General features: G+C 68.3%; 40 protein-coding genes, 1 tRNA gene and 2 pseudogenes (1 of these 43 running past the window's edge). 28 read left to right on the forward strand and 15 right to left on the reverse strand.

Annotated features, from left to right (window positions below; genetic code table 11):
• The 4 genes in view from glp to ASF27_RS05550 are tightly spaced (at most 2 nt apart) and all read right to left on the reverse strand, a layout consistent with a single transcriptional unit that may run on beyond the window.
• Nucleotides 1-1,018, reverse strand: partial view of a gephyrin-like molybdotransferase Glp gene (glp, locus tag ASF27_RS05535; RefSeq protein ID WP_056358386.1) — the 5' portion only. Its footprint begins 236 nt before the window's first position; only the first 1,018 of its 1,254 coding nucleotides appear in the window; the start codon lies at nt 1,016-1,018; the stop codon falls past the left edge of the window.
• A complete protein-coding gene (mobB, locus tag ASF27_RS05540) occupies nt 1,006-1,560 on the reverse strand; it encodes a molybdopterin-guanine dinucleotide biosynthesis protein B (RefSeq protein WP_056358389.1) in 555 nt (184 codons plus the stop codon). The genes glp and mobB overlap by 13 nt, the downstream gene beginning before the upstream one ends.
• Complete coding sequence (locus tag ASF27_RS05545) at nt 1,557-3,527, reverse strand: molybdopterin biosynthesis protein (protein WP_056358393.1); 1,971 nt, start codon at nt 3,525-3,527, stop codon at nt 1,557-1,559. The genes mobB and ASF27_RS05545 overlap by 4 nt, the downstream gene beginning before the upstream one ends.
• 2 nt (nt 3,528-3,529) lie before the next feature.
• Nucleotides 3,530-4,621, reverse strand: a complete 1,092-nt coding sequence (locus tag ASF27_RS05550) for a molybdopterin-binding protein (protein ID WP_244480933.1) — start codon at nt 4,619-4,621, stop codon at nt 3,530-3,532.
• Nucleotides 4,622-4,858: 237 nt separating this feature from the next.
• Here ASF27_RS05550 and ASF27_RS05555 point away from each other — a divergent pair, with 237 nt between their 5' ends.
• Complete coding sequence (locus tag ASF27_RS05555; RefSeq protein WP_056358455.1) at nt 4,859-6,136, forward strand: c-type cytochrome; 1,278 nt, start codon at nt 4,859-4,861, stop codon at nt 6,134-6,136.
• A 10-nt stretch (nt 6,137-6,146) separates the two neighbouring features.
• Here ASF27_RS05555 and ASF27_RS05560 read toward each other — a convergent pair whose 3' ends face one another.
• Complete coding sequence (locus ASF27_RS05560) at nt 6,147-6,635, reverse strand: GNAT family N-acetyltransferase (RefSeq protein ID WP_082478838.1); 489 nt, start codon at nt 6,633-6,635, stop codon at nt 6,147-6,149.
• A 9-nt stretch (nt 6,636-6,644) separates the two neighbouring features.
• On the reverse strand, nt 6,645-8,636 hold the full coding sequence (locus ASF27_RS05565; RefSeq protein ID WP_056358461.1) for a 4Fe-4S dicluster domain-containing protein: 1,992 nt from the start codon (nt 8,634-8,636) through the stop codon (nt 6,645-6,647).
• A 214-nt stretch (nt 8,637-8,850) separates the two neighbouring features.
• Here ASF27_RS05565 and ASF27_RS05570 point away from each other — a divergent pair, with 214 nt between their 5' ends.
• From ASF27_RS05570 to ASF27_RS05625, 12 genes are all read left to right on the forward strand, one after another.
• Nucleotides 8,851-9,600 carry a biotin/lipoate--protein ligase family protein gene (locus ASF27_RS05570; protein ID WP_056267439.1) on the forward strand — a complete coding sequence of 250 codons (750 nt, stop codon included), beginning with the start codon at nt 8,851-8,853 and terminating at the stop codon, nt 9,598-9,600.
• Nucleotides 9,597-10,160, forward strand: coding sequence for a DUF6505 family protein (locus tag ASF27_RS05575; RefSeq protein ID WP_056358396.1), 564 nt, complete (start codon nt 9,597-9,599; stop codon nt 10,158-10,160). The genes ASF27_RS05570 and ASF27_RS05575 overlap by 4 nt, the downstream gene beginning before the upstream one ends.
• A 34-nt stretch (nt 10,161-10,194) precedes the next feature.
• Nucleotides 10,195-11,205: a DUF6352 family protein gene (locus tag ASF27_RS05580; protein ID WP_056267433.1), complete on the forward strand. Its 1,011-nt coding sequence runs from the start codon at nt 10,195-10,197 to the stop codon at nt 11,203-11,205.
• A gap of 11 nt (nt 11,206-11,216) precedes the next feature.
• A complete protein-coding gene (locus tag ASF27_RS05585) occupies nt 11,217-11,750 on the forward strand; it encodes a DUF3305 domain-containing protein (RefSeq protein WP_056167181.1) in 534 nt (177 codons plus the stop codon).
• Nucleotides 11,747-12,421, forward strand: coding sequence for a DUF3306 domain-containing protein (locus tag ASF27_RS05590; RefSeq protein ID WP_056267430.1), 675 nt, complete (start codon nt 11,747-11,749; stop codon nt 12,419-12,421). The genes ASF27_RS05585 and ASF27_RS05590 overlap by 4 nt, the downstream gene beginning before the upstream one ends.
• A gap of 256 nt (nt 12,422-12,677) precedes the next feature.
• The gene (locus ASF27_RS05595; protein WP_056358464.1) at nt 12,678-13,262 is read left to right on the forward strand and encodes a molecular chaperone TorD family protein; all 585 of its coding nucleotides are present in this window, start codon (nt 12,678-12,680) and stop codon (nt 13,260-13,262) included.
• 68 nt (nt 13,263-13,330) lie between these two features.
• A complete protein-coding gene (locus ASF27_RS05600) occupies nt 13,331-13,585 on the forward strand; it encodes a formate dehydrogenase (RefSeq protein ID WP_056167341.1) in 255 nt (84 codons plus the stop codon).
• A 7-nt stretch (nt 13,586-13,592) separates the two neighbouring features.
• A complete protein-coding gene (locus ASF27_RS05605) occupies nt 13,593-16,535 on the forward strand; it encodes a formate dehydrogenase subunit alpha (protein WP_056167189.1) in 2,943 nt (980 codons plus the stop codon).
• Between the two features lie 16 nt (nt 16,536-16,551).
• A complete protein-coding gene (fdh3B, locus tag ASF27_RS05610; RefSeq protein ID WP_056167191.1) occupies nt 16,552-17,148 on the forward strand; it encodes a formate dehydrogenase FDH3 subunit beta in 597 nt (198 codons plus the stop codon).
• A gap of 64 nt (nt 17,149-17,212) precedes the next feature.
• Nucleotides 17,213-18,253 (forward strand): formate dehydrogenase subunit gamma, encoded by a 1,041-nt coding sequence (locus tag ASF27_RS05615; protein WP_056167194.1) that lies wholly within the window; start codon nt 17,213-17,215, stop codon nt 18,251-18,253.
• Between the two features lie 22 nt (nt 18,254-18,275).
• Entirely contained in the window at nt 18,276-18,515 is a 240-nt protein-coding gene (locus ASF27_RS05620) for a hypothetical protein (protein WP_056167198.1), read from the forward strand.
• Between the two features lie 77 nt (nt 18,516-18,592).
• Nucleotides 18,593-19,144: a hypothetical protein gene (locus ASF27_RS05625; RefSeq protein WP_056167200.1), complete on the forward strand. Its 552-nt coding sequence runs from the start codon at nt 18,593-18,595 to the stop codon at nt 19,142-19,144.
• 21 nt (nt 19,145-19,165) lie between these two features.
• Here ASF27_RS05625 and ASF27_RS05630 read toward each other — a convergent pair whose 3' ends face one another.
• From ASF27_RS05630 to ASF27_RS05645, 4 genes are all read right to left on the reverse strand, one after another.
• A complete protein-coding gene (locus tag ASF27_RS05630; RefSeq protein WP_056358399.1) occupies nt 19,166-19,657 on the reverse strand; it encodes a DUF2721 domain-containing protein in 492 nt (163 codons plus the stop codon).
• A gap of 16 nt (nt 19,658-19,673) precedes the next feature.
• Nucleotides 19,674-20,864: a Na+/H+ antiporter NhaA gene (nhaA, locus tag ASF27_RS05635; RefSeq protein WP_056358402.1), complete on the reverse strand. Its 1,191-nt coding sequence runs from the start codon at nt 20,862-20,864 to the stop codon at nt 19,674-19,676.
• Between the two features lie 293 nt (nt 20,865-21,157).
• On the reverse strand, nt 21,158-21,889 hold the full coding sequence (locus tag ASF27_RS05640) for an anti-sigma factor (RefSeq protein ID WP_056358405.1): 732 nt from the start codon (nt 21,887-21,889) through the stop codon (nt 21,158-21,160).
• Nucleotides 21,886-22,437, reverse strand: a complete 552-nt coding sequence (locus ASF27_RS05645; RefSeq protein WP_056267413.1) for a sigma-70 family RNA polymerase sigma factor — start codon at nt 22,435-22,437, stop codon at nt 21,886-21,888. Before ASF27_RS05645 ends, ASF27_RS05640 begins: the two co-directional genes overlap by 4 nt.
• Before the next feature lie 232 nt (nt 22,438-22,669).
• Here ASF27_RS05645 and ASF27_RS05650 point away from each other — a divergent pair, with 232 nt between their 5' ends.
• Nucleotides 22,670-23,248 (forward strand): fasciclin domain-containing protein, encoded by a 579-nt coding sequence (locus tag ASF27_RS05650; RefSeq protein ID WP_056167212.1) that lies wholly within the window; start codon nt 22,670-22,672, stop codon nt 23,246-23,248.
• A 366-nt stretch (nt 23,249-23,614) separates the two neighbouring features.
• Here ASF27_RS05650 and ASF27_RS05655 read toward each other — a convergent pair whose 3' ends face one another.
• Nucleotides 23,615-24,721 carry an HD domain-containing phosphohydrolase gene (locus ASF27_RS05655; protein ID WP_056358407.1) on the reverse strand — a complete coding sequence of 369 codons (1,107 nt, stop codon included), beginning with the start codon at nt 24,719-24,721 and terminating at the stop codon, nt 23,615-23,617.
• 461 nt (nt 24,722-25,182) lie between these two features.
• Here ASF27_RS05655 and ASF27_RS05660 point away from each other — a divergent pair, with 461 nt between their 5' ends.
• The 5 genes from ASF27_RS05660 (at nt 25,183) to ASF27_RS05685 (ending at nt 31,274) form a co-directional block, all read left to right on the forward strand.
• Complete coding sequence (locus ASF27_RS05660; RefSeq protein WP_156467456.1) at nt 25,183-26,502, forward strand: PLP-dependent transferase; 1,320 nt, start codon at nt 25,183-25,185, stop codon at nt 26,500-26,502.
• 3 nt (nt 26,503-26,505) lie between these two features.
• Nucleotides 26,506-27,516: a 2-oxoglutarate and iron-dependent oxygenase domain-containing protein gene (locus tag ASF27_RS05665; protein ID WP_056167219.1), complete on the forward strand. Its 1,011-nt coding sequence runs from the start codon at nt 26,506-26,508 to the stop codon at nt 27,514-27,516.
• 248 nt (nt 27,517-27,764) lie between these two features.
• A complete protein-coding gene (locus ASF27_RS05675) occupies nt 27,765-28,742 on the forward strand; it encodes an aliphatic sulfonate ABC transporter substrate-binding protein (protein ID WP_056358415.1) in 978 nt (325 codons plus the stop codon).
• Between the two features lie 2 nt (nt 28,743-28,744).
• Complete coding sequence (locus ASF27_RS05680) at nt 28,745-29,803, forward strand: LLM class flavin-dependent oxidoreductase (RefSeq protein ID WP_056267404.1); 1,059 nt, start codon at nt 28,745-28,747, stop codon at nt 29,801-29,803.
• Nucleotides 29,804-30,056: 253 nt separating this feature from the next.
• Nucleotides 30,057-31,274: a monooxygenase gene (locus tag ASF27_RS05685; RefSeq protein WP_056358417.1), complete on the forward strand. Its 1,218-nt coding sequence runs from the start codon at nt 30,057-30,059 to the stop codon at nt 31,272-31,274.
• A gap of 77 nt (nt 31,275-31,351) precedes the next feature.
• Here the strand turns inward: ASF27_RS05685 and ASF27_RS05690 are convergent.
• Nucleotides 31,352-31,428: transfer RNA gene (locus ASF27_RS05690), tRNA-Arg, on the reverse strand.
• 230 nt (nt 31,429-31,658) lie between these two features.
• Between ASF27_RS05690 and ASF27_RS05695 the strand changes: the two genes are divergently transcribed.
• The gene (locus ASF27_RS05695; RefSeq protein ID WP_156467457.1) at nt 31,659-33,362 is read left to right on the forward strand and encodes an integrase family protein; all 1,704 of its coding nucleotides are present in this window, start codon (nt 31,659-31,661) and stop codon (nt 33,360-33,362) included.
• 265 nt (nt 33,363-33,627) lie between these two features.
• The gene (locus ASF27_RS22095; protein ID WP_156467458.1) at nt 33,628-34,479 is read left to right on the forward strand and encodes a hypothetical protein; all 852 of its coding nucleotides are present in this window, start codon (nt 33,628-33,630) and stop codon (nt 34,477-34,479) included.
• Nucleotides 34,480-34,717: 238 nt separating this feature from the next.
• On the opposite strand, the pseudogene ASF27_RS23010 reads toward ASF27_RS22095, so the two are convergent.
• Nucleotides 34,718-34,979, reverse strand: a pseudogene (locus ASF27_RS23010) (IS5/IS1182 family transposase); the annotation flags it as partial.
• Between the two features lie 113 nt (nt 34,980-35,092).
• Here ASF27_RS23010 and ASF27_RS22100 point away from each other — a divergent pair.
• The 5 genes from ASF27_RS22100 (at nt 35,093) to ASF27_RS05720 (ending at nt 42,817) form a co-directional block, all read left to right on the forward strand.
• Nucleotides 35,093-35,896: a hypothetical protein gene (locus ASF27_RS22100; RefSeq protein WP_156467459.1), complete on the forward strand. Its 804-nt coding sequence runs from the start codon at nt 35,093-35,095 to the stop codon at nt 35,894-35,896.
• A gap of 403 nt (nt 35,897-36,299) precedes the next feature.
• Nucleotides 36,300-37,142, forward strand: a complete 843-nt coding sequence (locus tag ASF27_RS05705) for a metallophosphoesterase (protein ID WP_082478839.1) — start codon at nt 36,300-36,302, stop codon at nt 37,140-37,142.
• A 56-nt stretch (nt 37,143-37,198) separates the two neighbouring features.
• On the forward strand, nt 37,199-37,486 hold the full coding sequence (locus ASF27_RS05710) for a hypothetical protein (RefSeq protein ID WP_156467460.1): 288 nt from the start codon (nt 37,199-37,201) through the stop codon (nt 37,484-37,486).
• A 386-nt stretch (nt 37,487-37,872) separates the two neighbouring features.
• The gene (locus ASF27_RS05715) at nt 37,873-39,855 is read left to right on the forward strand and encodes an AAA family ATPase (protein ID WP_056358426.1); all 1,983 of its coding nucleotides are present in this window, start codon (nt 37,873-37,875) and stop codon (nt 39,853-39,855) included.
• An 865-nt stretch (nt 39,856-40,720) separates the two neighbouring features.
• Complete coding sequence (locus ASF27_RS05720; protein ID WP_156467461.1) at nt 40,721-42,817, forward strand: recombinase family protein; 2,097 nt, start codon at nt 40,721-40,723, stop codon at nt 42,815-42,817.
• Here ASF27_RS05720 and ASF27_RS05725 read toward each other — a convergent pair.
• A complete protein-coding gene (locus ASF27_RS05725; RefSeq protein ID WP_056358431.1) occupies nt 42,805-43,344 on the reverse strand; it encodes a hypothetical protein in 540 nt (179 codons plus the stop codon). The two genes, ASF27_RS05720 and ASF27_RS05725, sit on opposite strands and share 13 nt — an antisense overlap.
• A 177-nt stretch (nt 43,345-43,521) precedes the next feature.
• Here ASF27_RS05725 and ASF27_RS05730 point away from each other — a divergent pair, with 177 nt between their 5' ends.
• Nucleotides 43,522-44,097 (forward strand): hypothetical protein, encoded by a 576-nt coding sequence (locus ASF27_RS05730; RefSeq protein ID WP_056358434.1) that lies wholly within the window; start codon nt 43,522-43,524, stop codon nt 44,095-44,097.
• Nucleotides 44,098-44,270: 173 nt separating this feature from the next.
• Here ASF27_RS05730 and ASF27_RS05735 read toward each other — a convergent pair whose 3' ends face one another.
• Complete coding sequence (locus ASF27_RS05735; RefSeq protein WP_056358437.1) at nt 44,271-44,474, reverse strand: hypothetical protein; 204 nt, start codon at nt 44,472-44,474, stop codon at nt 44,271-44,273.
• Between the two features lie 550 nt (nt 44,475-45,024).
• Here ASF27_RS05735 and ASF27_RS05740 point away from each other — a divergent pair.
• A pseudogene (locus tag ASF27_RS05740) lies at nt 45,025-45,361 on the forward strand (transposase); the annotation flags it as partial.

Raw genomic sequence — 45,361 nt, forward strand, 5'->3', positions numbered from 1 at the left:
GCGGAACCGGGGGTACGACACTCGCCCCACCGAGGCGCGCGAGCAGGGGACGCACCACGAACAGCAGCGTCACGTAGACCGCGACGGGGTTGCCCGGCAGGCCGACGAAGGGCGTGCCGTCGACGAGACCCATGGCCACGGGGCGGCCGGGCTTGATGGCGAGCCGCCAGAACAGGAGCTGGCCCACCGCCTCCACGGCGGTCCGGACATGGTCCTCCTCCCCCGTCGAGACCCCGCCCGAGGTGAGGATGAGATCGTGGTCGCGGGCGGCGTCCGCGAGACGCCTCGCCAGGGGCTCGGGCGCATCGCGCAGGATGCCGAGATCGTCCACCCTGGCGCCGAGGCGCCCGAGGAGGGCCGCCAGCATCACCCGGTTGGAATCGTGGATGGCACCGAGCCCGAGGGGCGTGCCCGGCTCGGCGAGCTCGTCGCCCGTCGAGAACAGGGCGACCCGCAGACGCGTGCGGACGGGCAGGCGCGCATGGCCGGTGGCGGCGGCGAGGGCCAGGTCCTGCGGCACGAGCCGTCGCCCCGCCGCGATGATCCGCTCGCCCCGCGCGACATCCTCGCCGGCGGCGCGCGCGTTGGCGCCGGGCTTCAACCCTTGCGGCAACAGGACGGCGTCGCCCTCGCGGCGCACGTCCTCCTGCATGAACACCGTGTCGGCGCCGGGCGGCAGGGCGGCACCCGTGAAGATGCGGACGGCGCCACCGGATGCCGCGAGGGCATCCGGCGCGGCGCCGGCGGGGAGCCGACCCAGGACGGGGAGCCGGGTTTCCCCGTTCCCATCCAAGTCGGCATGGCGCACGGCGTAACCGTCGACGGCGGAATTCGCGAAGGGCGGCACGTCGTGACCGGCCACCACATCCTCGGCCGCCACGCGCCCGTCGGCGTCGACCAGGGACACCCATTCGGTGCCGGCGAGGACGGGCAGGCGCGCCGCGATGAGGCTCGCCGCGTCCTCGATCCGCATCAGCGCCCCGCCGAAGGCGAAGCAATCGTCGCTCAGCTGCGCCATGCGTCCTCCGGGAGCTCGAGGCGATCGAGGGTCGCTTCCAAGAATTCGGCCCGGGCGAGGACGAGATCGGCGATGCCGGCGATATCGTCGAGATCGACCACCGGAACGCCCGCCTCCGGGAAATCGGTGTCGCTCGCGACCCCGACGATACGCGGATCGCCGGGATGGAGCGGTGGCCGGCCGTTGGCCGCGCGGTGGACTTCGAGCTTGGCGTGCGCCGCGCGCTTGAACCCCTCGACGAGGGCAAGGTCGCACGACGAGAGTTTGCGCAGAAGATCGGCGAGCGTCGCCTCCGGGCCGTCCGCGACTTCGTGGATCTGGACCCAGCGCCGGGCGGACGAGACGATGACCTCGCCGGCGCCCGCCTCCCGGTGGCGGTGGGAATCCTTACCCGGCCGGTCGACGTCGAAGTCGTGATGGGCGTGCTTGAGGGTCGCCACCCGTAGCCCGCGTCCCACGAGGGCGGGGATCAGCCGCGTCAGCAGGGTGGTCTTGCCCGCCCCGCTCCAGCCTGCGAGGCCGATGATCCGGGGGGCGGTCATGGGGTGTCTCCGACGCGAAAACCGAGATCGTGCAGCGCCGCGCGGGTCCGATCGTCCGCGAGCACGTCGAGGAACGCCGCCAGGGCCGGCGTGTCGCGCCTGTCCGCCGCGTAGGCGAAATCGTAGCGCTCCTCCGTGAGCGGTAGGAAGCCGAGGCCGTAGGCGCGGGCCACGGTGGAAATGGCGACGCCCCAATCGGCACGCCCCTGCGCCACGGCCGCCGCCACGGCGTTGTGCGAGCGCGGCTGGTTCCAGAACCCGGCGGGCCGGGCGCCCTTCAGGAGATCGTCGACGAGGGCGCGGGTGCCCGAGCCGACGTTGCGGTTGACCATCACGGCGTCGGGCGAGGCGAGGGCGGCGGTGACGGCGGTCTCGGCCGCCCTCGCCTCGAACAGCGGATCGCCGCGCCGGAACACCACGCCCTGGAGCCGCCCCCAACCGGGCGCGAGGCGGAAGCCTTCGGCGAGGAAGGGACCGTTGTAGAGCCCGGTCTCGGGGTCGAGGAGGTGCAGGGCGGCGAGATCGCATTCGCCGCGCTGGAGGGCGGCGAGGCCCCCGGCGGAGCCGACCCAGAGGGTGCGGGCGCGAAGACCCCGCTCGGCCAGCAGGCCGATCACCCGGTCGAGCCCGACGCAATGGCTGCCGATCAGGGTGAGGTCGGGCGGGCGCACCCCCGCCCCGAGGCGGGTGACGGACACGGTCTCGCCAACCTCGACGCCCGAGCGGGCGGCCGGAACGGAGAAGAAGCCGTCGGCCTGCGAGAACGCCGTGACGGAGCCCGATCCCTTCGAGACCGGCAGGGCGACGAGCCCCTCGGGCGTCTCGGCCAGCGACGCCATCACGAACTCGGTCCGCCCGAGTTCGGAGGCCACGCGCTGGGGCAGCACGGCCGCGACGGCCTCGTCCTCGCGCGGAGGCAGCCCCGCCATGGCGCGGATGAGCGGCACGACGAAATCGTGGAACGTGAACATCGCGGAGGTCGGAAAACCCGGCAGCACGACGACGGGCTTGCCCTCCGCCACGGCGAGGCAGAGCGGCTTGCCGGGCTTGAGGGCGACGCCGTGAACGAGGATGCCGGGGCTCCCGAGATCCCGCAGGATACGATGCGAGACGTCGCCAGCGCCCTTCGAGGTGCCCCCCGAGAGCACGACGATGTCGTTCTCGGCGAGGGCCGCCTGCAGGGCCTCGCGAAGGGCTGCCGCATCGTCGCGAACGATGCCGAGGGACACGGCCTCGCCGCCGTTCTCGATGACGGACGCGGCGACGATCGGCCCGTTGGAATCGTAGATCGCCCCCGGGGGAAGGGGCAGTCCGGCCGCCCTGAGTTCATCGCCGGTGGACAGCACCGCGACCCTGGGCCGGCGCACCACGGGAATGCGGGCGAGGCCGCAGGCGGCCAGCATGCCGATCTCGCGGGCGGTGATGCGCAGGCCCCGGCGCAGGACCGTCTCGCCGGCGGCCATGTCACCCCCGGCGTAGCCGATGAACTGGCCCGGCCGCGCCGCCTGAACGAGGTCGATGGCCAGCACCGCGTCGAGGAACTCGGTCTGCTCGACCATCACCACCGCGTCGGCGCCGCGCGGGATGACGCCGCCGGTGGCGATGGGGGTGGCGCTGCCCTCGGCCACGGCGAGGCTCGGCGCGACACCGCAGGCCAGGATCTCACGGTTGAGGACGAGGCGCCGGGGGCTCGCCGCACCGGCGCCCTGGGTGTCCGTGGCCCGCACGGCGAAGCCATCCACCAGGGCCCGGTCGAAGGGCGGCACGTCGATGGGGGAGGCGACATCCGTGGCGAGCACACGGCCGAGGGCCTCGGCCAACGGGACGTCCTCGGGCGGCAGGACCCGATGGGGAACCGCCGCCCGAAAGCGCGTCGCGGCCTCCTCCCGGCTGACGACGGACAGGAACTGCTCCTGCCGGGCGGCGGCGGCCAGGCGTTCGCGAAACGGGATCTCGTACTCCGGCATCGTCACAGGGTCAGGACCTCGACCGTCGTGCCCTCCGGATAGCCTTCCAGTTCCGGCGGCACCAGGATCGCTCCGTTGGCCTCGGCGAGGCGCGACAGGACGAGGTCGGCCCCGCCGAGCGGCTCGACGACGCCGGCGTGGCGGCGCACGAACACCACGTCGCTCACCCCGATGGTGGCGCTGACCTTGCGCGTCAGGATTCCGCTCACGGGCTCTGGCCCATCGCCACCCGACAGGGCGGCGAGGAGTGGACGCCCGAGGGCGAGGTACACGGAGAGCGCGGCTTCCGGGCGGCCCGGGAGCAGCAGGACGGAACGGCCGTCGGCGCGCCCGATGGCGGCGGTCTCGCCCGACCGGATCGCGATGCCGTGAGCCAGGACCTCGCCGGCCAGCGCCAGGGCGGCGACGCTGTGGTCCGTCCGCCCCGGACCGGTTCCGCCGAGGACCAGAACGGCGTCAACCGCAGCCGCACGGATCGCCGACGCGATCGCCGCGGGATCATCCGGTACGGTGACGGGCGTACCGGGATCGCCGCCATCGGCCGCAATCAGGGCCGCCAGGGTTTCGGCCAAGGGCGCCGAACCACCGGTGGCGACGAGGGCGACGCGCGGGCTGCGCACCGGGACTTGAGCGAGGCCCGCCGCGGCCAAGGCGAGAAGGTGCAGCGGTCCGACACGCGTACCGGCGGCGAGAACGCGCGTACCGGCCGCGAGATCCTCGCCCGGCCGGCGGACTCCGTCGCCGGCGGGGGCATCCGCGACGAACGTCCGGCCCTCCAGAGCCTCGGGCGGCAGCACGGTATCGGCGCAGTCGGGGAGAATCTCACCGGCCTCGACCCAGACCGGCGGCGCACTCGGGAGAATCGGTGCGTATGCCGAGGCCCCGGTGACGCCTTCGGCCTCCACCGCCCAGCCGTCACGCAGGGCCGTCGGCCGTTCGGGCGAGTTTCGGTTCGCGACCACGTCGTGGGCCGCCGCGAAACCCAAGGTCAAGGTCGCCGGAAGCACCCGCTCCGCGACGGGAACCACGCCCGAGACGAGGCGTGCCACCGCGTCGGCCAGCGGCATCAGGGCCGCCGAGGCGTGCCGCGTCACGCCGTTTCCACGAGGACGCGCAGTCGGCAAATCCCAGCTTCCATCCACGCAGGGCCATCCATACGACTCCGCATGCGGCATCGGCCTGCGTTGATCAAGCGTGTGCGGTGCAGGTCTGCGCGGCACAGGGCCCCAGGGTGCGTCCGGGGACAGGGCCGTCGCGCCTCGGCTATGGTCCGGCCGAACCGGCGGGGAGCCGGCCCGTTGGAACCGAGAGCCATGCGGCCCCTGCGCGTCATGCGATCCGTCCTTGGAATGTTCGGCCTGTTGGCCGTGTCGCTGGCGACTCTTCCGGCCCTGGCGCAGATGCGCGGCCATGGTGGTCCGGTGCGGGCGCTGGCGGTGGTCCCGGGTGGAGACATCGCGATTTCGGGCGGTTTCGACCAGGCGGTGATCGTGTGGGGAATCGCGACCGGCACCGCGCTGAGTGTCCTGCGCTTCCACGAAGGGGCGGTGAACGCGGTCGCAACCCTACCGGACGGCGGCTTCGCCACGGCCTCGGAGGACGGCCGCATCGCCCTGTGGCGCATTGGGCGGTCGGAGCCCGAGCGCGTCCTCTCCGAGCACACCGGACCGGTGGCCGGGCTGGCGGTATCGCCGGACGGGCTCCAGATCGCCTCCGCGTCCTGGGACGGGACGGCGCGGGTCCGACCCCTGGCCGGCGGCCCCGGGCGGGTGCTCGAAGGGCACACGGGCCCCATCAACGCCGTCGCCTTTCTGTCCGACGGACGGATCGCCACCGCCGGCTACGATGCCACCTTGCGGATCTGGCCGAGTGCGGACGGGCCGCCGCGCGTCACCCCCCTTCCGACGCCCCTGAACGCCCTCGCGGTGACCCGTGACGGCGAAATCGCCGTGGCGGGCGGGGATGCCATCGTGCGCTTGCTGCGCCCCGACGGCGGTGAGCGGGCGGCCGTCGATGTCGGACCGAACCCGGTGATAGCCCTGGCTTTCTCGCCGGACGAGACCCGCTTGGCCGCAGCCACGGCGGGCGGCACCGTCGCTCTCATCGATCGCGCCAGCGGCCGCATCCTGCGCCGCCTCGTCGGGCCGGGCCTGCCGGTGTGGTCCGTGGCGTGGCGGGGCGACGAACTCGTCACGGGCGGCAGCGACCGGCTGGTCCGACGCTGGAACGCCACCACGGGCGAGCCCATCGGCGCCCTGAGTTTGCCGCGCCCGGCCGACACCCTGGCGGCTTTTCACGGCGATCGCGGCGCAGAAGTCTTCCGCGCCTGCATCGCCTGCCACGCCCTGACGCCGGAGGCCGGCCCGCGGGCCGGCCCGAATCTCGCCGGCATCATCGGTCGCCGCATCGCGAGCGAGCCCGGGTATCGCTATTCCGATGCCCTGAAATCCATGGACCTCGTCTGGGACACCACCACCATCGCCCGCCTGTTCGAGGTCGGCCCGGCCCGCTACACGCCGGGCACCCGCATGCCCGAGCAGACCATCACCGACGCGGACGACCGCGCGGCCCTGGTGCGGTTCCTCGAAAAGGCGACCGCCCTGCCGTGACACGGGCCGGTCAGGGCCGCCGGACCATGTAGCGGGCGTCGGCCCCGTAGCTCGCGAGCTTCTCCGCCGAAGGGGGGCAGGGCGCCTCACGGAACCCATGAGCCCGCCAGAAGGGGACGGACCTGTTCACCGCCACCAGGGCGATGGCCGCACCGTCGGAGCGCGCCACGAGATCGGCCACGGCCGCGCGGGCATGGCCCTGGCCCGCCGCCCGCGGGTGCAGCCCAAGATCATGAACGTGGATCGCATCGTGGCCCGCGATGCTTTCCAAGGCTTGATTCAGGGGCGGGATGCGGCCAAGCGGCCAGGGATAGGCGATGAGATAGCCGCGGATCGCACCGGCCTCCGGCGCCAGCACCCGGCAAAAGGTCGGGCTTGCCCGGAGGCGCTCCGCGAAGCGCTCGGGTGCCTCGTAATGGTCCGGAAACAGGGCCTCAGCGAGGGCGACGACCGCGCCGAGATCGTGCGGCATCATGGGCCGCCAGGACAAGCCGTCCATCGGACCCGCTCAAACGGCCTCGCCCCGCTCCGTCCGCTCACGGAAGTAATCCTCGGTCGTACGGGTGCGCGTCCGCTCCGGCCCGGCATGGGGATCGAAGCCCTGGTTGAGGGCCGCTTCGACGCGGCAATCCTCGCACATCATCAGGGCATTGATCCGCTCTGCGCCGCCGGAGCCCGAGAACATCCAGTGACGCTCGCGCAGCTTCTCGACGACCCGCTCGATGGTGCTGCGGGTGCCGAACGGCTTGGCGCAACTGATGCAGCAGAACGGCTCCTCTTCCTTCACCACGCGGCGCGGCGCGGTCCAGGCCTCGAAGTCGAGGCCGGGCCGGAGATCGATCACCGATTCCGGGCAGGTCGCCGCGCACAGGCCGCACTGGACGCACAGGCTCTCCTCGAAGGCCAGCAACGGCCGTTCGGCGCTGTCCGAAAGGGCATGCGTCGGGCAGGCGCCGACACAGGCGAGGCAGAGGGTGCAATCTTCCGTGCGGAAGTCGAGTCCGCCGAAGGGGGCACTGGCCGCCAGGGGCACATAGGCCGTCGGGCGAGGCGCCGCCTCGTACATCTCGCGGAAGGCGAAGCGCAGCACCTCGCGCTTGCCGCCGACGGGCATGAACCGGCTCGGACGGGACGACGCGGCGCCGATGCGGGCTTCCGACAGAGCCGCCCCGAGGGCGTCCGGATCGTCGGTCTCGATCACCGAGATGGCCGGTCCCGCCCCGCCATATCCGAGGGCCTGCGCCAGGGTGTCGGCGAGCGCCACCGTGCGGTGGAGGCTGTCGAGGTCGTGGTGGGGCCGGGCACGGGCGAGGACATGCACGCCCGTGGCCCCATAGGCGAACAGCGCCGCCATCGCCTCGGGGCCGAGTTGGGTGATTTCATTGAGGCGCACGGGCAGGACGCGGGCGGGCAGGCCGTCACCGTGGCTGGCCAGGGCATCGATGAGCGGCTCGCCGTGATCGCCGTCGTGGAACAGGATCGTCGCGTCCTGGCCGCCGGCCTCGGAGTAGGCAAGCATCAGGCCGCGCAGGCGTCGCATCAGGGCATCCGCGGGCGGCACGGCGTAGGCGGCCGCCCCCGTCGGGCAGACGGCCGCGCAGTTGCCGCAGCCGGCGCAGACGGCGGGATCGATGGCCACGGTGTCGCCCGCCGACGCGATGGCGCCCGTGGGGCAGACTTCGAGGCAGCGGGTGCAGCCGGTGATGCGCGAGCGCGAATGCGCGCAGAGATCGGCCCGGAAATCCACGAACCGGGTCTTGTCGAAGGTGCCGACGAGATCGGCCGCCGCCGTGATGGCGCGTTCCACCGCCGCCGGGTCGCGCGGGTCGGCGCGCATATACCCGATGCGGAGGTCGTGAGCCGGAAACAGCGGCGTGCCGCCGCTCAAGTCGAGGACCACGTCGCAGGTCGAGGTGGCACCGTTGCGCGGCAGGCCGAAGACGAGGTGCGTCCGCGAGGACGGGGCGGGGAGGGCGTAATCGTCGATCCGGAGTTCGAAGGCCCCGAGGCGGCCGGTGGCGCCCGCGATGGTGCCCTGGAGAACCGGGAAGTCGTTGCGCTGCGGCGGCTCGACGGCGTCCGGCCGGGTCAGCAGGACGGTGACGTCGAGATCCCCTGCAAGCCGCCGTCCCGCCTCGATGGCGACGGCGTCGCGGCCGTAGATGAGCGCCACGCCCTGGCTCTCGATGGAGACGGTGCTGGCGTCGGGGACGGGCTCGGCCGCGGCGGCCAGAAGAGCCGCCATCTTGGGACCGGCCCGACCGGCCTCGGTGGACCAGCCGGCGGTCTCGCGGATCTTGGCGTAGGTGACGCGGTCCTCGGCACCCAGTTCCTCGGCGACCTCGTCGAACAGGGGCGACTGAAGGGTGCAGGACACGGTGACGGGGACGCCCGTGCCGAGGGTTTCGCGGAAGCGGTCGAGTTCCCGGCCACAGAGCTGGTCGGCGGTCTTCAGCGTCCCGCCGCAGCCGCGCGCGATGGCGGTAGCGTCGAGGGGCATGGTGCCCTCGCAGGAACAGGCGAACACGAGACGATCGGACACGGGGCAACCTGAGGCGTTGGGGACCGGCGCGGCCCCTTCGCGGGGCCTCGCGCATCCGTTATATAATCGAACGGTTCGAAACTACGAACGCACCAATTGATCGCACCGGGCGCGGCCCCCGTCCGGCCCGCGAAGTCCCACCCGCGAAAGTACCCGGATTGAACGCGCGCCCATGACAGTCCCGTCCGCGACCGATCCGGCGCGCCTCGTGCTGCCGCCGGCCTTCACCGGCCTGCGCGCACCGGCGACGGATGACGCCTTCGCGCGCGCCTGTGCGCTCGCCGCGGACGAAGGCGGCGATGCGGCCGGTACCCTGGTTCTGGTCGAGCGGGAGGATGTCCTCGATCTCGCGGTCGTCCTCGCCCCCGGGGAGCCGCTCGCGTCGGCCCGCCGTGCCCTCCTTCTCGGCATGGTGGCTCTCGTCGATGCCGTGGGGACTCACGGGCCGCCGGAGATGCCCATCACCCTGCTCTGGCCGGACGAACTGAGGTTCGACGGGGCGCGTCTCGGCGGCGGACGCCTCGGCTGGCCACGGGACTGCGCCGAGGATGCGGTTCCGGACTGGCTGGTCTTTTCCGCCATGCTGCTCGTCTCGAAGCCTCACGGCGACGATCCTGGTCTGACTCCGGACTCCACGGCTCTGGACGAGGAAGGCTTCGGGCCCGGCATCCGCCTCGCCCTGGTGGAGAGTTTCGCGCGAAACCTCATGAAGGCGTTCGCCACCTGGGCGGAAGACGGGTTCGACGGCATCGCGGCGCGCTACCTCGCCCATATGCCGGCGGCCGTCGGGGCGCGGGCGGAAATCGACCGCAACGGCGATGCCGTCCTCGAGCATGACGGCGCGGTCGAGCGCCTGCCGCTCGCCCCCTGCCTGACGACGCCGGTCTGGCGCGATCCCGCCACCCGGGCGGTACGGCTGTGAGCCCCCTCAAGCTGCCCCGAACCCTGCGTCTCGACCCGTCCGACAGCTTCGTGTTCGCGGACGCCGCCGAGCCCGGCGAATGGGCCGTGACCGGCTCGTTCCTGTTCTGGGACCGGGATCTGTCGAACCTGACGGGCAAGGACCGGGTCGCCTTTCGCTCGGGGTTCCTCGGGGTGCGCTCGTTCGGGTTCTCGACCCTGGTGGTGGTGAGCGAGGCGAGCGAGGCCGAGCGGGACGAGGCCGTCGCGGACCTGGCGCACCATCTGCGGGAACGCCTCGGCGCACCGGACCAGGCGGCCGCCCTCGCGGCGGCGCGGGACGAGATCGATTTCGCCGCCTCCCTCTGCGACCTTCCCGTCGGCACCGTCGTGGCGATGCATCGCACGGAGACGGACGGCGCGATCGCGGAAGCGTTTCGCACGTTGCACCAGAAGCCCGGCGGCGAGGACCGCCTCCATGCCGGCGCCCGCGCCTTCCGTTTCGTCGAGACCGACGAGGACGAGCCGGAGGAGCGCGCCGACCTCGTCGGTCTCGCGCGACGCGACCGGACGGAGCCATGATGCCGCACGCAGCCAACAGGGGCCGTTGCCAGGAATGACCGAGTTCTGGGTATCGAGCGGCCACCATCTCACCCGCCGCACGGAAGGCGGCGGCCTCGGGGCCACCGACGAGTTGATCCTCGCCTATCTGGCGCGGCCGGAATTGATCCCGCCGGAAGAAGCGTGCGCCGCCGAGCGGAGGCTCCACGCCGATCTCCTGGCCGAGCCCCGACGCACCGTAACCACGGAGGCCTTGGCGGCCATCGTGGATGCCGACGCACGGGAGAACTGGGCGGTGCTCCTGGCATTCCGCGACCGGCTTCTCGCTGCGCGCTCCATCGAGGCGGCTTACTTGAGTCTCGTGCGCGAGGGCCTGCAGGGCACGCCGTCCCTGTTCCTCAACCAACTCGTGCACCTCATCCTGCGCAATGCGCTGGATTCGTGCGACGATCCCTACGTCCTGCGGGCGGCCGAACTGTTCTTCCGCACCCAGCGGGTGAGCCGGCACGAGGGCGCCGTGCTCCTCGCCGATGCCGAGGTGATCGAGGCGCGCGAGGGCTCCGCCCCGCTCTCCCCCCTCGTGGCGATGCTCGGCAAGGAAGCCGCCAACGAGCTCGATGTGCTGAACGACGAGAATGCCTGGACCTACTGGAGCCGCTCGGACGCATTCTCCATGGCGCTCAATCTCGGATCGAGCCCCCGGAGCCGGGAGGGTCTGGCCCGCGTCATCGAGGTGTTCGTGCGTCACCTCCTCAACACCGAGGTCACGGTGACCCCCCTCGACCGGCTCGAGGACACGGACTGGCGCTGGTTCGTCGGCCTCGACGCGGAGGGCACGCGCATCGGCAACGCGCTCTGGCGGGGCGAGACCGTCGATTCCACGACGCAGGAGCGGGTGATCGCACTCTTCCGGCTCGTTTTCGCCGACACGGGCCAGGTCGACCCGAAGGTCGGCGACAGACCGGTCTACCTGATCCTCGCGGGCACAACGACGAACCAGGTCCAGATGAAGCCGCAGAACATCGTCGCCGGCCTGCCCCTGCGTGCTGCCTCCCCGGCGGCTTGAGGAACCTCCCCATGTCCGACTCCCCCCCCGACAATCACTTCGAAGTCGGTGTCGTCGTGGAGAAGCGTCGCCTGAAAGGGCCGTGGGCGACCCACGCCTGGCTCCCCGTCGCGATCCTGCCGGCGGCCCCCGCCGCGCCGCCGGGGACGCGCCTCTCGGGCACCGAGGACGAGGGCACCTATTATGCGGGTGCCTACGACGTTCATCTGCACCCGGCCGAGACCGCGCATTACCGCGACAATCTCGTGTCCGGACGCCCCTCCCTCTGGGTCGCCCTGCGCAAGCTCGGCGAGGGGGATTACGAGGTCGCCACCGTCACGGCCGACCCCTACGAGGGCGAATCCATGGCCGAGGGCATCGGCGAGGTGGTCGAGGCGGTGCCGATGCCGCCCGATCTGCAAGCCAAGCTCCTCGCCTTCTTCGAAGCGCACCACATCGAGCGCGTGTTCGAGAAGCGCAAACGAGACCGGGCCGACCCCGAAGCCCTGGCCCGGCAGGCCGGCGGTTCCGGCACCGGAGCCGGCCGCAAGGGGAGACGGTCATGAGCGACGGCTTCCTGTCGCGCTGGGCTCGGCGCAAGCGCGACGTTCGCCTCAGCGAGCGGGCGGAGATCCCGCCGGTTGCGGAGGACTTCGTCGACCATCCCCCCACCCCGGCGGACGAGACCGTCGCGTCGGATGCGGCCGCCGAGGCGGAACGCGACCTCCTAGCCGATTTGCCCTCCCTCGCGGACCTCACGGCGGAGACGGACCTGACGCCGTTCCTGCGTGCCGGCGTACCCTCGGCCATGCGCAACGCCGCGCTTCGAAAGATGTGGTCCGTCGATCCCGCCATCCGCGACTTCGTCAGCGAAGCGCGGGAATATGCCTACGATTGGAATACGCCCGGCGGCGTGCCGGGCCTCGGCCCGCTCCTGCCCGTTGACGACGTGAAGGCCATGCTCGGCCGGCTGTTCAACCGCGATCCATCCGAACCGCTCGCCGCCGACACGAGCCGGGTGGAACCGGCACCGCAGGCCGATGCCGAAAGCGAGACTTTCGAGAGCGCTGCTTCCGAAGGGCAGCCGGTCGCCGAGGCGTCGGACGCGTCGAAGCTCCTGGCGAAACCGATGGACAGTACCGCTCCTGCGAATTCCCCGGAACCAGCACGCGCAACATCGATCAATACAGTTTCAGTATCGCGCCTGCGACGCCATGGCGGTGCTAGGCCAAGCTGAGCTGTGGAATCGGGATTGCGCCAGTCTCGAACGCTTTTTATCGTAGCTCCAAAGTACGATCCCGGCTTACGGTGCTGAGCGAAACACCCGGATACCGTCGGCTCGCGCCATGGCGCAGCGGACGTTCCGTGAAGGTCACGCAGATCGGGATCGTCCCGGGTTCAAGGTCGCAAGGTTCAGGTTCGAGAGTGGGATGCGTTCCGTCGCAGGGGCCAACGAGCACGCGGACGAAGGGCGTCAGAACGGTCACGCTCCGATGAGCGCGACCGTCGACGACGTCGATCATGGGCGCGCCCAGCACTACGATCTTCTCGCCGTTCTCCTCGGGCATGCGCCGGACCGGGCCGTGCTCGAAACCCTCGGGCGACTTCGGGGCGGGGACAGTCTGCTCGGCCAGCCCGTCGAGGTTCTGGCGCGCGCCAGCCGCGAGGTGGTCCCGGAAACGGTGGCACGCGAATATCACGACCTTTTCGTCGGGGTCGGTCGCGGCGAGCTCCTGCCCTACGCGTCCTACTACCTCACCGGCTTCCTCAACGAACGGCCCCTCGCTCGGGTGCGTGAGGATCTGCGGAGTCTCGGGATCGAGCGGGATACGGCGATGACCGAGCCCGAGGATCACCTCGCGATCCTCCTCGATTGCATGGCCGGGCTCGTGGCCGGTCGGTTCGACGCGGCACCCGACGCCGCGCGAGACTTTTTCACGAGGCATCTGGAGCCCTGGGCCGGGCGTTTCTTCGCCGATCTGGAGCGGGCGAAGGCCGCGCGCTTCTATCGGACCGTCGGTGGATTGGGTCGTGCCTTCATCGAGGTGGAGGCGCAGGCCTTCGCGATGGACGCATGACCCCCCGCCATCCGAATTCAATGGATCGCGCCGACGGCGCATCCCCCGCCGTTTGAGGAGTGTCGACCATGCGACAGGATCCGAAAGACCAGAAGGACCGGCTCGGTCGTCGCCAGTTCTTCCGCGCGCTCGGCGGCGGAACGGTCGCGGCCGCCGTCGGTGTCTCGGCGACGCCCATGACGGCGACGGACGCCCAGGCCTACGACCCCGGCCAGGACGAGACCAAGGGGCGCTACCGGCTCACCGACCACGTGAAGGCGTTCTACCGGACCAACGGGTACGAGACGCTGAAGAACAGCACCAACGACGCCGGCAAGAAGTGAGGCAGCCATGCTGACGAAGCGTAAGAGCGGCGCGGCGAGCCGCACCAAGCATCAGGCCGTGGCCGCCGGCCTCGCCTCCGGCATGCTCGACCGCCGCGGGTTCCTGCAGAAATCCGGTCTCGCCGCTGGCGCGCTCGCGGCGGCAGGCTCGCTCCAGCTCGGCTCCGTGCGGCAGGCCCGCGCCGCCGGCTCCTCGGCGGTCGGCCCCGAGACCGTCATCAAGAAGAACGTCTGCACCCACTGTTCGGTGGGCTGCACGGTGACGGCCGAAGTGGTCAACGGCGTCTGGGTCGGTCAGGAGCCGTCCTACGCGAGCCCGATCAACCGCGGCACGCACTGCGCCAAGGGCGCGGCCATTCGCGAACTCGTCTCCTCCGATCGCCGCCTGAAATACCCCATGAAGCTCGTTGCCGGCCAGTGGCAGCGCATCTCGTGGGACCAGGCCATCGACGAGATCGGCGACAAGCTCGCGGCGATCCGTGAGAAGAACGGCGCCGACTCGGTCTACTGGCTCGGCTCGGCCAAGTTCACCAACGAAGCCGCCTACCTCATGCGCAAGTTCGGCGCATTCTGGGGGACCAACTCCGTCGACCACCAGGCGCGCATCTGCCACTCGACCACGGTGGCGGGGGTGGCCAACACCTGGGGCTACGGCGCCCAGACCAACTCGTACAACGACATCCGCAACGCCAAGACGATGATCATCCTCGGCGGCAATCCGGCCGAGGCTCACCCTGTCTCCATGCAGCACGTGCTGTCCGGCAAGGAGATCAACCGCGCGAACATGATCGTCATCGATCCGCGCTTCACCCGCACGGCCGCCCACGCCACCGAGTACGTCCGCATCCGTTCGGGCACGGACATCCCGGTCGTCTGGGGCATCCTCTGGCACGTCTTCCAGAATGGCTGGGAGGACAAGGAGTTCATCGCCCAGCGCGTCTACGCCATGGACGACGTCCGTAAGGAAGTCGCCAAATGGACGCCCGAGGAGGTCGAGCGCGTCTCCGGCGTGCCCGGCGAGCAGTTGCGCCGGGTGGCGGAGAAATTCGCCAAGGAGAAGCCCGCCACCCTGATCTGGTGCATGGGCGCGACCCAGCATACGGTGGGCACCGCCAACGTGCGCGCGCTCTGCATCCTGTGTCTCGCCACCGGCAACGTCGGCAAGCCGGGCACCGGCGCCAACATCTTCCGCGGTCACACCAACGTGCAGGGCGCCACAGATCTGGGCCTCGATGTCACGTCGCTGCCGCTCTATTACGGCCTCGTCGAGGGCGGATGGCGCCATTGGGCCCGCGTCTGGGACGTACCCTACGAGTGGCTGCAGTCGCGCTTCGACGAGGTGCCGGCCACGGCGGGTCGCAAGGCCCGCACGCGCAAGGAGAACATGGAAGCGCCTGGCATTACCTCGACCCGGTGGTTCGATGCGGTGAACCTGCCGCCGGAGCAGATCGACCAGCGCAGCCCGCTGAAGGCCTTCATGGTGTTCGGCCACGGCGGCAACACCGTCACCCGACTTCCCGAGGCGGTGGAGGGCATGAACAAGCTCGAGTTGCTGGTGGTGGCTGATCCGCACCCCACGACTTTCGCAGCCCTCGATGCCCGCCAGGACAACACCTACCTGCTACCGATCTGCACCTCCCTCGAGATGGAGGGTTCGCGCACGGCCTCGAACCGCTCGATCCAGTGGGGCGAGCAGATCGTCGAACCGGCCTTCGAGTCGAAGAACGACTACGAGGTGCTGTACCGGCTTGCGACCAAGCTCGGCTTCGCCGAAACCCTGTTCAAGAACATCAAGGTCGAGAACAACATTCCCTCGGCGGAGGATCTCCTGCGCGAGATCAACCGCGGCGGCTGGTCCACGGGCTATTGCGGCCAGAGCCCCGAGCGCCTGAAGGCGCATATGCGCAACCAGGCGAAGTTCGACCTCATCACCCTGCGCGCGCCAAAGGACGATCCGGAGGTCGGCGGCGACTATTACGGCCTGCCCTGGCCGTGCTGGGGCAAGCCGGAACTCCGGCATCCGGGTTCGGCGATCCTCTACAACACATCGCTTCACGTGAAGGATGGCGGCAGCACCTTCCGGGCGCGCTTCGGCACCGAGCGCAACGGCGAGACCCTGCTGGCGGAAGATTCCTTCACCAAGGGCTCCGACCTCACGGACGGCTATCCCGAGTTCACCTTCGGGGTGTTCAAGAAGCTCGGATGGGACAAGGACCTCACGGATGAGGAGCGCGCCACCATCCTGAAGATCGGTGGCGAGAAGCCCGACACCGTGAGTTGGGCCACCGACCTGTCGGGCGGCATCCAGCGCGTCTGCCTCGACCACGGCGTGATCCCGTTCGGCAACGGCAAAGCCCGCGCCAACGCCTGGAACCTGCCCGACCCCGTGCCCGTGCACCGCGAGCCGATCTACACGCCGCGCCCCGACCTCGTGGCGAAGTACCCGACCCGGCCGGACGAGCGTCAGTTCCGCATGCCGAACATCGGCTTCTCCGTGCAGAAATCGGCGGTGGAGCGCAACGTCGCGCGCGACTTCCCGATCATCCTCACCTCCGGCCGCCTCGTCGAGTACGAGGGCGGCGGCGAGGAGACCCGCTCGAACCCGTGGCTCGCCGAACTCCAGCAGGACATGTTCGTCGAGATCAACACCGGTGATGCGTCCGAGCGCGGCATCAAGGACGGTCAGTTCGTTTGGGTGACGGGCGCCGAGAACAGCGCGAAGGCCAAGATGAAGGCGCTCGTCACCGACCGCGTCGGAAAGGGCGTCGCCTTCATGCCCTTCCACTTCTCGGGTTGGTACGAGGGCAAGGACATGCGCGACTACTACCCGAAGGGGACCGACCCGGTGGTGCTGGGCGAGAGTTCGAACTCAGTCACCACCTACGGCTTCGACCCTGTGACGGGCATGCAGGAGACGAAGTGTACCCTGTGCCAGATCAAGGCCGCGTGAGAGGAGCGCATCCATTATGGCCCGTATGAAGTTCCTCTGTGACGCCGACCGTTGCATCGAGTGCAACGCCTGCGTCACCGCGTGCAAGAATGAGCACGAGGTGCCCTGGGGCATCAACCGCCGCCGCGTCGTCACCCTCAACGACGGCAAGCCGGGCGAGCGCTCGGTCTCCATGGCGTGCATGCACTGCACCGACGCGCCCTGCGCCGCCGTGTGCCCGGTGAACTGCTTCTACACCACGGCCGACGCCGTGGTGCTGCACTCCAAGGACATCTGCATCGGCTGCGGCTACTGCTTCTACGCCTGCCCGTTCGGCGCACCCCAGTATCCGCGCGTCGGCAACTTCGGCTCGCGCGGCAAGATGGACAAGTGCACCTACTGCTCGGGCGGTCCAGAAGCCGATTTCTCGGTGGCCGAGTACGAGAAGTACGGCTCGAACCGCCTCGCCGAGGGCAAGCTTCCGCTGTGCGCCGAAATGTGCTCGACGAAAGCGTTGCTCGCCGGCGACGGCGAGATGATCGCCGAGATCTACAAGCAGCGCGTGGTCAAGCGCGGCTACGGCTCCGGCGCCTGGGGCTGGAAGACCGCCTACCGCGAGACCGTGGCGATCTGATCGCCCCTCCGGGGCCGCCGCCCGCGGCGGCCTCAACGACGAGAAGCATTCGAAAGGAACGCCGATGCGGCGGGCAGTCACGCTCTTCAGCACCCTCGTCCTCGCGACGACGCTCCTGGCCGCCCCGGGCGCCTTCGACGCCGCACGGGCGCAGAACCCGATCACCCAGGACGGGCAGAACCCCATGGGCGCCAAGCCCACGGCGGATTCGGTCAACGAGGAATTCCTGTTCAAGCAGGCCGACAAGATCACCGGCCGCGTCAGCATCCCCGACCGGAAATCCGCCAACCTGATTCAGCCGCAGGGCCGCGAGTACCGGGCCTTTCGCGAGTCCTGGCTACCCTGGATCGGCGCGCTCGGCATCCTCGGCATGATCGCGGCGCTCGGTGGGTTCTTCCTGTGGCGCGGACGCATCCTCACCGACGACACCCAGGAATCGGGCAAGAAGATCCTGCGGTTCAACGCGTTCGAACGGTTCGCCCACTGGATGACGGCCACATGCTTCATCATCCTGTCGTTGTCCGGCCTGAACTACATCTTCGGCAAGCGCCTGCTCATGCCGGTCATCGGCCCGGAGGCCTTCGGCACCCTGGCGCAATGGGCGAAGTACAGCCACGTCTACCTCGCGTGGCCGTTCATGCTCGGCGTGGTGATCATGATCGCCGTGTGGGTGAAGGACAACATCCCGAATCGGATCGATTGGGCCTGGATCAAGGCCGGCGGCGGCTTCATCGGAAAAACCCACCCCCATGCCGAGCGCTTCAACGCCGGCCAGAAGGGTGTGTTCTGGATGGTCGCGGGATTCGGTGCGGCCATGGGTGTCACCGGCCTGATGATGCTGTTCCCGTTCGCGCTCCTCGACATCAACGGCATGCAGGTCATGCAGGTGATCCACGCCCTCATCGGTGTCGCCTTCATCGTCGGCATCCTCGCGCACATCTACATCGGTACGCTCGGCATGAAGGGCGCCTACGACGCCATGGGCAGCGGCAAGGTCGATCTCGCCTGGGCCCGCGCGCACCACGACCTCTGGGTGGAGAAGGAACAGGCCAAGACGGCCAGCGGCCCGCAGCTCACGGGACGCCACCCCGCGCCGGCCGAATGATACGGACGAGGAAGAACACGTCATGAAAGCCTTCGCCGCCGCCGTCATCGCCGCCATCGCCCTCGGCGTGCTGGCCATGTACGCGCTCACCAGCAACCAGACTTTCGCCTATCAGGCCTTCGCGACCTCGGGTGCGCGCGTATCGGAGCCGGGTATCAATCTCGTTGGACCGAAATGGAACGGCATGCCGGTGGTGGGCGAGGCCAACGACGCCGCTCACGGCAAGGCCGAAGGCGAGGCCTCCCACCCGAAGCGGTCCTGACGCGCGCGCCATCGGATCGGCGGACCAATCGCATCGGACAGACACCCGCGCGGTCCCAGGAGTTTGAGGAAACGAGCATGCTGAAATCCCTGTCGCGCATCGCACTCCTCACGACGGCGACCCTGCTCGCGTTACCGGCCTCGGCGCAGGACGCCGCCCCTCCGGCGGCGTCAGGCGGACCGGCCGATCTCTGCAAGGAGTTGCTGGCGTTCGTGACGGCGCCGGAAGCCAAGAAGCAGGAGGGCGCCACGCCACCGAGCCAGACGACGGCGGTGTCGAACCCGTCCGGCAAGAGCGAGGGCAAGCCCTCCGGCGGTGGCGGTGAGCCTCAACAGAAATCCGGCTTGAGCGGCGCCACGGGATCCAGCGACACGGTGGCGCCCGGCGATCGCAAGAGTGCCCTCGCCCAGGCGAACGCATCGGCAAAGGCGGCGGCTGCACCGGCGGCCTCGCCCCCGCCGCCGAAACCCGACGCCGCCACCGTGGCGGGTATCGAGACCGCAGCCGCCAGCAACGACCAGGCCGGCTGCCGCGCGGCGGCCCGCACCATGCGCAAGGCCGGCGTTCCGATGCCGCCGCCGCTCCTGGCGCTCGCAGCCCTCGATCTCAAGTTTCAGACCGGCCGGTAGGCTTTGCGCCGACGCCGGTTCTCATGGACCGGAGCCTTCGAGATCCGTCGCGTGGCGGGTCTGCCGATCGACCTCGTCCCGAACACCACGGCCCGCCATGAGGATTTCCGACAGGAAGGCCGCAATGGCGGCGACAGTGCAGATCAGCGCCACGCCGAAGCATCCGAACAGGATCGAGGCGGTGGCCGCATCGCGCAACGCTCCGACATACAGGGTCAGAACGGCGAGGCCGGTCATGATGCCGCCGATCGAGGCGAGCACCACCGCGACATCGAGCACGAACGAGCGTCGGCGCAGGTAGGACAATTGCTGCGCGAGCCGCCCTGCTTCGTTTGGGCCGGCCCCGCGCAGGTGGGACGACGCGGCGTCGACCTTGTCGGCCACGCGCCCGAGGCGCGTCGAGAACACGTTCAGCAGGGTCGCCAGCGCCGTCAGCAGAAAGGCCGGCGCGAGGGCGATCTGAATGACGTGGGCGATGTCGTCGGGGGCCGTGGGAGACGTCTGGGCGAGCATGGGTTTCCGTCGAGCGTCAGCTTCGGGCCGTCGATCCGGGCCGTGGTGCGAAGAGGAGAACGATGGCCCCGGCGACCATGCAGCTGACGGAGCCGAGGAGAACGCCGATCTTGGTTTCGGTCTCCAGGGCGGGTGTGTCCGCGAAGGCGAGGAGACCGATGAAGAGGCTCATGGTGAAGCCGACGCCGCACAGGAGTGACAAGCCGTAGAGCTGCCACCACCCTGCATGGGCCGGACGCGGGGCGAGGCCGAGTTTGACGGCGACGGCGATCATGCCGAACACCCCGATCTGCTTGCCGAGGAACAGCCCAAGGGCCACGCCGAGCGTCACCGGTTCCAACAGCATCGCGGCGGACATGCCCCCCAGCGCCACGCCCGCATTGGCAAAGCCGAAGATCGGCAGCACCACGAAGGACGACCAGGGTTGGAGGGCGTGCTCCAGCTTGTGCAGCGGAGATGCCGGGTCGTCGGGCTTGGCCGGGCTGGTGCGCAAGGGGATCGTCAGGGCCAGCACCACGCCCGCGATGGTGGCGTGAATGCCGGACCCGAGAACGAGAACCCACAGGACCGCGCCGAGGAGCAGGTACGGGGTGAGCCGGCTCACCCCGGCTCGGTTCAGGGCGACCAGGGCCGCGACGGTGATCACGGCCCCGACCAGCATCGGCAGCGACAGGCTGGCGGTATAGAACGCGGCGATGATGAGAACCGCCCCGAGGTCGTCCAGGATGGCGAGCGCCGTGAGGAACACCTTCAGGGAGACCGGCACGCGCGGCCCGAGGAGCGCCAGGACTCCCAGGGCGAACGCGATATCGGTCGCCGTCGGGATCGCCCAGCCGCGCAGGGTCTCCGGTGAGGCGCGATTCACGAACACGTAGATCAACGCCGGCGCGAGCATGCCGCCGAGGGCCGCCACACCCGGTAGGATCCGGTCGGGCCACGTACGCAGGCGGCCGTCGAGGACTTCACGTTTGATCTCGAGGCCGACCAGCAGGAAGAACACCGCCATGAGGCCGTCGTTGACCCAATGCAGCACGCTCAAGGGCCCGAGATGGGCTGCCAGCAATCCGAAGTAGGCTGACGCGAGGGGCGAGTTGGCGATGAGGAGCGCCAAGGCCGCGCTCGCCATGAGGACGAGGCCACCGCCGGCATCGCTCCGCAGGGCGGCACGAAGGGCGGATACGGGCCGTGGAACGGAGGAGACCTTCATGCGGCGAGGCCTGCCAGCGATTGGGCACATGGGCAACCCGCCCCGGCGATATGGCTGCGGAAACATTCGGTTCGCCCGGCGGGGGGATCTCGAGCATTGCAGCCCCGGCGACCTGTCGTTCGACCGCGAATAGAACTTCGATGCCGCCCTCGTCTCGAGGCCATGCTGTCGAAGCCCATCGAAGAGCTCCTCGCGACCGTCGACCGCCAGGAACCCTTGTGGAACGTGGACAACTGGACGGCCGCAACGGGCGGTCGCCGAGGGGCGAGGGATCCGGCCTGCCGTCGGGCGATTCAGTCCCGCAGAAGCTTGCCCGAATAGACCACCGGTCCCGTCGGTGCCCCGCTCGGTGAGCCACCGGGCGGTTCGACGCTCACGGCCAGCACGGCGGTCTCGAGGCTGGCGCCACGCGCGATTTCCGGCATGGCCATGCTCGCACGCCCGGCCTCGACAAGGCCGAGGGAGCGTGGTGCGCCACCGCCAGCGATGTACCAAAGCTCCAGGCTCTTCTCGCGGGGCGTGTCGGCTGCAACGGAGCGGACCTGCGCGATGCCGCGTCGCGTGTCGACCCGCACCACCAGGGCCGGCAATTCGCCGCCCCGATTGACCACGGCGACGTACTGGCCCGTATCCGGGTCGGGCGGCAGGAAGCGGCCGAGGCCCAGCGCCAAGGCGAGACCGGCGGCCAGGGCCGACGCGCCGAGCGCTCCCAGGCGCCATCGCCGCAGACCACGGGTCAGGCTCTCGACGCGGGGATCGTCCCCGGTTGGCCTCAGCGCCGCCCGGATCCGCAGCCAGGTTCCCGCCGGCGGCGCGACCTCGGGTACGGTCTCCGCGAGGGGCGCCAGGCGCGTCTGCCAGTTGGCGACGGCGGCCTGCAGGTTCGCATCCGTCGCCAGGGCACGGGCGAAGGCCGTGCGTTCGGCCTGCGGCAGGGTGCCGAGCACATACTCTGCGGCCTGTATGTCGCGGTCGGGCGAGCCGGCGCCGAAGGAATCCTCGGTATCGAAGGGATCGCCGGTCATGCGTTGGCGTCCAGGCACGAGCGCAGGCTCGCCAGTCCGCGGTGGAGCCACGTCTTGATGGTGTTCACCGGTCGATCGAACCGCGCCGCCAGTTCCTCGCGGGAGAACCCTTCGCAATAGGCCAACACGAGGCATTGCCGGTGCACGGCGTCGAAGCGGCCGAGGCACAGGGCCAGGGCACCGCGATCCAGAACATCGCTCTCGCCGTCGTGCGGGTCGGGCACCTGATTCATCCAATCCTCGCCGTCGACGAGATCCGCCAGAGGAGTCTCCTTGCGGGCGCGCACCACATCGATGGCCCTGTTGCGGGCGATGGCACACATCCAAGTGATCGGCCGGCCGGCTGCGGGCGCGTAGGTCTCGGCCTTCTGCCAGATCCGGAGATAGACATCCTGAAGCACGTCCTCGGCCGCTTCACGACTACGGACGATACGCAGGACGAGGCCGAAGAGTTTCGCTCCCGTCTCGTCATAGAGCGCCTTCAGCGCCGTCTCGTCACCGGCCGCGATGGCTGTCAGTCGCGTCTGAAGCAGAACATCGTCAGTCACACGGCACCGCCACCGAACGTCCCATCGCTCTTCTCCCTGCTCGGTCTCGAAGCCTTGGCGCCCGAGGCGCTGGCTTTCTCGCAAGTCCTTCTCGCAAGTCTTGGCGATCCCCACGGGAGGACCGACCGGGCGAGCGGATCGTCTAACAGATCATTCCTGAAACTTTCTCTCCAAACGCGCCGTAAGTCACCTCGATTGCCCCGCTCGGGACATCAGAGGAGACAAGAATCCGATGCATAACCTCACCGCCCGCCGCCCGCTGGCCTCCAAGCTCGCCGCCCTCGGCCTCAGCCTCGCCATCGGCGCCGCCCTCCCGGCCGCCGCCCTCGCCAAGAACCCGATGGTCGGCGGCGCGCCGATGTACGCCTCGAAGACCATCGTCGAGAACGCCGTCAACTCGAAGGACCACACCACCCTGGTCGCCGCCGTGAAGGCCGCCGGCCTCGTCGAGACCCTGTCGGGTCCCGGCCCGTTCACGGTGTTCGCCCCCACCAACGCCGCGTTCGCCAAGCTGCCCGCCGGCACCGTCGAGACCCTGGTGAAGCCCGAGAACAAGGCCACCCTCACCAAGATCCTCACCTACCACGTGGTCCCCGGCACCTACACCGCCAAGGACCTGATGAAGCTCGCGAAGGATGGCGGTGGCGAAGCCCAGCTCAAGACCGTCCAGGGTGAGCCCCTGGTCGTCCAATCCAAGGGCAAGAAGGTCTACGTGACCGATGCCAAGGGCAGCACCGCCACGGTCACCGTCGCCAACGTGATGCAGTCGAACGGCGTGATCCACGTGATCAACGGCGTCCTCCAGCCCTGAGGCTCATGGGGTTCGCCCCACCCCCGTGACGTGTGACGGCAGGCTCCGGGCGATTTCGGCCCGGGGCCTGCCGTATCGGGCCGTCGGCGTTCCGACCCACCGGAAGGGCCGGATCGCGTAGCCGGCCAGCGCCCGCATCGGACGAGCCGCCGCCAGCGCCACGGTCCCGACGGGTCGCCAGTGCGCCAGATTCTCCGACGGCGTCCGTGCAGCCACGGCGATCGAGCCGATGCCGGGGGGCGGCCTCCGCGATGGCCGACTTCGACAGCGGCAGGCGGATCATCGCCATCGCGTCCCACGACAACCGCGCGGCCCGAGGGCCTGTCCCGTGCGCGATCGCTGCACAGCCGTCATCCATCGTCGCCGTCATGCTGTCGTGGCCGACATGGCATCACCGAAGCACCGCACGAGGCCGGCTTCGAGCTTGGTATCCATGCTCTCGAGGACCGCGAGGGCGTCGCGCATGGGCATCGGCGGCTTGTAGGAGCGCCGCTCGGTCAGGGCCGCGTAGATGTCGCAGATGGTGAGGAGCCGCACGGTGTCGCCGATCGCCGATCCGGCGAGGCCGTCGGGATAGCCGGATCCGTCCAGCATCTCATGGTGATGGCGTACGGCGCTCAGAGTCGCGGCGTCGCAGCCGCTGTCGCGCAGAATCTCGTAGCCGATCACCGGGTGGGTGCGCATGATCGCCATCTCGTCGGCGTCGAGGCGGCCCGGCTTGTTGAGGATCGCCTGCGGGATCCGGGCCTTGCCGAGATCGTGCAGCAGGGCTGCCCGGACGAAGTGCTGCCGGTCCTGCTCGCGGAACTGCAGAAAATTGACGAACTGGGCCGAGACGCCGGCAACCAGCAGGCAGTGCTGGTAGGTGGCGTCGTCGTGGGTCCAGACGGTGTCGAGCCACTGGGTCAGCCCGCCTTCGCGCACCGCTGCCAGGATCGGCGTCAGACCCGCCTCGACGACGCCGAGCGCCATGTCGCCGCCCTCGCGGGCCGCTGCGAACAGGCCGGTGAGCGCCTCGGTGGCGCGCACGATTCCCTGGCCCGACACGCCGCTCGCGGTCTCGCCGCGCGCGGAGACCTGATCCCGGATCACCTGGGCGACGAGGTGCGGCGCCGTATAGGCCGGCAGGCAGACCGTGGCGCCGAGGTCGCGGGCCTGCCGCAAGTCCTGATCGGACGTCGAGCGCATCAGGCAGATCACCGGGATGCGAACGACGCGGCCGGCGACCGGATTTGCAGCCTGGCTCACGATCTGCGGCGTGGCCTGGCCCACCGGCAGCACCGCACGCAGACGTCCGACGGATTCACGGCGGGTCAGGGTGAGGTCGGCCACGATGGCGATGGGCCGGGTGCCGAGCGAAAGCTTCCCGTCTCCGGCCAGGACTTCGCAACGCCCCACTGTATTGAGAATCGTCTCCAGGGCCGCACTACGATCGGGCCGATCGGTCAGGAGAAGAATCGCGCCGTCGTTCATGCCCGTGCGTCCGATACCCTATGCCTTCGCCACGCTCCTTCGTTGCCATGCGTCCGGAACCGGGCCGAACGCGTGGCGCGAAGCGACTGTAATCAGCGAAAAATCGATGGCGCCACGCCAACGGCGCCCACGTCAAGGCACGGACTATCGGCGCCTTTCCGACGTATGGAAATACCTGCGTGCTCCTTTTTGGATGGGTTCCCCGGGACGCGACAAACGTTCCGTCCCCCGTGCGGCGCATGATCGCGAATATTTTCGTCGCAGAATAGGATTCTTCAAAAGACCGTTTCATTGACTACGGGCTGCGTTGCTTCATCATCAGGCAGCTCAGCAAATGATCGTGACGACAGGCGCTGGGATAATCATCCGACCGAACGAATTGCTCTGGCCTTACTGGATCGAAATTCGTTCGTTCCGTGGGAAGGCGACGCATTCGTCGAATGCCCTGCAGGAATCCCATCATGCCGAGCCCACACGCTTCCTCGCATCCCGAGACCCTCGCGCTCCATGCCGGATGGCGTGCCGATCCCACGACGGGCTCCGTCGCGGTGCCGATCCACCAGACCACGTCCTACCAGTTCCGCGACACCGGCCACGCCGAGAGCCTGTTCGCTCTCAAAGAGTTCGGAAACATCTACACCCGGGTCAACAACCCGACCGTCGATGTGCTCGAACAGCGTCTCGCGGCCCTGGAAGGCGGTGCCGCGGCACTGGCCGTCGCTTCGGGGCAGGCGGCCTCGGCGCTGTCGGTTCAGAACCTCGCGCGGGCCGGCGACAACATCGTCTCCTCCACCGATCTCTACGGCGGCACCTGGAACCTGTTCGCCAACACCCTGGCCGAGCAGGGCATCGAGGTTCGTTTCGTCGACCCCGCCGATCCCGAAAACTTCGCCCGCGCCACCGACGCGCGCACCCGGGCCTATTACGGCGAGACCCTGGCCAATCCGAAACTCGCGGTGTTTCCCATCGCGGAGGTCGCGGCCATCGGCCGGCCGCTCGGCATCCCCCTCATCATCGACAACACCACGACGCCGCTTCTGGCGCGCCCGTTCGACCACGGCGCCGCCGTGGTCGTCTATTCGACGACGAAGTATCTCGGCGGTCACGGCATCGCCATCGGCGGGGCGATCATCGACGGCGGCACGTTCGACTGGTCGGCCCATCCGGAGCGCCAACCCGCCCTGACCACCCCCGACCCGAGCTATCACGGGGCCGTCTGGACGGAGGCGGCCAAGCCGCTGGGACCCATCGCCTACGTGCTGCGCGCCCGTGTCCGTCTCCTGCGCGACCTCGGCCCGGCGGTCTCGCCGCTCAACGCTTTCCTCACCCTTCAGGGCATCGAGACCGTGGCCCTGCGCATCGAGCGCCACAGTCACAATGCGCAGGCGGTGGCAGACTATCTCTCCGGCCGGCCCGAGATCGAGCGGGTGATCCATCCCTCGCACCACACCGGCAAGGCGCGCGAGCGGGTCGCCAAATACCTCCGGGGCGGGCACGGCGGCCTCGTCGGCTTCGAACTCGCCGCAGGGCGCGAGGCCGGGCGCAGCTTCATCGAGGGCTTGAAGCTGTTCTACCACGTCGCCAACATCGGCGACGCCCGCAGCCTCGCCATCCACCCGGCGACCACCACGCACGCCCAGCTCTCGCCCGAGCACCAACGCGCCTCGGGCGTGTCCGACGGCTACGTGCGCCTCTCCATCGGCCTCGAGCATATCGACGATATCCTGGCCGACCTCGACCAGGCGCTGGCGGCGGTCGGCACCTACGCCAAGGCGGCCTGACCCGTGGCCGGAGTTCCAGACTTCGACCTGCGCCGCCTCGACGAAGGACCGTCCGAACGGGCGGCCTTCCTCGCCGCCCTGCGGCAGGCGGCCCGGGACGTCGGCTTCTTCACCCTGTCCGGGCATGGCATTTCCCCGGCGCAGATTGCCGAGACCCAGGCCCTGGCGCGACGCTTCTTCGCCCTGTCGCTTTCCGAGAAGCGGGCGGTGGCCATGATCCGCTCGCCGCACTTTCGCGGCTACACGGAAGCCGGGCGCGAGATCACCCGCGGCACCCCGGATTGGCGCGAGCAGTTCGACATCGGCGCCGAGCGTCCCGCCCTGCCGCGGCGTGCGGGCGATCCGGCCTGGACGCGGCTTCAGGGCCCCAACCTCTGGCCCGCCGGCCTGCCGGAGCTGCGGGTCGGCCTGCTGCGCTGGCAGGAGGCGGTGACGCGGGTCGGCATCCGGGTTCTGCGCGCCTTCGCCGAGGCGCTGGGCCAACCCGAGGACGCGTTCGAGCCGATCTACGCCGGCGCCCCGAACCAGCACATCAAGATCATCCGCTACCCCGGCCGCGACGGCACCGAGGGCGACCAGGGCGTGGGCGCCCACAAGGACAGCGGGCTCCTCACCCTCCTGGTTCAGGACGGGCAGAGCGGGCTCGAGGTCGAAGGGCCGGAGGGCTGGATTTCCGTGGAGCCGCGGGAGGGCCGGTTCGTCGTCAATGTCGGCGAGCTGCTGGAGCTCGCCTCCGACGGTTACCTGCGCGCCACGGTACACCGGGTGGTGACGCCACCGGCCGGGCGCGACCGGCTCTCCGTGGCGTTCTTCCTCGGCGCACGTCACGACGCCGTCGTGCCGCTCCTGACTCTTCCGCCTTCCCTCGCGGACAAGGCACGGGGCCCAGTGGGCGATCCCGACAACCCGCTCTTCCACGAGGTCGGCCGCAACACCCTCAAGGGCCGTCTGCGCTCGCACCCGGATGTGGCCGCGCGCCATTACGGCGACCTGCTGCCGACGGGGGCGGCATGACCGGACGCCTCATCCGCATCCTGCACGCGATGCTGCCGGATCCGTCCGGTTCTGCTGAGGCACCTCCGGACCCGGCCCTGCTGGCCGGCGCCGCGGCCCTCCTCGGCCACCACACCTTCGGGCGTTCGATCGCCGCGGGCCCGCTTCCCAAGGGCCCCGCGCCGCGGCCGCAACGGCTCCGTCCCGTCCGATAGCCAACCTCCGTCCTCCGGGCAAACGCTCCGGGAACGAGCCCAAGGATACGATCCATGACAACTTCCGCCCCCTGGACGCGGCGCGGCCTCCTCGGCGGCGCCGGAGCCGCCCTGGCCCTCGGTCCCACGGGTGGACGCCCGGCGCTCGGCGCAGACAAGCCGGTCCGCCTCAGCTTCCAGCGCTCATCGACCCTGCTGACCGTGCTCAAGCTCAAGGGCACCCTGGTCGAGCGCCTGGCCGCGAAGGGTTTTGCGCCGAGTTGGCACCAGTTCACCGGCGTGATCGAGCCCATGAACAGCGGCGCCGTCGACCTCCACGCCGATGTCGCCGACGCGATTCCGGTTTTCACGCAATCGGCTGGCGCGCCCCTGACCTTCTACGCCATGGAGGCGGGCTCGCCCCGCGCCGAGGCGATCATCGTGCCCGATGAATCCCCGATCCGCTCGGTGGCGGACCTCAAGGGCAAGACGGTGGGCGTCTCGCGCGGCTCGGGCTGCCACTTCATCCTCGCCGCCGCCCTCAAGCGCGAAGGCCTGCGGTTCTCCGACATCACGCCGGCCTATCTCGAGGCGCCCGACGGGGCCGCCGCGTTCGCCCGGGGCAGCCTCGACGCCTGGGCGATCTGGGACCCGTTCCTCGCCATCGCCCAGGCCAAACGCCCCGTACGGGTGCTTGCCGACGCGACCGGCCTGTCGAGCTACAACCGCTACTTTCTCGTCAACGACAGCTTCGCCGCCGCGCACCCGGAGGTGGTGGGAATCGTGTTCGATGCCCTCGTGGAGGCCGGGCGATGGGTCAAGGCCAACCCGAAGGACGCCGTCGCGCTTCTCGGCCCCGTCTGGGGCGACCTGCCGCCCGACATCGTCGCCACGGTCAACGAACGGCGCAGCTACGCCATCCAGCCCGTGGAGAAGGCCGCCCTGTCCGAGCAGCAGACCATCGCCGACACCTTCCAAGAGGCCGGCCTGATCCCCCGGAAGATCGACGCCACCGCGGTGCGGATCTGGCGACCCGCCGCGAGCCGGGGTTGAGCATGGCCGCCGCTTCCCCACGCTTCGGCGTCTGGGCGCCCGTGCACGGATCGCGCGCCGCCCACCACGATCCCGACGAGCCCGACGACGCGAGCTGGGCACGCACCCGCGCCCTGGTGCTGGAGGCCGAAACCCTCGGATTCGATTCCGTGCTCGTCGCCCAGCACACCATGAACCCCTACGACGAGGCGCGCGACCAACTCGATGCCTGGAGCGCATCGGCGGCGCTGGCCGCCCTGACGCACCGGATCGAGATCATCGCGGCGATCAAGCCGGGCCTCGTCCATCCGGTGGTACTCGCGAAGGCGGCGCTGGGCATCGACCGGATCAGCGAGGGACGCTTCGCGCTCAACCTCGTCAATGCTTGGAACAAGGCCGAGTTCGAGCGGGCCGGCCTGCCGTTTCCGGCTCACGACGCACGCTACGCCTATGGCCGGGAATGGATCGGCCTCGTCGACCGGCTCATGCGGGGCGAACGGGTCCGGTTCACGGGCGAACATTTCAGGGTGGAGGATTACCAGTTGCGGCCCGCCGGCACCGGCGGCCGCCGGCCGACCCTTTATGTCGGCGGGGAATCCGAACCGGCCCGCGCCCTGGTGGCCGATCACGGCGATGTCTGGTTCATCAACGGCCAGCCCCTGGAAGAGGTCGCGGCGCTGATCGCTGACGTCGCCCGGCGCCCGGCCGCCAATGGTCCCCTGCGCTACGGCCTCTCGGCTTTCGTCATCGCCCGCGACACGGACGACGAGGCCGAGGCCGAGCATGCGCGGCTCATCGCACTCGCCGAACGCGACGCCGCCATCCGGGCCGACACCCGCGCGCGGACGGACCCGGCCGCCGTGATGTTCGCCAAGCCCGGTCTCGCCCAGCCCGACGGACCCGTCCGCCATGTCGGCACCAACGGTGGCACCGCCGCGGGGCTGGTGGGCAGCTACGGTCGGATCGCGGAACGCCTGTCCGCCTTTCACGCAGCCGGCATCGACCTGTTCATGCTCCAGTTCCAACCGTTCGAGGCGGAGATGCGCCGGTTCGCCGAGACGATCCTACCGCGCCTGCGCTGAACGGCCCGGGGATCCGCCCGGCCGTCGCAGAACGCCGGAGCATGATCTTTCACGCGATACCCCACTTGGAAACAGCTGGTCTCTGTAGACACCAAGACTGACAGTCATCTTTCAAATACGATGATCCTGCTATTTGAGACTTGCTTCGACCCTGCGGATTGCCGACTCCAAGGCGATGCGGCGTGACATCGGGTTGGGCAGAGCCTTGCCGGGTGCCCTCGATTCCGCGCCTTCGCCGGGATGGGAACGATCGATGGTACAAACAGATGCGGGATGGGGCGCGGGGCCGAGCGCACGTTACGAGGATCTCGCCGCGGGCTTCCGGCCGGTGTTCGCGCGGATCCGCGCCACCGCCGTGACCCGCGACCGGGAGCGTACGCTGCCCCATGAGGAGATCGGCTGGCTGAAGCAGGCCGGCTTCACCACCCTCCGGCTGGCACGCGACGCGGGTGGTTTCGACGCGAGTCTGCCCGAGCTGTTCAATCTGCTCATCGAGCTGTCTCAGGCCGATCCCAACGTGACCAACGCCCTGCGGGCGCATTTTGGCTTCACCGAGGACATGCTGTGCTCGTCGTCGGATGCGTGGCGGGCCCGTTGGATCGGCCGGATCGGTGACCGCGAGACCGTGGGCAGCGGCGTCTCCGAGACCGGCGAGGCCAAGGTCGGGCAGTTCGACACGGTGTTGCGGCCGGACGGAGCGCAATGGCGCCTCGACGGCCGGAAGTTCTACACCACCGGCTCGCTCTTCGCCGACTGGATCCACGTCTCGGCGCAGGACGAGGCCGGCGTCGCCATGGTGGCGGCGGTCCCCGTGCACGCACCCGGCGTCGAGATCCTCGACGACTGGGACGGGTTCGGACAGGCGCTGACGGCCAGCGGCACGGCGGTGTTCACGAACGTCGGCCTCGGGCCGGAGCTGATCAAGCCCGATCCGGAACGCTTCCCCTACGCCATGGCGTTCTTCCAACTCGTCCATCTCGCGACCCTCGCGGGGATCGGTCGCTCGGCGGCCCTCGACGTCACGCGTCTCGTGGCGGAGCGCCAGCGCGTCTACAGCCACGGCAACGGCAGCCGTTCGGGCGACGACCCTCAGGTGCAGCAGGTGGTTGGTCGCGTGCGCGGCGCGGCCTACGCCGCCGGCGCCATCGTCCTCAAGGCGGCCGAGTCCCTGGAACGGACCTATGCGGTGCATCGCACCGGTCGATCCGCCGAGGCCACTGCGGCCATCGCGGATGTCGAGGTCAACCAGGCCGTCAGCGTGGTCACCAACCTCGTGCTGGAAGCCACCACGACGCTGTTCGACGCCCTCGGCGCTTCGGCGGTGAAGGGTGGCCATGGCCTGGATCGGCATTGGCGCAACGCCCGCACCATCGCCTCGCACAATCCCCGGATCTACCGCGACCGCACGGTCGGCGACTTCGCGGTGAACGGCACGGCCCCGCCGCGCCAGTACCGGGTCGGATCCGCCTGAGCGACGGGCGAACGCCGGGGGTCCGGGTCGGCGGTATCGAAACACTCCGAGATTCGAAGAGTTGGTGCGGCAGAAACTGGCGACCCCGGTTGGGCTCGAACCAACGACCTGCCGCTTAGAAGGCGGCTGCTCTATCCAGCTGAGCTACGGAGTCTGGGGGTGCCAGAGCCGCAAAAACCACGGGTCCGGGCCCGGGTCAAGCCTTTCCGCCACCAAGCACTTTCCCTCTTCACGGAAGGCCGAAATGCCCAACCCATTGACGGGCAATCAGCATTTCCGGTGGATCGTGCGGGATTAACCACGTCCAAGCGAGCGAAATCGATGGCCGTCCGAATACCGTCCGAGTTATGAGCCGTTTGGAATGGATAACTCGGACGGTTTTCAATGGGCGGCAAGCGGAAGGAACGACCCCGGCTACCGGGGGAAATCTGGTCTGACGTTGCATGGCAGCTCGACGTCCCCGCGCCAGTGGTGCCGAAGGATCGCAAGCAGGAACTAACGGTCGCCTTCATCGAGAGCCTGTCCGGCTTGATCCGGGATGTGAAGATCAAGTTCAGCACGGAGTTCTCCGACACGATCCAGCGGGGGTTGCGCGTAAGGATTCAGCCGCGTGGGGCGACCTATTTCGCGCGGGTCCAATACCAGGGACGGGAATTCCGGGTTCGGATCGGGCGGATCGATGCCTGGGGCCTCGCCCATGCCCGGACGGTCTGCGGCGCCATCGTGCGCCATGTCTCGACCGGCAACGGCCCCCCGACGGACGAGTGGATCGAGCTCCACCGACAGGCGCTCTTGGCCGCCGACGCGCGCAAGAAGGGTCACGGTGACGCGACGATCCCCTACGTGCCGGAGGTCATGGCGAAGCAGCCTGCCGCGACGACCTGGACCTATGCAGAGGCTCGGGCCGCCTACGTCGACTGGCTCAAGGCCGAGGAGGCGGCGAAGAATCTGGCGCCCGCAACCATCCAGAACTACAGCAAGGTCCTGACCTGCCCGGCGCTCCTGCCGTTCGATGAGCGCCACGTGGCGCGCCTTGAGGCGGCCGATCTCGCCATGGCGGTCGAAGGCCTCGTGACGGAGGGTAAGCGCAGTCAGGCTAACGATGTCTCACGGAACATGAAGCGCCTTTTCCGTTGGCTCGCCGAGCCCGCCCAGGAGCGGCGCTCCGGCGTCCGCGAGGGCATCATGGACCGCGTCCGCGCCCCGAAGCTCTCGGGCGTGAAGGGACGGCAGCACTTTCCCTCGCTGGCGGAGGCAGGCCTGATCCTCGCGACCTCCAGGGCTTCCGGCGTCCTCAACCCGGCGGTCGCGGCGAGCGTGCACCTGGCGGTGTGGACCGGGCAACGGCGCCTCTCGATCGTGACCGCTGGGGTGGATGACTTCGAATCTTGGGAAGAGGAGCCGGGATGGGGTCTGTGGCGTTGCCGGCACCGCAAGACGCCGCGCGCGAACCAGACCGGCAAGCCGCACGTCATCCCGCTGCCACCGGCATGCTGGCGGGTCGTGACCGCCTACCTGACATGGCACAGGCTCGAATACGACGGGTCGACGCCATGGGCCTTTCCCCAGCAGCGGCCTGCCAAGGCCGGGCGGCCCAAGGTCATGAACCACATCGCCGGGGACACGCTCACGCACACCATGACGACAATCCCAGGCTCGATGAGTTCGCCGCATGACATGCGCCGCGTGATCTCGTCCTCGGTCCAGGATATCGCGGGGATCCACATCGCCCTCGTCGGCCACGTCCTCGACCATGCCGACGACGAGGTCGGTGTCAGGAAGACCAACGGCACGACACGGCGCTACACCGAGGCGGAGATGCTCGGTTTCAAGCGACCCGTGATGGAGGCGTGGGAGCGACTGCTCGAACCGGCCGCGGCCGCGGCGGTGCTGCTACCGCGCGAGGAGCTCAAGGCCGAGCTCGTCCGCCGCCGGGCCAAGCAACGTGGCGTGAAGCCCGAGACCGAGCGGGCGCGTCTCAAGAGGATGAACGCGAGGATCTCGGCACAAGGCGGAACGACGCGCCAGCGTGTGAAGGTGGGTGAGGTCAAGGCCGGGGAGCATTGTCAGGAAGCCGAGCCCGGGTAGTGAGCGGAAGGTAGGCAACGTAAGCGTGCGTCCGGACCAGTAAGGAGGACTGACGGAGGCCGCGCTCGGCGCCGACGACGCATTCTATCGGTATTCGATGTGTCGCCGAGACGCGGCTGACCGTCACGCAGCGAAAAGACCTGTGTTGCACAACTGCAACTAGTATCACCAATTCACAGAGCGAACTAGTAGAATTATGGTGACGTATTGAAAATTGGTCTTCACAAATTAGGGGGGGCGCCGTTGGTTGTATATGGAGAATAATATGATTCGTACCCATATCCGATTATTGGTGCTATTTGTTGCGGCGCCTGTTTTGGCTTCATGCGGTCTCGCCGTTCCTAACATGCAGGAACCATACGAATCAGAGATAGACGGTCGGCGTTACAGCGAAAAGGATTTTGAGAATCTCATAATTAATAACATCAAGTGCGAGTTGCACTATGGCGTGCAGAATACATTAGCTTTTTTTAAGAACGAGAACAATATCCAGTGGATTAAGAGCTGGGGTGCCGTTGTCAATTTGAAGATAACTGTAGACGAGCAATCAACTTTGGGGCCAAGCGTAGGTCTCACGCCAATTTTTTCGCCATTTAGTTTGACTGCCGCCGCGACAGGATCTGCGCATACGACCCGAGCCGAGACAATTGCTTTTTCCTACTCTTTTAAGGATCTACTCTCTGAGGGACCAATAACGCCGCCTTGTGACCACGAAAAAGGAATTCTCATACAAAGCGATTTAAAAATCGCAGAGTTCATTTTCAACAAAGCGTGGATCGCTACCGTGCCTGGGTCTGTAAGCGAAGAAAGCTTAAAGCATAGCAAGCTACCAATATCATCACCATATAGTGTATTCAGCGAAGAGCTAACCTTTGTTGCAACTTATTCATCTAGAATTTCCCCAATGTGGACTTTTACTCGCGTAAATTTCGATAAAGGTGGCGATTTTTTTTCGGCGTCACGAACAAAGACCCACGACCTGACAATAACACTTGGACCTACAAAACCAGCCTCGAAATCCAAGCCCGCAGAAGTTTCAAATATAGTTGCAGAGTATAACTTCGCAAAAATAATTGGCCAGGAAGTCGCATCCGCGATCCGACGCACGACGCAATAGGAAATTGACGCGATGGCTGATAAAATAGTTACTCCGCTTACTCAAGAGCAATTCAATGAAAAATATGGCAGCCTAAATCTCAGGCCTCCAGAAGTACAAACCTTTGCTCTCGGGAAACAGGGAGAGGTGTGCAAGAGATGGGACGTATGCGTTGATCAAAAACGTCCAGTTTATCTATGGAATGCGACTGGCGGGTGTACTGATCCGGCTGAGGAGGACTGCTAAGATCGCCTGGGGCTCATAAAAAGTAACTGACGGCAGCTGCCAAGTAGATGCGGGCGAGCCGATCTAAGCGGGCGGCGATGTGTCGGAAGTCTTTGAGCCGCCCGAACTTGCCCTCGGTGGCGTTGCAGCCGCTATAGTACATGGGTAAGAAGCACGGTTCCCAGTATCTGTTGACCGTTCGGCGGGATAGTACGCGCGGTCGCCATCCCCAGGATCTGCCGGCGGATGGCGTCGCTGTCGTAGCCATTGTCAGGCAAGCCAGTGCGGCAGGCGGGCAAGAGCGGTCGGTAAGCGCAGTCCAATGCGTTGCAATCGCGGGTGGCTTGGTCCGTGAAGGGCCTGTTCATTCTTTGGCAACAGGATGGAAGCGTTCAGACGAGCCGCTCAAATGATCCTTCAGCACGAATTCGACGCTCTTGCCGATCAGCTCGTCACCGACGGTAAGCTGGTGTCCTATTCGGCGCTCCAGGGTGAACTGCTCAAGCGGCAGGGCCACGGCACCTCAGACCGGGAAATCCAAAAACCGCTCTCGGACTGGAAAAGGCGACGGCGCTATAAAGGGCACCTCGCAGTGCTCGACCTGCCCGAGGAGATGGAGAAGGCCATTGCGGCATTCACCATCACAGCGATGAAGGTCGCCGAGGCCCGTGCTCACGCCGCATTCCCAGTCACGGAAGGCCAAGGTACTACGGCCGGGCTACTTGAACAGATGCAACGCATCGTCACGGGTTTGGAAAGGCAGCTTGCGGCCCTGGCAGACGATAATCGGAGCCTACAACAGCAAGTCGCAGAGCTGCTTCCCCCAGCCCCAGCCCCAGCCCCAGCTCCTGCGGTCGCGGAAGGACTTTCCCCGCGCCAGCCTGTCCGAAGCGGCTATCGTCGAAAATCAGGTGCGCCCGCGATCGCCGCAAAGGCCTTTTGGGACCGGGTGGTCTGTGACCTTGCCAAGCGGATCTGGATACTGGGGCGCCCAATGAGTGTTAGTGAACTGCTTCTTGAGGTGCCCAAAGACGTCAAAGATTTTGCTGCAATAGCGTTTCAAGCCCTGGATAGGAAAGCGCTCGCAAACAAGCTAGAGCAGCGTATAGATGGGACAAAATTCGGAATTTTTAGCCTGGATGGTGGATTTTATAGCGTCATTCCACTGTCTCCTGGTTATGGACCCCTCGAAGCGTCCGACATCGCTGCATAAAGTTCACCCCCCTTTGGAATGCTGGGTAAGTGGTAACGGGTAACGCCACCATCTACCGCAACCACTGGCCCCTGGCGGTGAATTATGGGTGGGCCTGCGTTAGAGAAATCTGGGAGATTGATGGGACATCCTTGTCAGTGACCCGCATACCGATAACGCCCAGAGGACCCATTCAACTATTCGTTAACCAGATTCCGAGCCTCCGCTTGATCAGAAGCGAACAAGCGACCACCTGGACGTCATGACGAACGCGCCCGCCCGTACCCGAATGAAAGCCGTGCGGGCCGCATAAGGGCCTGCGCCCGCTGGCGCGTGCATCCGGCCTACTAGGCCGACCGAGGCGAATGCCCGGGTTTCGTCATCACCACAGTTTTAGCAACCGTGGACATCGGGGGGTCGCGAGATGCGCCTCTATACGTTTTCCGACCTGCATCAAGAGCATGCGACCAACAATTGGGATCCAGCCGCGAACGCGCCGGCCGGTGGCTTCGACGCGGTCGTCATCGCAGGCGACATCCATATGCCGCTCGTGCGTTCCCTGGAGTGGATCGGCGAACGCCTCCCCGGCGTTCCGGTCATCTACGTGCCGGGCAACCATGATTTTTGGTGGGACCGTAGCGAGGACCGTTACACCCTCGCCGACCAGATCGTCCGGGGACGGGCGGTTGCCGATCGCCTCGGCATCCACCTCCTTATGGACGATGCGGTCACGGTGGCGGGCATCCATTTCGTCGGCTGCACGCTCTGGACGGATTTCAGGCACGGCGCCTTCAGCCTGCTCCACGGGATGAGATCCGCCGGCGGCCGCGACGGCATGAACGATTTCCGGAGGATCCGAACCGGCCCGAGTTCCCGGCACAGGATCGAGCCCGAGGACGTCCTGGGACTGCACCGGGCGAGCCGCCCTTACCTAGCCGCCGCGGTTCGGCTCCCACCGGAGCGAACCGTCGTCGTGACCCATCATGCACCCAGTCCCCGAAGTCTTGGACCGCCCGATCATCTCGACTGGTGCTACGCCTCGGACCTTGAGGAGCTGATCGAGGACCGGCGGCCGGCACTGTGGATCCATGGCCACATCCATCGTCACGCCGACTATCGACTGTGCGAGACCCGCATCGTCTGCAACCCGCGCGGCCACGCCGAGGAGGACACCGGGTTCATTCCGGATCTCGTCATCAACGTCCCCCAAACGCAAGACGACGCGACAACCCGCACGCCCTCGACCGAAACCGGAGGAAACCGATGATCACCGCTCACGACGACCTTCACCTCGCGGTGGAATTCCTAAACAGAGCCGCCGTCATGCGCGACGAACTCGGCGTCGCCGCGTATCGTCGGGCCATGCATCAGGCGCTTGTCGCCCTCGGCGACACGGTGATCGCCGAGGCGGAACGCCTCGCCGGCGCCTCTGCCCGCGCCCGGGCCCCGAGCGGCACCGTGGTCCCGTTCTGCAAGACGTCGCGGGTGATCCGGCGCCGGGGCAATACCGCCGATCCGGATGGGTCCAAACGGCGAGCCAAGCGGATGGGATCCTTCCGCCTCGCCGATATGTCCACCTGCGGAGTAGCCAAGGTATGGCGGAGTTCCTGAAAAGGTTCCAGTCAGCTTTAAATTGTCGAGATCTCGGTTATCCACCGGAGCTAAAGAAAGTATCTGTTGGGTATACTTTGGTCTTGACGGAGATTCCATCGATTCTGTAGATATTCCGCAGCGCCCGATCGGGCGTCCAAGGCACCCACCAACGGTCGGTGCCCCATCCCGCCCTCGTAGCTGACGCTCGGGCGGCCCTGCCCCAGAGGCACCCCATGACCAGTCATCCAGTCACGCGAAAACGCGCTCCGCGGCCTGTTAGCAGGTCAGCTCGGTCCGTCGGCATCGCCGTCCGGCCGCGCCCTTCCCGCACGACACCCATACCCCCCGAGGCCTGACCGGCGCCGCGATCGCGGCCGGCTGCCTCGCCCAAGGAGGCAGCCATCATGTCCCTCATCGACTCCGCACGGCGCGTCGCCGCCCAGGACGCCCTCCACAATGGCGAGGACCGCCACCCGGCCGACGACTTCGACACCGTCTACGTCCAGGCCGGCCTCACCGGGTGCCAGGACGCCCGGGACGCCCTACCCGCCGCGGCCCTGCTCGACGCGCTCGGCCCGGCGGGCCTGCGCCGCATCCAAGGGAACGGAGGCCTCGCCCTCGTGGTCGAGGTCCCGGCACCCGATTGGGGTGCCCGGATCGAGCTCGCCCTGCTCGACCTCGGCCCCTTTGCGCAGGTCATGGTCAGGAACGGCGCGTCCCGCTCCGAAAGGCCCACGGAAGGAAATTCCAACGTCTCCGCCGTGCTGTCACGGGGCGCACGCATCGCGGGCATCAGCCCGGCACCGGCGCGCTACCTGCCCGCCACCCTCGTCCAGGCCGCCGACCTCGTCGTACGCATCCGCGCGCCGTCGAACCGGGTCATCTCATCCGTGATCCGGGCGGTGACCGGCAAGCGTGCGCGACGGCTGCCGCCCTCGGTCGCCGCCGGTCTCTCGTTCGACGACATCACGGCGGCGATCAGGATGGGCACCACGCCGGCCTCCTGCATCGCTAGGCTTCAGGCTGCCGCCCGCGCACTCGCCGGCGACGATGCGCTCGGGGATGACGTTCCCGATCTTGCGACCCTCAACGGCTACGGGGCCGCCCTGGAATGGGCGCAGGCCCTCGTGCGCGACCTCGACGAATGGAGGGCCGGCCGGCTGGAGTTTTCCCAGATCTCAAAGAACTGCACGCTGTATTCTGACCCTGGCCTCGGCAAGAGCAGCCTGATCCGTAGTATCGCCAAGACGGCAAAGGTGCCGCTCGTCTCGGCGAGCGTCTCCGAACTCTTCACGTCGTCTACGGGACATCTCGATGGTGTCCTGAAGGCATGGGACGCAAAGCTCGCGCAAGCCTCCGCGATCGCTCCTAGTATTCTGTTCCTAGACGAGATAGACAGTATTCCTAACAGGGCTACTATGGATAATCGCGCGAGAGATTGGTGGAGTCCCGTCGTGAACGGGATTCTTGCAAGTCTAGACTCCACGACATCTGATATAACCTCCAGGGTTATTGTCATTGGCGCAACAAACCACGTCAATCTGCTTGACGCGGCCCTGATCCGGCCCGGTCGGCTTTATCCGGTGATCCGGATCGAGAGGCCAGACACCGCCGCCCTCGCGGGGATCATGCGGCAGCATCTCGGGATCGACCTGCCCGGGGCGGACCTGTCGGGCGTCGCCCAACTCGGCGCCGGGTCGACAGGTGCCGAGGTCACCTCCTGGATCAAGGGGGCGCGCTCGCTCGCCCGCGCCGAGGGTCGGCGCATGGTCCTCGCGGACCTCGTCGCGCAGGTGGCACCGGCCGAGACGCGCACCCCAGCGGAAATCCGCGCCATCGCCTGCCACGAGGCCGCGCATTGCGTCTGTGCGGTTCGGCTGCACGTCGCGACGATGACCACCGTCACGATCGCGGACCGCCGGTCGAGCGAGGGGGCCGCGCGGGGGATCATGACCCCGCGGGCGTTCCTCACGCGAAGCCAGCTGGAACACGTCGCCGTCGTTGCCCTCGCCGGCCGCGCGATGGACGCCCTCGTCGGGGCACCTCACACCGGGGCGGGCGGCGCTCGCGGCTCCGACCTGGACCGCGCGACCGGGATCGTGGTGTCGCTGCACACCGAGTACGGCCTCGGCGATCATCTCGCTTACCGCGGCGGCCACGCCGAGGACGCCCTGCGCACCGACCCGGCCCTGCGCCGGACGGTCGAGGCCGACCTCATGCGGCTCTACGCTCAGGCCTGCGATCTCGTCCGCGAAAACCGGCCGACCATCGAGGCCCTGGCGGACCGACTCGTCGAGGCCCGGGTGCTTTCCGGGGATGAGATCGCCGCCATCGTCGCGAGGCCAGCCGGCAAGCCTCGCCTGACCCGGAGGGGGCGTCATGCGTGACCGATCGGTCGAACGTCCGGGAACCATCGTGCGCCGCCCCGGTCCCCCGCCCGCCCGCGTCGCCGCTCTCCTCCGTGACCGTGGCGGCAAGACACCTGCTCGCCGTGCCTGACACGGGGCGAACCGTCACGTCGCGTATCCGGCGCGGCGCATCGTCCGGGACCAATCGCCCGATACCCCGCCGGACACCGACGGGGTCCCGCGCCCATCGAACGAGGATCAGCGACATGAACAACGACGGCCACGCATCAAGGGAAATCCTCGACGCCGACCTTCGACGCGGCACCCGCGCCGGAAGCGGCGGGGGAACGCCCGCTCCCAAGTTCGGAGCGTCGATCGCGGACCCGCTCGTCGCGCTCGCGCGGGCGCTCGGTCGATACCAGGCCTCGGTCGACCTCGGCTCCCGTCGTCGCCGGGCCAGCCCCTCGGACGGGGGCTGGCCGGATCATGGGGACGCCGGACCCGATGGCGCCCGGCCGGGGGACAAACGACCGCGCCGGGCCCCGTCGTCCGGCGGTCGCGCCACGGGGCGCCGGTACGCGGGGTTGACCTGAAACGCCGCGCGGCCGGATGTTGGATGCACACGCAGGGACCCCCGACGCCGACATGCCGGTGCCATACGCCAGATCACGGGTTCGAACCCTCCCGACGCACGACCGGCGGTCGATAACCCCGGCCGGCGGCGTCCCCCATCGCATGGGGCCGCGCCGGCTTCCGCAGCGGTAGCCAACAGCGCCACCGTCCCGGAGCCCGCGCCCGTCGCCCGGCCCGTCATCCGCAATCCCATCCACGGAAATGGTTGGCCCTGAAGGGCCGGACCGCGCACGAGCCGTCACGGCCGCGCGGCAGCGACACGGAGCGTCCCATGAACACCGACCGCAAGCCCGAGAACAACGACCACGCCTACGACCTTCCTGCCTCCTGGGAACACCAGGTCGCCGTCCGCCCGATCGCCCTCGTGGCGCCGAAGGACATGGCGGGGATCTACGCGCGGTACTCGACCGCCAATCAGAAGGACGCCTCGATCGAACGCCAGGTCGAGCTCTCGCAGGAGTACGTCTCCCGTATCGGGCTCAGGACCGTCGCCCCCTTCGTCGATCGCGCCCGGTCCTCGATGGCGGCGTCGCGCGAGGGCCTGGACGCCATGATGGAGGCCGCCGCGAACCGAAAGTTCGGCGTGCTCGTGGTCGAGAACGTCGACCGGCTGGCACGTGACCTCAGCATCCTCAGCACTGTGTTCAGGAGGCTTGAGGCCCTCGGGATCGAGATGCACGATCCCAAGCGCGGCAGGCTGACCATCCAGGACATCGCGATCCAGGGACTGATGGGCGAGCAGGGACGACGCCTGCTCCTGGAGCGGACCAGCTTCGCCCGAAGGCAGATGGCCAGGCTGGGCCTCGTGCCCGCCGGCCGTGCCTACGGCTACGACCGCATCGTGGGACAGCCCGGGGTCCTGGCGCTCAATCCCCAACAGGCCGAGATCGTCAAGCTGATCTTCCAGCTGTGCCAGGAAGGCCTCTCCACCCGGAGGATCGCCTGGATCCTTAACGAGCGCACGATCAGCCCACCGCACGGCGGGCATGCGTGGTCGGACAAGACCATCACGCTCGTGCTTCAGAACCCGATCTATATCGGGACGCTGGTGTACGGCCGGCATTCAAGCACCAGGGACCCCCAGACCCGGCGGGAGACCCGGACCCTCCTGCCGAGGGAGGACTGGATCGTGCGCGCCGTCCCCCACCTCCGCATCGTCACGTCGGAGGTGTGGTCCGACGTGCAGGCACGCTTCGTCGCCCGGCGCAGGGTGCCGATCCAGGCCCCGAGCGGCCGCGCCTCCCCGCTGCTGCTCGCCAGGCGCGTGCACTGCCCCGCATGCGGCACCCCGATGCATGTCACCTACCAAGGGACCGGGCGCACCTCGTTCAGGTGCGGCCGGTTCCTGCGCAATCGCACCTGCACGCACGGGGGCAGCGTCCGCGTCGACGAGATCGAGGGCGCCGTCCTTGGCGAGATCGGTCGGCGCCTCGTCGCCGGTGACCTCGCCGTCGAATACCTCGCGGCCTACAACGAGGCCAGGGCGGAAAGCGACCGGGACCACGCCGAACGGAGGAAGGAACTCGGCCGGCGCGTCGCCGACATGCGTCGGCGCCTGATGGAATCCTTCGACACCGCCCTCACCATCGGGTTCACCAGCGAGACGCTCGCGCGCATCCGGGTCGGGCTCGAAACCGACCTCGGCGTCGCCGAACGGGCCCTCGCCGTGCTGCCGCTCCCACCCGCCTGGGCGACGATCGACGAGGGGCGCATGACCGAGATGGCCGGGTCGATCGGGATGCTGTCCGGGCAGGGGCCGTTCATCGCTGTCGACGAGGCGGGGCAGCGCCTGGCGGCGACCATCCGCGAGGTCGTCCAAAGGGTCGACGTGCTGTCGATCGAACGCGGCCATGTCAGGTTTTCCGTCACTCTCCGGATGTCCAGCCTCTACGACGCCGGCGGCACGACCCGCCCGCCTGTGGGTCACCTGGTCATCGAGGGCATCTACCGCCGAACGAAGAACCCAAGGCTTCGTTACGACGAGACGACCCGGGCCGACGACGACCTCGCGAGCGTCGAGGCCGGAACCGCGACGCCTTGCGCGGCCGCATACGAGATCGTCGACCGGCACCTCGACGTGCCGGACTTCTTCCGGGCGCCGCATCGGGGCCTGCAGGTCGAACGGCGCCTCGCCGCCGAGGTCCTGCTCCATGTCGGCTCGATCGACGCGCCCTGGGTGTCCCTGCCCAAGCGTTTCGGCCGCCACGGCGCATGGTACGGCCGGCTCCGTCGCCTCGCCGCCGACGGCACCCTCGCACTGATGCTCGCCGAGCTGCGCGATGCCGACCCCGGACGCTACGGGGACGGGTTCCGTGGCCTGATCGCCATGAGGCTCGGGACCAGGGGGGGCGACGTTCAGTCGACCTGATCACCGGCGGGCGCGCCCCCATCCGGTCCGTCCCCCTCCCATCCTGGAGGCACGGGCCGGTCGATGGGCCAGAACCGGCCCGCGACCGTACGTAGGTGTTTCCCCTGGGACACCCGCTTGTACATCATGACGTAGAGCTGCTTGGGCGTCAGTTCGTGGCGCCGGCCGTGCAGCCGGTGGATCTCCCTCGCCGTCATCGGCCGGCCCTCGGGATGGTCCGTGAGGATCCCCAACGCCTCCGTGAACACGTCGGCCATGTACGCCCGGCGCCGCGATCGTGCACCCTTCGCCTCGGCATAGGTCCGATACGGGGAATTCCGCGTCACGGGCGGCGGGATCACCGTGCCCACCGCGATCCCGTCCCCGATCGAGCCGCCCCGCGCGAGGTCGTCGCGCAGCCGGCGCGAGCCGTCCACGAAACCCTTCAGCAGGTCCCGCCTCCGCTCCAGATCCTCCAGGGCACGGCCGAGTCTCTCGATCTCGGCCTCGCCCTGGAGGATCTGCTCGTCCAACCGTTCGATTTCCATTCCGGCACTCCAGAAATGGTGCCGTTACACCGCTCGCAGGACCACGGCAACGTCGCCCAGGCCCCGGTTGGACATTCGCCCGGGATACGTCTATGGCGCCTAGTATGTCCTGCACATCGAACGTATGTCCTGGACTGCGAACGCAGGACCCAATTCAGGACTAAGGCGAGGATACCCATGGCAGAGAGCGTTGACAGGGACTGGGTGCGCGAGGCCGGCGGGGGCGACCCCGGGCGGACGCCCGTGCTGGTCGAGACCGAGATCTGGTCGCGGGCCTTCTGGAGGGATCCCGATGCCCTGGCGTGGCTGGCGGCGGTGGGGCCGCGGCGGACGATCGTGACGCAGACGACCGTACGTGAGATCTCGTTCGGTGCGCAGTGGCGTCGCCGGGGGGCGGTCGTCCGGCCCGAGTACGACGCTGTACTCCGAGAATACGCCGAGCGGTTGCCTGACAGGTATCCGTACCTGAACCAGTCGAGTCCCAGGCTGATCTCGACGATCGAGGGTCTACGTGTGGATGTGAGCCTGAAAAGCCTGTGGATCACGGACGAGAGGAACGAAAAGCCGAAGTCGCCGGGCCGTCTGGAGATGTCCGGTTCCTCGATCTATCTCGGGATCCCGATCGCCGCGCTCGGTGGCGAGGCCTACCGGAAGGTCGCGCGGGCCGGCCATCCCCTGCCCCTCGTTTTCGACCCGCTATCGGGCGTGGAGTACGTCCGGGACGGCCGGTGTCTCGTCGACGAGGAGGCCTGAGGCGGACCCGGTCGCTCAAGCCCGACCACGACCGTCGCGCCCGGGATATCGGCAGGTCGAAGCCGATGTCCCGGGCGCGTCCGATTCCGGTTCCCTTGCGTGAGGGGTCCGGGACGGCAAGCGCATCTCGTCGGCTTTGCCGACCCGTTACCGGTACTACGCTTCACGAAATCTCAGTCGCCGGACAGGTCCGCGATGTAAGCGCGGAAGGCCTCCTCCGGCTGCATCAATGGTGTCCCGGGAGCGAGGGCTTCCGGCTCCTGCGCATCGGCGGCCTCCGCAGCCGCCACATGCGACGCCTGCACATCCTCAAGGATGCCGGCCACTTTCTCCCTAAGGTAGGCGTCTCTCTCCGTATCCATATCCCGCTCCTGCATCGGTCAGTGAATCGCGCGTCATACGTGCGGAAACCATTGCCTGCAAGTGCAACGGTCTGTCCGACCGGCTATGAAATCTGAAAATGCAGTTGGATCTACACGTTCGTGAAGGAGTGCTACTTAACACACCTGCGAGTTTCTATAAGCTCATTTCCGTTGCCATAGATCTTTTACCTCGATCACTCTCCTCGAAGTCGTAGGGGCATATCGATATCAGAAGCGGCGTGGAACACATCAGACTGATCGTATCGCCCAGCACAGGGGCGCTGACGGACGTATACCGCGTTGCCATCTCAAGGCACGAACGCGTTGGCATAAGCGCCGATCCAGAGCAGGGTCGGGCTCCAGACAGACATCCTGGATGCGCCGTCCAGCATCGCCATCCGTCCTCCACCTTAAGCCGGGGTGACGGACAGGCCGCCCTTCCGTGACGCTGGACAGACAATCCGCATCCTTCACCGGCTGGGCGCAATCGACGTGCTCAAAGCGCTCGTCGACTTTGAACCGCCCCGGGATTTCCGGAGGCTCCAACTCTTGAGAGACTGGAGCCATGACGATGCATATCCCACCCTTCTCCCCTGAGGTCCGCGAGCGGGCGGTCAGGATGGTTCATGAGCATCAGGGCGAGTACGGCTCGCCCTGGGCCGCGATGCAATCGATCGCCGCGAAGATCGGCTGCTTGGGCGAGACGCTGAGGAACTGGGTTCGGCAAGCCGAGCGCGACCGGGGCGTTCGGGCCGGACCGGCCACGGACGAGCGCGAGCGGATCAAGGCCCTGGAGCGGGAGGTTCGTGAGCTCCGGCAGGCGAACGAGATCCTGAGGAAGGCGAGCGCGTATTTTGCGATGGCGGAGCTCGACCGCCCGTTCAAACGATGAAGGCGTTCCT

The sequence above is a fragment of the Methylobacterium sp. Leaf102 genome (assembly GCF_001422425.1).
Taxonomy (GTDB): domain Bacteria; phylum Pseudomonadota; class Alphaproteobacteria; order Rhizobiales; family Beijerinckiaceae; genus Methylobacterium.

Excerpts from the sequence above, each read along its gene's own strand:
- mobB (WP_056358389.1), bottom strand. The coding sequence starts at position 1,560 with ATGACCGCCCCCCGGATCATCGGCCTCGCAGGCTGGAGCGGGGCGGGC.
- ASF27_RS05545 (WP_056358393.1), bottom strand. The coding sequence starts at position 3,527 with ATGCCGGAGTACGAGATCCCGTTTCGCGAACGCCTGGCCGCCGCCGCC.
- ASF27_RS05555 (WP_056358455.1), top strand. The coding sequence starts at position 4,859 with ATGCGATCCGTCCTTGGAATGTTCGGCCTGTTGGCCGTGTCGCTGGCG.
- ASF27_RS05560 (WP_082478838.1), bottom strand. The coding sequence starts at position 6,635 with ATGGACGGCTTGTCCTGGCGGCCCATGATGCCGCACGATCTCGGCGCG.
- ASF27_RS05565 (WP_056358461.1), bottom strand. The coding sequence starts at position 8,636 with ATGCCCCTCGACGCTACCGCCATCGCGCGCGGCTGCGGCGGGACGCTG.
- ASF27_RS05570 (WP_056267439.1), top strand. The coding sequence starts at position 8,851 with ATGACAGTCCCGTCCGCGACCGATCCGGCGCGCCTCGTGCTGCCGCCG.
- ASF27_RS05580 (WP_056267433.1), top strand. The coding sequence starts at position 10,195 with ATGACCGAGTTCTGGGTATCGAGCGGCCACCATCTCACCCGCCGCACG.
- ASF27_RS05585 (WP_056167181.1), top strand. The coding sequence starts at position 11,217 with ATGTCCGACTCCCCCCCCGACAATCACTTCGAAGTCGGTGTCGTCGTG.
- ASF27_RS05590 (WP_056267430.1), top strand. The coding sequence starts at position 11,747 with ATGAGCGACGGCTTCCTGTCGCGCTGGGCTCGGCGCAAGCGCGACGTT.
- ASF27_RS05595 (WP_056358464.1), top strand. The coding sequence starts at position 12,678 with ATGAGCGCGACCGTCGACGACGTCGATCATGGGCGCGCCCAGCACTAC.
- ASF27_RS05600 (WP_056167341.1), top strand. The coding sequence starts at position 13,331 with ATGCGACAGGATCCGAAAGACCAGAAGGACCGGCTCGGTCGTCGCCAG.
- ASF27_RS05605 (WP_056167189.1), top strand. The coding sequence starts at position 13,593 with ATGCTGACGAAGCGTAAGAGCGGCGCGGCGAGCCGCACCAAGCATCAG.
- fdh3B (WP_056167191.1), top strand. The coding sequence starts at position 16,552 with ATGGCCCGTATGAAGTTCCTCTGTGACGCCGACCGTTGCATCGAGTGC.
- ASF27_RS05615 (WP_056167194.1), top strand. The coding sequence starts at position 17,213 with ATGCGGCGGGCAGTCACGCTCTTCAGCACCCTCGTCCTCGCGACGACG.
- ASF27_RS05620 (WP_056167198.1), top strand. The coding sequence starts at position 18,276 with ATGAAAGCCTTCGCCGCCGCCGTCATCGCCGCCATCGCCCTCGGCGTG.
- ASF27_RS05625 (WP_056167200.1), top strand. The coding sequence starts at position 18,593 with ATGCTGAAATCCCTGTCGCGCATCGCACTCCTCACGACGGCGACCCTG.
- ASF27_RS05630 (WP_056358399.1), bottom strand. The coding sequence starts at position 19,657 with ATGCTCGCCCAGACGTCTCCCACGGCCCCCGACGACATCGCCCACGTC.
- nhaA (WP_056358402.1), bottom strand. The coding sequence starts at position 20,864 with ATGAAGGTCTCCTCCGTTCCACGGCCCGTATCCGCCCTTCGTGCCGCC.
- ASF27_RS05640 (WP_056358405.1), bottom strand. The coding sequence starts at position 21,889 with ATGACCGGCGATCCCTTCGATACCGAGGATTCCTTCGGCGCCGGCTCG.
- ASF27_RS05650 (WP_056167212.1), top strand. The coding sequence starts at position 22,670 with ATGCATAACCTCACCGCCCGCCGCCCGCTGGCCTCCAAGCTCGCCGCC.
- ASF27_RS05655 (WP_056358407.1), bottom strand. The coding sequence starts at position 24,721 with ATGAACGACGGCGCGATTCTTCTCCTGACCGATCGGCCCGATCGTAGT.
- ASF27_RS05660 (WP_156467456.1), top strand. The coding sequence starts at position 25,183 with ATGCCGAGCCCACACGCTTCCTCGCATCCCGAGACCCTCGCGCTCCAT.
- ASF27_RS05675 (WP_056358415.1), top strand. The coding sequence starts at position 27,765 with ATGACAACTTCCGCCCCCTGGACGCGGCGCGGCCTCCTCGGCGGCGCC.
- ASF27_RS05680 (WP_056267404.1), top strand. The coding sequence starts at position 28,745 with ATGGCCGCCGCTTCCCCACGCTTCGGCGTCTGGGCGCCCGTGCACGGA.
- ASF27_RS05685 (WP_056358417.1), top strand. The coding sequence starts at position 30,057 with ATGGTACAAACAGATGCGGGATGGGGCGCGGGGCCGAGCGCACGTTAC.
- ASF27_RS05695 (WP_156467457.1), top strand. The coding sequence starts at position 31,659 with ATGGGCGGCAAGCGGAAGGAACGACCCCGGCTACCGGGGGAAATCTGG.
- ASF27_RS22095 (WP_156467458.1), top strand. The coding sequence starts at position 33,628 with ATGATTCGTACCCATATCCGATTATTGGTGCTATTTGTTGCGGCGCCT.
- ASF27_RS22100 (WP_156467459.1), top strand. The coding sequence starts at position 35,093 with ATGATCCTTCAGCACGAATTCGACGCTCTTGCCGATCAGCTCGTCACC.
- ASF27_RS05705 (WP_082478839.1), top strand. The coding sequence starts at position 36,300 with ATGCGCCTCTATACGTTTTCCGACCTGCATCAAGAGCATGCGACCAAC.
- ASF27_RS05710 (WP_156467460.1), top strand. The coding sequence starts at position 37,199 with ATGCGCGACGAACTCGGCGTCGCCGCGTATCGTCGGGCCATGCATCAG.
- ASF27_RS05715 (WP_056358426.1), top strand. The coding sequence starts at position 37,873 with ATGTCCCTCATCGACTCCGCACGGCGCGTCGCCGCCCAGGACGCCCTC.
- ASF27_RS05720 (WP_156467461.1), top strand. The coding sequence starts at position 40,721 with ATGAACACCGACCGCAAGCCCGAGAACAACGACCACGCCTACGACCTT.
- ASF27_RS05725 (WP_056358431.1), bottom strand. The coding sequence starts at position 43,344 with ATGGAAATCGAACGGTTGGACGAGCAGATCCTCCAGGGCGAGGCCGAG.
- ASF27_RS05730 (WP_056358434.1), top strand. The coding sequence starts at position 43,522 with ATGGCAGAGAGCGTTGACAGGGACTGGGTGCGCGAGGCCGGCGGGGGC.
- ASF27_RS05735 (WP_056358437.1), bottom strand. The coding sequence starts at position 44,474 with ATGCAGGAGCGGGATATGGATACGGAGAGAGACGCCTACCTTAGGGAG.